General features: G+C 71.5%; 52 protein-coding genes and 1 tRNA gene (1 of these 53 cut by a window edge). 16 read left to right on the top strand and 37 right to left on the bottom strand.

The features are described 5' to 3' along the window. Window positions 1–130: 130 nt before the first annotated feature. Window positions 131–385 (bottom strand): Smr/MutS family protein, encoded by a 255-nt coding sequence (locus tag AWQ70_RS17095; RefSeq protein ID WP_067177107.1) that lies wholly within the window; start codon window positions 383–385, stop codon window positions 131–133. A gap of 245 nt (window positions 386–630) precedes the next feature. Between AWQ70_RS17095 and AWQ70_RS17090 the strand changes: the two genes are divergently transcribed. Then, a complete protein-coding gene (locus tag AWQ70_RS17090; protein ID WP_245647007.1) occupies window positions 631–3,972 on the top strand; it encodes a S8 family serine peptidase in 3,342 nt (1,113 codons plus the stop codon). A 122-nt stretch (window positions 3,973–4,094) separates the two neighbouring features. Here AWQ70_RS17090 and AWQ70_RS17085 read toward each other — a convergent pair whose 3' ends face one another. Beyond that, on the bottom strand, window positions 4,095–4,523 hold the full coding sequence (locus tag AWQ70_RS17085) for a CBS domain-containing protein (protein ID WP_067177517.1): 429 nt from the start codon (window positions 4,521–4,523) through the stop codon (window positions 4,095–4,097). Between the two features lie 98 nt (window positions 4,524–4,621). Between AWQ70_RS17085 and AWQ70_RS17080 the strand changes: the two genes are divergently transcribed. From AWQ70_RS17080 to AWQ70_RS17050, 7 genes are all read left to right on the top strand, one after another. Beyond that, window positions 4,622–4,990: a type 1 periplasmic-binding domain-containing protein gene (locus AWQ70_RS17080; protein WP_245647006.1), complete on the top strand. Its 369-nt coding sequence runs from the start codon at window positions 4,622–4,624 to the stop codon at window positions 4,988–4,990. A gap of 96 nt (window positions 4,991–5,086) precedes the next feature. Then, window positions 5,087–6,478 (top strand): aminopeptidase P family protein, encoded by a 1,392-nt coding sequence (locus AWQ70_RS17075; RefSeq protein WP_067177102.1) that lies wholly within the window; start codon window positions 5,087–5,089, stop codon window positions 6,476–6,478. A gap of 75 nt (window positions 6,479–6,553) precedes the next feature. Then, window positions 6,554–7,216 carry a 4'-phosphopantetheinyl transferase family protein gene (locus tag AWQ70_RS17070; RefSeq protein ID WP_067177514.1) on the top strand — a complete coding sequence of 221 codons (663 nt, stop codon included), beginning with the start codon at window positions 6,554–6,556 and terminating at the stop codon, window positions 7,214–7,216. A gap of 154 nt (window positions 7,217–7,370) precedes the next feature. Next, on the top strand, window positions 7,371–7,844 hold the full coding sequence (locus AWQ70_RS17065) for a MarR family winged helix-turn-helix transcriptional regulator (protein ID WP_245647005.1): 474 nt from the start codon (window positions 7,371–7,373) through the stop codon (window positions 7,842–7,844). 133 nt (window positions 7,845–7,977) lie between these two features. Beyond that, window positions 7,978–8,649: an LppX_LprAFG lipoprotein gene (locus AWQ70_RS17060; protein ID WP_245647004.1), complete on the top strand. Its 672-nt coding sequence runs from the start codon at window positions 7,978–7,980 to the stop codon at window positions 8,647–8,649. A 4-nt stretch (window positions 8,650–8,653) separates the two neighbouring features. Beyond that, window positions 8,654–10,204 (top strand): MFS transporter, encoded by a 1,551-nt coding sequence (locus AWQ70_RS17055; RefSeq protein WP_067177097.1) that lies wholly within the window; start codon window positions 8,654–8,656, stop codon window positions 10,202–10,204. Between the two features lie 265 nt (window positions 10,205–10,469). Further along, window positions 10,470–10,931, top strand: coding sequence for a DUF6220 domain-containing protein (locus AWQ70_RS17050; RefSeq protein WP_067177095.1), 462 nt, complete (start codon window positions 10,470–10,472; stop codon window positions 10,929–10,931). A 121-nt stretch (window positions 10,932–11,052) separates the two neighbouring features. On the opposite strand, the gene AWQ70_RS17045 is transcribed toward AWQ70_RS17050, so the two are convergent. From AWQ70_RS17045 to pyrG, 13 genes are all read right to left on the bottom strand, one after another. Beyond that, complete coding sequence (locus AWQ70_RS17045; RefSeq protein WP_067177092.1) at window positions 11,053–11,700, bottom strand: response regulator; 648 nt, start codon at window positions 11,698–11,700, stop codon at window positions 11,053–11,055. Further along, window positions 11,691–12,938, bottom strand: a complete 1,248-nt coding sequence (locus AWQ70_RS17040; RefSeq protein WP_067177512.1) for a sensor histidine kinase — start codon at window positions 12,936–12,938, stop codon at window positions 11,691–11,693. The genes AWQ70_RS17045 and AWQ70_RS17040 overlap by 10 nt, the downstream gene beginning before the upstream one ends. Window positions 12,939–13,085: 147 nt before the next feature. Beyond that, window positions 13,086–14,507, bottom strand: coding sequence for a ribosome biogenesis GTPase Der (gene der, locus AWQ70_RS17035; protein ID WP_067177090.1), 1,422 nt, complete (start codon window positions 14,505–14,507; stop codon window positions 13,086–13,088). Window positions 14,508–14,592: 85 nt separating this feature from the next. Further along, complete coding sequence (cmk, locus tag AWQ70_RS17030; RefSeq protein WP_067177088.1) at window positions 14,593–15,291, bottom strand: (d)CMP kinase; 699 nt, start codon at window positions 15,289–15,291, stop codon at window positions 14,593–14,595. Between the two features lie 149 nt (window positions 15,292–15,440). After that, window positions 15,441–16,532, bottom strand: coding sequence for a prephenate dehydrogenase (locus AWQ70_RS17025; protein ID WP_067177085.1), 1,092 nt, complete (start codon window positions 16,530–16,532; stop codon window positions 15,441–15,443). A 216-nt stretch (window positions 16,533–16,748) separates the two neighbouring features. Continuing rightward, complete coding sequence (gene aroH / locus AWQ70_RS17020; RefSeq protein WP_067177082.1) at window positions 16,749–17,108, bottom strand: chorismate mutase; 360 nt, start codon at window positions 17,106–17,108, stop codon at window positions 16,749–16,751. A gap of 73 nt (window positions 17,109–17,181) precedes the next feature. Beyond that, complete coding sequence (locus tag AWQ70_RS41240; RefSeq protein WP_245647003.1) at window positions 17,182–18,156, bottom strand: pseudouridine synthase; 975 nt, start codon at window positions 18,154–18,156, stop codon at window positions 17,182–17,184. A gap of 749 nt (window positions 18,157–18,905) precedes the next feature. Continuing rightward, window positions 18,906–19,493, bottom strand: a complete 588-nt coding sequence (scpB, locus tag AWQ70_RS17010) for an SMC-Scp complex subunit ScpB (protein ID WP_067177079.1) — start codon at window positions 19,491–19,493, stop codon at window positions 18,906–18,908. Further along, window positions 19,480–20,307: a segregation and condensation protein A gene (locus tag AWQ70_RS17005; RefSeq protein ID WP_084517230.1), complete on the bottom strand. Its 828-nt coding sequence runs from the start codon at window positions 20,305–20,307 to the stop codon at window positions 19,480–19,482. Before AWQ70_RS17005 ends, scpB begins: the two co-directional genes overlap by 14 nt. 85 nt (window positions 20,308–20,392) lie before the next feature. After that, window positions 20,393–21,235, bottom strand: a complete 843-nt coding sequence (locus AWQ70_RS17000; RefSeq protein ID WP_281197040.1) for a ParA family protein — start codon at window positions 21,233–21,235, stop codon at window positions 20,393–20,395. A gap of 152 nt (window positions 21,236–21,387) precedes the next feature. Next, window positions 21,388–22,317, bottom strand: a complete 930-nt coding sequence (gene xerD / locus AWQ70_RS16995) for a site-specific tyrosine recombinase XerD (protein WP_067177074.1) — start codon at window positions 22,315–22,317, stop codon at window positions 21,388–21,390. Between the two features lie 17 nt (window positions 22,318–22,334). Then, on the bottom strand, window positions 22,335–22,946 hold the full coding sequence (locus AWQ70_RS16990; protein WP_067177072.1) for an NUDIX domain-containing protein: 612 nt from the start codon (window positions 22,944–22,946) through the stop codon (window positions 22,335–22,337). Further along, window positions 22,943–24,613, bottom strand: a complete 1,671-nt coding sequence (gene pyrG / locus AWQ70_RS16985) for a CTP synthase (RefSeq protein ID WP_067177070.1) — start codon at window positions 24,611–24,613, stop codon at window positions 22,943–22,945. Before pyrG ends, AWQ70_RS16990 begins: the two co-directional genes overlap by 4 nt. A gap of 153 nt (window positions 24,614–24,766) precedes the next feature. Between pyrG and AWQ70_RS16980 the strand changes: the two genes are divergently transcribed. Both AWQ70_RS16980 and AWQ70_RS16975 read left to right on the top strand, forming a co-directional pair. Continuing rightward, window positions 24,767–25,474: an acyltransferase gene (locus tag AWQ70_RS16980; protein WP_373282335.1), complete on the top strand. Its 708-nt coding sequence runs from the start codon at window positions 24,767–24,769 to the stop codon at window positions 25,472–25,474. A 112-nt stretch (window positions 25,475–25,586) separates the two neighbouring features. Next, a complete protein-coding gene (locus AWQ70_RS16975; protein ID WP_067177068.1) occupies window positions 25,587–26,741 on the top strand; it encodes an NAD(P)H-dependent flavin oxidoreductase in 1,155 nt (384 codons plus the stop codon). 195 nt (window positions 26,742–26,936) lie between these two features. On the opposite strand, the gene AWQ70_RS16970 is transcribed toward AWQ70_RS16975, so the two are convergent. Both AWQ70_RS16970 and AWQ70_RS16965 read right to left on the bottom strand, forming a co-directional pair. After that, window positions 26,937–27,608, bottom strand: coding sequence for a response regulator (locus AWQ70_RS16970; protein WP_157530115.1), 672 nt, complete (start codon window positions 27,606–27,608; stop codon window positions 26,937–26,939). After that, window positions 27,605–29,569 (bottom strand): sensor histidine kinase, encoded by a 1,965-nt coding sequence (locus tag AWQ70_RS16965; protein ID WP_067177066.1) that lies wholly within the window; start codon window positions 29,567–29,569, stop codon window positions 27,605–27,607. Before AWQ70_RS16965 ends, AWQ70_RS16970 begins: the two co-directional genes overlap by 4 nt. A gap of 221 nt (window positions 29,570–29,790) precedes the next feature. Here AWQ70_RS16965 and AWQ70_RS16960 point away from each other — a divergent pair, with 221 nt between their 5' ends. Together AWQ70_RS16960 and AWQ70_RS16955 are read left to right on the top strand one after the other, a co-directional pair. After that, window positions 29,791–30,528, top strand: a complete 738-nt coding sequence (locus AWQ70_RS16960; protein ID WP_157530113.1) for a hypothetical protein — start codon at window positions 29,791–29,793, stop codon at window positions 30,526–30,528. A 232-nt stretch (window positions 30,529–30,760) separates the two neighbouring features. Next, window positions 30,761–31,375 (top strand): DUF4126 domain-containing protein, encoded by a 615-nt coding sequence (locus AWQ70_RS16955; protein WP_067177061.1) that lies wholly within the window; start codon window positions 30,761–30,763, stop codon window positions 31,373–31,375. A 417-nt stretch (window positions 31,376–31,792) separates the two neighbouring features. Here the strand turns inward: AWQ70_RS16955 and AWQ70_RS16950 are convergent, their stop codons facing one another. After that, window positions 31,793–32,173 carry a winged helix-turn-helix transcriptional regulator gene (locus tag AWQ70_RS16950; protein ID WP_067177059.1) on the bottom strand — a complete coding sequence of 127 codons (381 nt, stop codon included), beginning with the start codon at window positions 32,171–32,173 and terminating at the stop codon, window positions 31,793–31,795. A 142-nt stretch (window positions 32,174–32,315) separates the two neighbouring features. On the opposite strand from AWQ70_RS16950, the gene AWQ70_RS16945 reads away from it, so the two are divergent. Next, the gene (locus tag AWQ70_RS16945; RefSeq protein ID WP_067177057.1) at window positions 32,316–32,723 is read left to right on the top strand and encodes a RidA family protein; all 408 of its coding nucleotides are present in this window, start codon (window positions 32,316–32,318) and stop codon (window positions 32,721–32,723) included. Between the two features lie 180 nt (window positions 32,724–32,903). On the opposite strand, the gene AWQ70_RS37675 is transcribed toward AWQ70_RS16945, so the two are convergent. The 8 genes from AWQ70_RS37675 to polA all read right to left on the bottom strand — a co-directional run bounded on the left by AWQ70_RS37675 (window position 32,904) and on the right by polA (window position 43,058). Next, window positions 32,904–33,194, bottom strand: a complete 291-nt coding sequence (locus tag AWQ70_RS37675; protein ID WP_281197039.1) for a nuclear transport factor 2 family protein — start codon at window positions 33,192–33,194, stop codon at window positions 32,904–32,906. Beyond that, window positions 33,191–33,781, bottom strand: coding sequence for a hypothetical protein (locus AWQ70_RS16940; protein ID WP_218004576.1), 591 nt, complete (start codon window positions 33,779–33,781; stop codon window positions 33,191–33,193). Before AWQ70_RS16940 ends, AWQ70_RS37675 begins: the two co-directional genes overlap by 4 nt. 230 nt (window positions 33,782–34,011) lie before the next feature. Continuing rightward, entirely contained in the window at window positions 34,012–36,123 is a 2,112-nt protein-coding gene (gene uvrB / locus AWQ70_RS16935) for an excinuclease ABC subunit UvrB (RefSeq protein ID WP_067177055.1), read from the bottom strand. Between the two features lie 99 nt (window positions 36,124–36,222). Then, window positions 36,223–36,819, bottom strand: a complete 597-nt coding sequence (gene coaE / locus AWQ70_RS16930) for a dephospho-CoA kinase (protein WP_067177053.1) — start codon at window positions 36,817–36,819, stop codon at window positions 36,223–36,225. Between the two features lie 89 nt (window positions 36,820–36,908). After that, window positions 36,909–37,442 carry a GNAT family N-acetyltransferase gene (locus AWQ70_RS16925; protein ID WP_067177050.1) on the bottom strand — a complete coding sequence of 178 codons (534 nt, stop codon included), beginning with the start codon at window positions 37,440–37,442 and terminating at the stop codon, window positions 36,909–36,911. Window positions 37,443–37,552: 110 nt separating this feature from the next. Then, complete coding sequence (gene rpsA / locus AWQ70_RS16920; RefSeq protein ID WP_067177048.1) at window positions 37,553–39,022, bottom strand: 30S ribosomal protein S1; 1,470 nt, start codon at window positions 39,020–39,022, stop codon at window positions 37,553–37,555. A 180-nt stretch (window positions 39,023–39,202) separates the two neighbouring features. Further along, window positions 39,203–40,285, bottom strand: a complete 1,083-nt coding sequence (locus tag AWQ70_RS16915) for a polysaccharide deacetylase family protein (protein WP_245647000.1) — start codon at window positions 40,283–40,285, stop codon at window positions 39,203–39,205. A 94-nt stretch (window positions 40,286–40,379) separates the two neighbouring features. Further along, window positions 40,380–43,058, bottom strand: coding sequence for a DNA polymerase I (polA, locus tag AWQ70_RS16910; protein WP_067177045.1), 2,679 nt, complete (start codon window positions 43,056–43,058; stop codon window positions 40,380–40,382). A gap of 63 nt (window positions 43,059–43,121) precedes the next feature. Between polA and AWQ70_RS16905 the strand changes: the two genes are divergently transcribed. After that, a complete protein-coding gene (locus tag AWQ70_RS16905; protein ID WP_067177042.1) occupies window positions 43,122–43,541 on the top strand; it encodes a PaaI family thioesterase in 420 nt (139 codons plus the stop codon). Between the two features lie 291 nt (window positions 43,542–43,832). Next, a complete protein-coding gene (locus tag AWQ70_RS16900; protein ID WP_067177039.1) occupies window positions 43,833–44,387 on the top strand; it encodes a hypothetical protein in 555 nt (184 codons plus the stop codon). A gap of 196 nt (window positions 44,388–44,583) precedes the next feature. Here AWQ70_RS16900 and AWQ70_RS16895 read toward each other — a convergent pair whose 3' ends face one another. The 6 genes from AWQ70_RS16895 to AWQ70_RS16870 all read right to left on the bottom strand — a co-directional run bounded on the left by AWQ70_RS16895 (window position 44,584) and on the right by AWQ70_RS16870 (window position 50,385). Then, window positions 44,584–45,300 carry an ABC transporter ATP-binding protein gene (locus AWQ70_RS16895; RefSeq protein ID WP_067177037.1) on the bottom strand — a complete coding sequence of 239 codons (717 nt, stop codon included), beginning with the start codon at window positions 45,298–45,300 and terminating at the stop codon, window positions 44,584–44,586. Further along, window positions 45,290–46,030 carry an ABC transporter ATP-binding protein gene (locus AWQ70_RS16890; RefSeq protein WP_157530150.1) on the bottom strand — a complete coding sequence of 247 codons (741 nt, stop codon included), beginning with the start codon at window positions 46,028–46,030 and terminating at the stop codon, window positions 45,290–45,292. The genes AWQ70_RS16895 and AWQ70_RS16890 overlap by 11 nt, the downstream gene beginning before the upstream one ends. Before the next feature lie 41 nt (window positions 46,031–46,071). After that, entirely contained in the window at window positions 46,072–47,211 is a 1,140-nt protein-coding gene (locus AWQ70_RS16885) for a branched-chain amino acid ABC transporter permease (protein ID WP_067177032.1), read from the bottom strand. Next, window positions 47,208–48,176: a branched-chain amino acid ABC transporter permease gene (locus AWQ70_RS16880; protein ID WP_067177029.1), complete on the bottom strand. Its 969-nt coding sequence runs from the start codon at window positions 48,174–48,176 to the stop codon at window positions 47,208–47,210. The genes AWQ70_RS16885 and AWQ70_RS16880 overlap by 4 nt, the downstream gene beginning before the upstream one ends. 102 nt (window positions 48,177–48,278) lie before the next feature. Continuing rightward, a complete protein-coding gene (locus AWQ70_RS16875) occupies window positions 48,279–49,472 on the bottom strand; it encodes a branched-chain amino acid ABC transporter substrate-binding protein (RefSeq protein WP_067177027.1) in 1,194 nt (397 codons plus the stop codon). 331 nt (window positions 49,473–49,803) lie between these two features. Then, window positions 49,804–50,385: an ANTAR domain-containing response regulator gene (locus AWQ70_RS16870; RefSeq protein ID WP_281197022.1), complete on the bottom strand. Its 582-nt coding sequence runs from the start codon at window positions 50,383–50,385 to the stop codon at window positions 49,804–49,806. A gap of 119 nt (window positions 50,386–50,504) precedes the next feature. Between AWQ70_RS16870 and AWQ70_RS16865 the strand changes: the two genes are divergently transcribed. Then, a tRNA-Leu gene (locus tag AWQ70_RS16865) sits at window positions 50,505–50,579 on the top strand. A 255-nt stretch (window positions 50,580–50,834) separates the two neighbouring features. On the opposite strand, the gene katG is transcribed toward AWQ70_RS16865, so the two are convergent. The 5 genes from katG to pyk all read right to left on the bottom strand — a co-directional run. Further along, window positions 50,835–53,066, bottom strand: coding sequence for a catalase/peroxidase HPI (gene katG, locus AWQ70_RS16860; RefSeq protein WP_067177023.1), 2,232 nt, complete (start codon window positions 53,064–53,066; stop codon window positions 50,835–50,837). A 33-nt stretch (window positions 53,067–53,099) separates the two neighbouring features. Next, on the bottom strand, window positions 53,100–53,537 hold the full coding sequence (locus AWQ70_RS16855; RefSeq protein WP_067177020.1) for a Fur family transcriptional regulator: 438 nt from the start codon (window positions 53,535–53,537) through the stop codon (window positions 53,100–53,102). A gap of 149 nt (window positions 53,538–53,686) precedes the next feature. Further along, window positions 53,687–55,516, bottom strand: coding sequence for an ABC transporter ATP-binding protein (locus tag AWQ70_RS16850; RefSeq protein ID WP_067177018.1), 1,830 nt, complete (start codon window positions 55,514–55,516; stop codon window positions 53,687–53,689). Further along, the gene (locus tag AWQ70_RS16845) at window positions 55,513–57,294 is read right to left on the bottom strand and encodes an ABC transporter ATP-binding protein (RefSeq protein WP_067177016.1); all 1,782 of its coding nucleotides are present in this window, start codon (window positions 57,292–57,294) and stop codon (window positions 55,513–55,515) included. The genes AWQ70_RS16850 and AWQ70_RS16845 overlap by 4 nt, the downstream gene beginning before the upstream one ends. Window positions 57,295–57,510: 216 nt before the next feature. After that, a protein-coding gene (gene pyk, locus AWQ70_RS16840; RefSeq protein ID WP_067177014.1) for a pyruvate kinase crosses the window boundary here: on the bottom strand, window positions 57,511–57,671 show its final stretch. The gene runs 1,270 nt beyond the window's last position; the window shows 161 of its 1,431 coding nt (coding positions 1,271–1,431); its start codon lies off the right edge, out of view — the gene reads right to left on this strand; it ends in the stop codon at window positions 57,511–57,513.

Below are 57,671 nucleotides of genomic sequence, written 5' to 3'. Positions count from 1 at the left end.
GGTGACCCCGTCGTGTCGCGTACCGGTCCCCGGGCCCGTCACCACGCCATGATCGGCAGTTCATCCGACCTCGTGCGGCGGGCGGCGCGAGATCGCGCCTGCTCGGTGTCGCGCCCGGGAAGCCGACGGCTCATTTCCACTGGAAGTAGACGAAAAGGCGGCCGTGATTCTTCGCGTCCTTGTCGATGCGGTGGTAGAGCGCCTTGATCTCCTTCTGGTCGAGGAAGCGCAGCACCTTCTTCTTGAGCTGGCCGGAGCCCTTCCCGGGGATGATCTCCACCTGGGTGGCCTTGATCCGGACGGCCTCCTGGATGATGTCGCGCAGCGCCCGGTCGATCTCTCGGCTGTTGTTGTAGATGTCGTGGAGATCCAGCTTCAGCTTCACGGGACCGAGTGTAGGGCTTGGCAACTTCCACCCAACAGAGCCGCATAAAGTCAGCATAAATAGTGATCTATGCGGAAAATTGATCTCTAGTTAGACTCCCAGTCAGGTCCGGCCGCCTTCCGGGGCGACCGGCCGGTCGTCGCCCAACGGGGAGGGTCGTGCACCTTCCCGTGCGTACACGGCGGCGGCACGACACCTCACCCTGCGGGCGGCGATTCCGCGCAGTGCCCTCATGGGAGGTGTTCGTGCCAAGGAAGACCCCGTCCACCTACTTACGCCTGGCCGCCGTCGCGAGCGGTCTCGCCCTCGTCGCGGCGACGATCCCCGCGGTCTCCGCGACGGCGGAACCCACCCCCGGCCCCACCGGCTCCTGGTCGGCCACCGCGCTCACCGGAGGTGAACGCGTCCAGGGAGCCAAGTCCGCGACCGGCCGACTGGCCGAGAGCGACGCCCAGTTGCTCAAATCGCGCTCGACGGCGCCGGTGAACGTCGTCGTGAAACTGGACTACGACTCCCTCGCGGCGTACCGGGGCGACCTGCCCGGCCTGCCCGGCACCAGCCCGGCGGTCACCGGGAAGTCCCTCGACCTGAAGAGCGCCGACGCGGCGAAGTACGGCAGGCACATCGAGGAGGTCGAGAACACCTTCCTCCGAGAGCTGGCCGAGAAGGTCCCCGGCGCCAAGGTGGGCCAGCGGCTCCGCACCGTCTACGGCGGCGTGGCGCTCACCGTACCCGGTGAGAAGGCGGCCGAGCTGCTGAAGCTCCCCGGGGTCGCGGCGGTGCAGGAGGACAAGAGGGAGCAGCCGCTCACCGACTCCAGCGCCTCGTTCATGGGCGCGGACACGGTCTACAACCGGCTCGGCGGGGCGAGCTCGTCCGGCAAGGGCGTGATCGTCGGCATCCTCGACTCGGGCGCGTGGCCCGAGCACCCGTCGTTCGCCGACCCGGGCAACCTGCCCGCGCCGCCGGCCAAGGCCGACGGCACCCCGCGGACCTGCTCGTTCGGCGACAACCCGCTGACCCCGGCCGCGGACGTCTTCGTCTGCAACAACAAGCTGATCTCCGGCCAGCCCTTCCTCGCGACGTACAACGCGCTCGTGGGCGGCGAGATGTACCCGGACAGCGCCCGCGACTCCAACGGCCACGGGACGCACACCGCCACAACCTCGGCCGGCGGCCCGGTGGAGCACGCGAACCCGCTGGGCATCGACCGCGGCGCGATCCGCGGCGTCGCGCCGGCCGCCCACGTGGCGGTGTACAAGGTGTGCGGGGCCGAGGGCTGCTACCAGTCGGACTCGGCCGCGGCGGTCGCGCAGGCGATCGCGGACGGCGTCCGGGTGATCAACTTCTCGATCTCCGGCGGGTCCGACCCCTACAGCGACCCGGTCGAGCTGGCGTTCCTCGACGCGTACGCGGCGGGCGTCTTCGTGGCCGCCTCGGCCGGGAACTCCGGCCCGGGCGCGAACACGACCGACCACCGCAGCCCGTGGGTCACGACGGTGGCCGCCTCGACCCAGACCCGGACCTTCCAGTCGACGATCACCCTCACCGGCGGCGGCGCGACCGCCACGATCAAGGGGGCGTCGATCACGGCGGGTGCGGCGACGCCGCTGCCGATCGTGCTCGCCTCGGCCCCGCCGTACAACGACGCGCTGTGCGTCGGCACACCCCCGGCCGGGCAGTTCACCGGGAAGATCGTCGCCTGTGAGCGCGGCCCGAACCGGGTGCTCAAGAGCGCCCAGGTCAAGAAGGGCGGCGCCGCGGGGATGATCCTCTACAACTCCGCGCCGCTCGACGTGATGACGGACAACCACTGGGTGCCGACCGTCCACATCGACAAGCCGGAGACCGACGCGCTGCTCGCCTTCCTCACCGCCCACCCGGGCGCGACGGCGAGCTTCACCCAGGGCGAGAAGGCGACCTGGCAGGGCGACGCGATCACGACGTTCTCCTCGCGCGGCCCGGGCGGCGACTTCCTCAAGCCGGACGTGACCGCGCCCGGCCTGCACATCCTCGCCGGGCAGACGCCCACGCCGGAGTCGGAGCTGGAGGGCCCGCCCGGCAACCTGTTCCAGGTGATCGCCGGCACGTCGATGTCGTCGCCGCACGTCGCGGGCGCGGGGGCGCTCATGGCGGCCCTGCACCCCGACTGGACGCCCGGCCAGATCAAGTCGGCGCTGGAGACGACGGCCACGACGAAGGTCACCAAGCAGGACCGGACCACGCCCGCCGACCCGTTCGACTACGGCGGCGGCCGGGTCGACCTGTCGAAGGCCGCCGACGCCGCCCTGACCCTGGACGAGACCGCGGCCGGCTTCGCGGCCTCGGCGACCGACCCGATGGGCCGGATCGACCTCAACCTTCCCTCGGTGAACGCTCCGGTCATGCCGGGCGTGATCACCGCGAAGCGTACGTTGGTCAACACGACGGACAAGACACTCGTCTACACGGCGAGCGGCACCACGGTCGCCGGGGCGAGCGTCACCGTGCTCCCGCCGCTGTTCACCGTCAAGCCCGGCAAGAGCGTGAAGCTCACCGTCGTCATCGCCGCGCCGGACCTGCCCGACGGGCAGTACTTCGGCCAGGTGAACCTCAAGCAGGTCAACGGCGACCGGACGCAGCACCTCCCGGTCGCGTTCCACCGCCGGCAGGGAGCGGTGCCGATCGACCAGACCTGCGCGCCCGACACGATCGCGAAGAACACCGGCACGTCCACCTGCACCGTGACCGTGCGGAACGAGACCCTGGAGAACGCCGAGGTCACCGCCGTCAGCACGCTCAGCCCGAAGCTGCGCGCCACCGGCGCCACCGGCGCGCAACTGTCCGGGACCCACCTCGTGACGGCGAAGACCACGCTCGCGGCGCGGCAGCCCGACCGGCCCGGCATCGCGCCGGGGACCAACCCGGCGGGCGGCTGGCTCTCGCTGGCCTCCCTCGGCGTCGCGCCGACGCCGATCGGCGACGAGGAGGCGATCAACTACACCGTCCCGGCCTTCGTGTACGCGGGCAAGACGTACACGCGGATCGGGGTCGTGTCGAACGGCTACACCGTCGCGGGCGGCACGAGCGGCTCCGCGGACATCGCGTACAGCCCGCAGACGCTGCCCGACGCGACCGCGCCGAACGGCGTGCTCGCGCCGTACTGGACGGACCTCGACGGCGGCGGGGCGCCCGGCGTGTACGCGGCGTCGCTGACGGACGGCGTCAACCGGTGGCTCGTCGTCGAGTGGCGCGTCCACCTGTACGGCGACAGCGCGCAGAAGGTCTTCCAGCAGTGGATCGGGCTCAACGGCACGGAGGACATCAGCTTCGCCTACAACCCGGCCGCGCTGCCGCCGCACCCCGGCGACGACTACGGCCTGACGGTGGGAGCGGAGAACGCCGACGGCACGGCCGGCGGCCAGATCACCGGCGCTCCGGCGGGCGACTACCGGATCACCAGCACGCCGGGCGCGCCCGGCGGCTCCCTCACCTACTCGTTCACGGTCAAGGGCTCGTCCGCCGGCACCGGTGAGGTGACGACGGCGACCTCGACCCCGCAGGTGCGCGGCATCACCCTGGAGGTGGACAAGATCACAGTGCGCTGACCACGGCCGGCGCGCCGTCCGCCGCGAGGACCGTCACGGCCTCCGGCGGACGGCGTGAATCGGACCGAGTCGAGGAGGGGCCCGGCGCGCGCCGGGCCCCTCCCCCTCTCCGGCGGTCCCGGTCAGCTGTGGATGTAGCCGACCAGGGCCTCGTTCTCCGTCTCCAGCTCCTCGATGGTGCTCTTGACGACGTCGCCGATGCTGACGATGCCGGCGAGCCGCCCCTCGCGCGTGACGGGGACGTGCCGGACGCGGTGGTTGGTCATCGTGCGGCGCAGCTCGTCCACGTTCGCCTCGGGCGAGCAGGTGTGCACCTCGGACGTCATGATCGCGGAGACGGGGAGGTCCAGGACCGAGGCGCCCCGGTCGGCCAGCCGCCGCACGACGTCGCGCTCGGAGACGATGCCGATGATGGTCGCGCCGTCCTCCGAGACGACCACGGCCCCGATGTTCCGTTCCGCCAGGACGGCCAGCAGTTGGGTGACGGTGGCGTCCGGCCGCACGGTCGCCACGTCCGTCCCTTTGCCCCGCAGAACTGTTCTGATCAGCATCGGCACCACCTCGGCTCTGCCACCGGCACGGTTTTCCCTGGAAACTGCCCTCCGCGCGTTCCCCCTAAGCGCCCCGTCCCTGCGCGGGCGCGGCTCAGGTGACGGGCAGCAGCCGTACGGCGTCCATGCGGAAGCTCGTCTCCGACTACCGGGCGAAGTATCCCGGCGAGGCCCTGGACGGCGGCGTCTCCGCCGGCTACCCGGCGGCGGCCATCGTCGGCGAGGCGCTGAAGAAGGCGTGCGAGGCCGGGGACCTCAGCAGGGAGGGCGTCCTGACCGTCCACCGCGCCAGGGGCGCCTGGGACGGCGGCTACGGCACCGAGATGGACTTCTCCGTGGTCGACAAGCCCGCCACCCGCGCCACGTACATCGTCAAGCCGGACAAGGAGGCGGTCGGCGGCGCGGTGATCTACAGGGAGGCGGCGGTGTCGGATCTGGCCGGGGAGTACACCGTCCCGGTGGGCTGACCTGTCACCACCGTCCAGTGCGTACGCTGGTGATATTCGGGTGCCGGACCAGTAATATGTGAAATATCACAGTTACTCGCCGTGCCGGAGACAACGATGACGGACAAGCTCAACACCGGAAGCCACGACCTTCCGATCACCGAGGCCCTCGCCGAGTTCATGACGACCGGCTGGGCCGACACCAGCCGGTCCGACGTACGGCCGCTGCCCCTCGCCGCGTACACGGCCAAACGGCGCGCCGCGCTCGCCGCCCGCTTCCCCGGAGAGCGGCTGGTGATCCCCTCCGGGACGCTCAAGGTCCGCAGCAACGACGACGACTACCGGTTCCGGCCGCACAGCGCCTTCACGTACCTGACCGGCGACCAGCAGCCGGACGACGTCCTGGTCGTCGAGCCGTCCGGCGCGTCCCGGCTCTTCATGCGGCCGCGGTCGCCGCGCTCGGAGGGGCAGGAGTTCTACCGCGACCGCCGGTACGGCGAGTTCTGGGTGGGCCGCCGTCCCGACCTCGCCGAGGCGGAGGAGCTGTACCAGATCGAGTGCGTCCACATCGACCGCCTGGCCGGCGCGCTCACCGGGCCGGCCCGGGTGCTGCGCGGCGTGGACGCCTCGGTCGACACCCTGCTGACCCCCGGCGAGGGCGACGGCGAGCTGGCCGCGTTCCTGGCCGAGGCGCGGCTCGTCAAGGACGAGTGGGAGGTGGCGGAGCTGCAGCACGCGGTGGACGCCACCACGCGCGGCTTCGAGGACGTGGTCCGCGCGCTGCCCGCCGCCATCGCCCACCCGCGCGGCGAGCGGTACGTCGAAGGCGTCTTCGGGCTGCGCTCCCGGCTGGAGGGCAACGCCGTCGGCTACCAGTCGATCGTGGCCTCCGGGGCGCACGCCTGCGTGCTGCACTGGATCCGCAACGACGGGCGGCTGAACCCCGACGAGCTGCTGCTCCTCGACGCGGGCGTGGAGGGCGACAACCTCTACACCGCCGACATCACCCGCACGCTGCCGCTGTCCGGCCGGTTCACCCCGCTGCAGCGGCAGGTGTACGACCTCGTCCTCGCGGCGCAGGACGCCGCGATCGCGACCCTCCGCCCGGGCGTCCGGTTCCGCGAGTTCCACCAGGCCGCGATGCGGGTGATCGCCGAGGGACTGCACGACTGGGGCGTGCTGTCCAACCCCGACCTGGAGAGCGGGCTCTACCGCCGCTACACGCTCTGCAGCAGCGGGCACATGCTCGGCCTCGACGTCCACGACTGCGCGGCGGCGCGGGCCGGCGCCTACCTCGACGGCGTGCTGGAGGAGGGGCAGGTGCTCACCGTCGAGCCCGGCCTCTACCTCCAGCCGGACGACCTCACGCTGCCGCCCGAGCTGCGCGGCATCGGCGTGCGCATCGAGGACGACCTCGTCATCACCGCGGACGGCGCGCGCCTCATGTCGGCGGACCTGCCCAGGCGTCCGGACGAGATCGAGGCGTGGATGGCCGGCCTGCTCGGCTGACCGGGCCACCGGTTCCGGGGGCGCGGGACGGAGGCGGTTTACGCGACGGTCACATCGCTCGAATAGGGTGTGGCCGTGCGCTCCCCCCTGATCTTCGCCGGACACACCGACGAGATTCTCGAGATGGCCGGGGGGACGCTCACCGAAGCCGAGCGCGCCCGGGCCGAGCGGTTCACCCGCGAGCGGGACCGGCGCGACTTCGTCGCCGCCCACCTCCTCGTACGGCACTGCGCGGCCGAGTTCCTCGGCGCGCGCGCCTGCGCGCTCACGCTGGTGCAGCGGTGCGAGGAGTGCGGCGGGCCGCACGGGCGGCCCCGGCTGGCGGAGGAGCCCGACCTGTCCGTGAGCATGTCCCACACCAGGGGATACGTCTGCGCGGCGGTCGGGTACGGCCGGGTCGGCGTGGACGCCGAGCACGCCGCGGACGGCCCGGCCGACCCGGGCCTGGCCTCCCTCGCGCTCACCCCCGCCGAGGCGGGGCTGGTGGGGCTGGACAACCGCAAGCTGATCCGGCAGTGGGTGCGCAAGGAGGCCCTGGTGAAGCGGGGCGAGCTCACCCTCGACCGGCTGCGCGAGACGGACCTGTCCGGCCTGCCGCTCGACGCCGGCTCGGCGACCCTGGAATGGGAGGGCAGGCACCTGCTCGAATGGACGGCCGGCAGCGTCATCGCGGGCGCGATCACCGACAGCCCGGCCCGGCTGCGGCTGCCGGGCGGCCACGCCGCCACCCGGGCCTGAGCCCCGGGTACGCCCCGCGCCCCCTGCCCGTCCCCGGCTCGCGACCCGCCGGGCCGTCCGGCCCGCGCCCTCGTGCTTACGGCGCCCCGTTCCCTCCCGGCGTACGCCGTCCTTCCCGGACGCGCCGGAACGGCGTGATCTTATGCTGGTCGGCATGGACGACCCTCGCTGGCTCACCCCTCAGGAGCAGCGGGCCTGGCGCGCGCACCTGACCGTTCACCGGCTGCTGTCCCACCAGCTCGACCGCGAGCTGCACGGGGCCGGACTGTCGCTGAACGACTACGAGATCCTGGTGTACCTCTCCGAGAGCCCCCGGCACCGGATGCGCATGAGCGACCTCGCCGACGCGACCGTGCAGTCGCGGAGCAGGCTCTCCCACCAGATCTCGCGCATGGAGGCGGCCGGGCTGGTGACCAGGGAGCTCTGCGAGGACGACCGGCGGGGCACGTTCGCCGCGCTCACCGACCTCGGCTGGGAGACCATCCGCCGGGTCGCGCGCGACCATGTGGCGGGAGTCCGCCGCCACTTCATCGACCGGCTCACCGCCGACCAGATCACCACGCTGGAGACGATCTACGCGCCGATCGTGGACCACCTCCAGCGGGTACGCGCCGGAAGGGCCTCCTGACCCGCGCGCCGCCGCCGCGGCGCCCGGCCGTCGCCTGACGCGGGAAGACCGCGCCCGTCACGGCCGGGTCATGGTTCCAAACCGATACGTCAGGACCCGGGCCCCGCGCGGCCCCGATCGCTACGATCCGCCTGTGACAAGACTCCTGACACGCCGCCTGGCCGGCGCCGTATGGCTCGTCCTCGCCGTCCTCCTGGTGCCGGCCTGCGGCGGGTCGGCGGAGGCCGGCCTGCCCGCCGGTCCCGACCTGATGAAGAAGGCCGCCACGGCGATGGCGGCGGTGAAGACGGTCGCGTTCACCATCGACACCGAGGGCAAGCCGTCGGTCTCGGTCAAGCACGCCGAGGGCAGCCTCACCAAGGAGGGCGACGCGAAGGGCAGCCTCCAGATCGACATCATGGGCTCCCTCCAGGAGCTGGAGTTCGTCCTGGTCGGGGACGCGGTCCACTTCAAGGGCCCGACGGGCGGCTTCCAGCGGATGACCCGCGAGGAGCTCGCCGCGATCTACGATCCGTCCGCGGTGCTGAGCGGGCTGCCCGAGCTGCTGTCCACCGCGACCGACGCGCGCACCGAGGCCGTGGAGAAGGTCGCGGGGGCGGAGGCTTACCGCGTCCCGGTCACGCTCTCCCAGCGGATCCTGGCCAAGCTGATCCCCGGCGTCGCGCAGGGGGTCAACGGCACCGTCTGGATCGACGAGGCCACCGGCCGGCTGCTCAAGATGGACCTGCCGCTGAGCGGGGGCAAGGTCGTCGTGAGCCTCGCCGACTACGACGCGCCGGTGACGATCGCGCCCCCGGCGTCCTGACCGCATGACCGCCTCCTCCTCTCCCGACGACGCCGCCCCCGCCGCCCCCGCGCGCGCGGCCCGCGGGATCGCGCTCGGCGTCGGCGGCACGGCGGTGCTGCTCGCCGCGCTCGACGCGTACGTCGTGGTGACCGTGCTGATCGACGTGGCGGCGGACGCCGGGGTCCCGCTGAACCACCTGGAGCGGGCGACGCCCATCGTGACCGGGTTCCTGCTCGGCTACGTGGCGGCGATGCCGCTGCTCGGCGGGCTGTCCGACCGGTACGGCCGGCGGCCCCTGATCCACGCCTGCCTGGCCGGGTTCGCCGCCGGCTCGCTGGTCACCGCGCTGGCGGACGGCGTGCCCCTGCTGGTCGCGGGCCGCACGCTCCAGGGCGTCGCAGGAGGGGCGCTGCTGCCGATCACGATGGCGCTCATCGGCGACCTGTGGGACGAGCGGGCCCGTCCGGCGGCGCTGGGCGCGGTGGGCGCGGCCCAGGAGCTCGGCAGCGTCCTCGGCCCCCTGTACGGCGTGGCCGTCGCCTCGCTGATCCCCGCCGGCACGGCCTGGCTCGGCCTGCCGATCGGCGGATGGCGGCTCATCTTCTGGGTCAACATCCCCCTGGCCGCGCTTGCGGCGGTGGCCGTACAGCGGGGCCTGCCCGGCGGGCGGGAGCCGCGCGGCGGGGCGGCGGTCGACGTCGTCGGCGGGCTGCTGCTCGCGGCCGCGCTCGGGCTGCTCGTCGCGGGGCTGTACAACCCCTCCCCTGACCGGGCGGTGCTCCCTCCGTGGGGCGTGCCGTGTCTCGTCGCCGGTCTGGTCGCGGCGGCGGCGTTCGCCGTCTGGGAGGTACGCTCGCCGGTCCGGCTGCTCGACCTCGCGGGGGCGGCGCGGCGGCCGGTGCTCGCGACCCTCGGCGTGAGCTTCCTCTCCGGGGCCGCGCTGCTCGTCACCCTGGTGGACGTGCAGTTCACCGCGCAGACGCTGCTGGGCCTGGACACGGTCGGCGGCGCGCTCGTCCTCACCCGGTTCCTGGCCGCGCTGGCCGTCGCCGCGCTCCTCGGGGGCCTGCTGGCCGGGAGGTTCGGCGAGCGCGCGGTCGCGGCGTGCGGCCTCGCCGTCGCCGCCGTGGGCTACGTCCGGATCTCCCAGTGGCCGCTCGACCTCGCCTCCGCGGGGACGCGGATGGACGTGGACCTGGTCGTCGCCGGACTGGGGCTCGGACTGGTCGTCGCGCCGGTGTCCTCCGCGGTGCTCCGGGTCGTCCCGGCCGCGCGGCACGGCGTCGCCTCGGCCGCGGTCGTGGTGGCCCGCATGATGGGCATGCTGCTGGGGGTGGCGGCGCTGTCCGCGTGGGGGTTCCACCGGTTCCAGTCGCTCACCGCCGACCTCGACACGCCGCTCCCGATCGGTGTGGACGCCGCCGAGTACGCCCGGAGGCTGTCCGCGTACACGGCCGAGGTGCACGCCGCCCTGCACACGGAGTACTCCGAGATCTTCCTGATCACCGCGGTGCTGTGCGCGGCGGGCGCGCTGACGGCCCTGCTCCTCCCCCGCCGGGCGACGACACGCTGACGGTCCTCGGGCGGGCCGACGAGTCTCCCGCAGCGGGCTGACGGTCCTCGGGCGGGCCGACGGGTCTCCCGCGTTGGGCGCATGCCCCCGGACGCTGTTCCGGAACGGTGGTCGTCCCGGGACGGTCGCCCGCCCGGCGCCGGAAAGTTCCCGCGGGCCGGGGACCCGCGTCCCATGCGCCCAGGACGCGGCACGGCGCAAGATGTGCGCGACCAGCCCCGTCCACGAACCCCCGGGGCCCGTTTCCCACATCAGAGGAGCCCCTGTGCGCAAGGTCTACTACGGGTTCACGGTGGTGCAGCTCGTCGCCGTGCTCGTTCTCTTCTATCTCGTCACGTTCGGCGCGTTCGAACGGCCCGCCAAGCTGCCGGGTGCGGAGGGAGCGCTGATCGACTACCACATCATCGTCGGCGAGATGGTCGTCCCGCTGCTGTCGCTGCTGACCACGATCGTCGCGGCGATCGCCCGGGTCGGCGGCAGGCTCGTCGGCCTGTCGATCACGCCGTTCGCGCTGGTCGTGGTCCAGCTCTTCGTCGTCTTCTCACTCGCCGAGCTGGCCGGCCACACGGACGGCCAGAGCACCACGGGCGGCCTGATCGTCCTCGGGTTCCACTCCCTCGTCGGGGTGTCCATCCTGGCCGTCGCCGCCGCCCTGGTCCGCCGGGCGCGGGCGCTCGTCAAGGGCGCCGTCCCCGTGGCGCCGGTCGCGGCGACCCGCGGCGCGTAAAGGCCCGACGGCGCCTGAACGACCCACAGCGCGTAATGGCCCGACGGCGCCTGAACGACACGCGGCGCCTGAACGGCCCGCGGCGCCCGGCACGGCCGGGCTGTACGGCCGGGGCCGCGGGTCAGGACCGCAGGTAGGCCAGCACCGCCAGGACGCGGCGGTGCTGGTCGGAGTCCTCCGCGTGCAGGCCGAGCTTCTGGAAGATGCCCCGGATGTGCTTCTCGACCGCACCCTCGGTGACGACGAGCTGGCGGCTGATCGCCGGGTTGGACCTGCCCTCCGCCATGAGGCCGAGCACCTCGCGCTCGCGCGGGGTGAGCGAGGCCAGGGGGTCGTCCCTGCGGCGGCGCACCATGAGCTGCGCGACCACCTGGGGGTCGAAGACGGTGCCGCCCCCGGCGACCCGCCGCAGCCCCTCCATGAACTCCTCGACGTCGACCACCCGGTCCTTCAGCAGGTAGCCGACCGCGCCGCGCGCGTCGGCCAGCAGGTCGTCGGCGTAGGAGACCTCGACGTACTGGGAGAGGATCAGCACCGGCGCGCCGGGGACCCGCTCCCTGGCCTCCACGGCGGCGCGCAGCCCCTCGTCGGTGAACGTCGGCGGCATCCGCACGTCCACGACGGAGACGTCGGGCCGCAGCTCGACGACCGCGCGTACGAGTTCGTCGCCCGCGCCAGCCGTCGCCACCACCTCGCAGCCGAACTCCTCCAGCAGGCGGACCAGGCCCTCCCGGATCAGGACGGCGTCATCGGCCACGACTACGCGCACGGCACCTCCGCGACGATCAGCGTCGGCCCACCGGCCGGCGACTTTACGGTCAGCTCTCCCTCGACCACGCGGACCCGGTCGGCCAGCCCGGCCAGCCCGTGCCCCTTGGCGACGTGCGCCCCGCCGACGCCGTCGTCGCCGATGGTCAGCAGCAGCGAGTCCCCGATCCGGCTGAGCGTCACCGAGCAGGTGGTCGCCCGGCTGTGCTTGGCGACGTTGGTGAGCGCCTCGGCGGTCAGGAAGTACACGGTGTTCTCCACCAGGGCCGGGAACCGCTCCTCGACCTGGACGTCGAGCTCGACCGGCACCGTGCAGCGGCCCGCCAGCGCGGCCAGCGCGGAGGCGAGCCCGCGGTCGGCGAGGATCGGCGGGGCGATGCCGCGCGACAGCGCGCGCAGCTCGTCGAGGGTCTCCCTGGTCGCGTTGATCGCCTGGCCGATCGTCTCGTGCGCCGCGGTCGCGTCCCGCCGCAACTCCCGCTGCGCCCGGGACAGCTCCATCGCGAGGTGGACCAGACGCTGCTGCGGCCCGTCGTGGATGTCGCGCTCCAGCCGGCGCAGCGCGTCCGCCTCCGCGTGGACGGCGGCGTTGCGGCCCTCCGTCAGCCCCTCGATGCGCTCGTGCAGCTCCGCCACCCCGCTCAGCAGCGCCCGGCCCAGCGACGCCTGCATCACGGCGCACCCCCGGATGACCGGCACGAGGGTGATCGCGAAGACCAGGCCCACGATGACGTAGAAGACGCTGTCCACGGTGTATCCGGTGCCGAACCCGAGCAGTTCGGGAAGCTGGTGGTTGCCGGGGATGTTGGAGGTGATCCACCCGTAGAGGGGGTACGTGAGGGCGAGGATCGTCGCCGCCCACCACGTGATGGCGAGGGAGAACGTGATCGTCGCGAGGGGGAAGACCAGGAATCCGTGCAGCGCGTCGAGCCAGGACTGGCCGACCAGGATCGGGTTCGCCGTCCTGCGCAGCCATCCGGCCCCGGCGGGCGGCTCAGGGTAGCGGGGCCGGATCAGGGGCTTGCCGAGCACGTTGCTCATCCGCACCCGCTCGATGTCGCCGAAGGCCCGCGCCCCGAGCAGGGTGACGGCGAGCAACGGGACGCCGATCCAGACGACCACCAGCCCGAGGCCGGCCGAGATGCCGGCGGACAACATGCAGAAGGCCATGACCGCGAAGGGGAAGCCCAGCAGGAGATATGTGGTGTCGGCGGTGAGCCGTCGCAGAGATCGTCGCATGCCCATCAAACTAGGTTTCTCCGCCCGCGCGGACGAGCCTGCCCACCGGCCTCCCGATGGTAGGGCCAGCCCTACCGGCGACCGTCCGGCGGGGCCGGTCGGCGGACCCCGGGGGGCCCGCCGCCGGCGGACGGCTCGGCGCGGGGGTCACTTGCCCTTGCGCTTCTCCCGGATCTTCATCGTGACCTCGATCGGGGACCCGGCGAAGCCGAACTCCTCCCGGATGCGGCGCTCGATGAAGCGGCGGTAGGTCTCCTCCAGGAAGCCGGAGGTGAACAGCACGAACTTCGGCGGCTCGCTGGACGCCTGCGTCGCGAACAGGATCTTGGGCTGCTTGCCGCCGCGCACCGGGGGCGGCGTCGCCTGCACCAGCTCGGTGAGGAACTGGTTGAGCCGGGCCGTCGGCACCCGCGTCCCCCACGAGTCGAGCGCGCGCTCGATGGCCGGGGTGAGCTTCTCGACGTGCCGGCCCGTCTTGGCGGAGATGTTGACCCGCAGCGCCCACGGCGTGCGGACGAGCTGCCGGTCGATCTCCTTCTCCAGGTAGTAGCGCCGGTCCTCGTCGACCAGGTCCCACTTGTTGAAGGCGACCACCATGCAGCGGCCGGACTCGATCACCAGGCTGATGATGCGCAGGTCCTGCTCGGTCAGCACGTCGGAGGCGTCGATCAGCACGACCGCGACCTCCGACCGCTCCAGCGCGGCCCGCGTGCGCATCGCCGCGTAGAAGTCGGCGCCCTTGAGCTCGCGGTCGCGGCGGCGGATGCCGGCCGTGTCGACGAACCGGTACGTCCGGCCGCCCAGCTCGACCAGCTCGTCCACGGGGTCGCGGGTCGTGCCCGCCATCGGGTCGACCAGGACCCGTTCCTCCCCCGCCACCCTGTTCAGCAGGGAGGACTTGCCGACGTTGGGCTTGCCCAGCAGGGCCACCCGGCGCGGGCCGCTCCGCACGCCGAACGTCTGCGGCGGCGTCTCGGGCAGCGCGTCGAGCACCACGTCGAGCAGGTCGCCGCTGGCCCGGCCGTGCAGCGCCGACACCGGGTACGGCTCACCCAGGCCGAGCGACCACAGCCCGCTCGCCTCCAGCTCCATGAGCTGGTTGTCCACCTTGTTGGCGGCCAGCACGACGGGCTTGCCGGAGCGCCGCAGCACCCCGCCGACGGCCTCGTCGGAGTCGGTCACCCCGACGCTGGCGTCCACGACGAAGAGGATCACGTCGGCCAGCTCGGCCGCGATCTGCGCCTGCTCGGCGATGCGCAGCGCCATGCCGGTGGCGTCGGGGTCCCAGCCGCCGGTGTCCACCAGCGTGAACCGGCGGCCCCGCCAGGTCGCCTCATAGGTGACCCGGTCCCTCGTGACACCCGGCACGTCCTCGACGACCGCCTCGCGGCGGCCGATGATGCGGTTGACCAACGTGGACTTGCCCACGTTGGGGCGGCCCACCACGGCCACGACCGGCAGCGGCCCGCTGTCGGGCGCCTCCTCGGTCTCGTCTGCGGCGAGTTCGGCGAGCTCGGCCTCGATCCAGCCGGCCTCGTCCCCGTACTCCCCCGTCACGTCCCTGCTCATCGCTTCCTCTCCCGATCCGGAGAGGATCAGGTTCGCTTGTTGCCCGTCCGCCCTTCGGGGCCGGGTGTCCCGGCCCGTTCCGGGCTCAGGCTCGTTCCTTGACCAGCCGCAGCACCTCGGCGATCACCTCGTCGAGGTCCAGCGGCGTCGTGTCCAGTTCCACGGCGTCCGCCGCCATGGCCAGCGGGTCCGCGCGGCGCGTGGAGTCCAGCGTGTCCCGCCGGGCCATGTCGGCCTTCTGCGCCTCCACGGTGGTGCCGGTCAGCTCGGCCGTACGGCGGGCGGCGCGGGCGTCGGCGCTGGCGGTCAGGAAGACCTTGACCGTCGCGTCCGGCGCGACCACGGTGCCGATGTCCCGCCCCTCGACCACGATGCCGCCGGAGGCGAGCGAACCGGCGATGATCTCCCGTTGCAGGGCGACCAGGCGGGCGCGCACCTCGGGGACCGCGCTCACCGCCGAGACGGCCCCGGTGACCTCCGGACCCCGGATGGGGCCGTTCACGTCCACGCCGTCGACGGTGACGCCGGGGGCGTCCGGGTCGGTGCTCATGTCCAGCCGCGGCTCACCCGACCGGCTCGCGATCGCGGCCGGGTCCGCCAGGTCGACGCCCCGCTGGAGCATCCACCAGGTGACCGCGCGGTACATCGCGCCGGTGTCCAGGTAACGCACCCCCAGAGCCCGCGCGACCCCGCGCGACGCGCTCGACTTGCCCGACCCGGAAGGCCCGTCCATCGCGACGACCAGACCCGACACGATCGCTCCTCCGCCTCGAGAGCCCTGCATCGCGAGCTCTGTCTCAAGAGCGCGTCAAGATGCACTCCGACGTTGTCCGCCCCCGAGAGTACCGGCACTCGCCGATCCCGCGCGCATCGGACGGCATGCGGACGATCACGACAGGAGCGTCCCGGGCGGGGTTCCCCGGGCGGGCGCCCTCAGGGCACCTGCCAGCCGCGCTCGCGCAGCGCCTCGGCGAACCCCTCCGCCGCCTCCGGCTGGACGTACAGCTCGGCGGCGCCGAGGGGCAGCCCCGGCGCGTGCTCCAGCCGGATGTCCTCGATGTTGACCCCGGTCTCGCCCGCGGCCTGCACCAGCCGGGCCAGCTCGCCCGGGCGGTCCCCGATCACGACCTGGACCACCGCATAAGTACGGGCCGGGCCGCCGTGCTTGCCGGGGATCCTTCCGGTGCCCACCACGCCGCGGTTGAGCAGGTCGGTCACCTCGGTGACGGCCGCCCCCTCGCCCGCGTGGCCGCGCAGCGAGCGCGCCGCGGCGGCCAGGTCGGCCGCCACGCGTTCCAGCACCTCCGCGACCGGTACGGCGTTGCCGGACAGGATGCCGGTCCACAGCGCCGGGTCGCCCGCCGCGATGCGGGTGACGTCGCGCACGCCCTGCCCCGACAGCCCGAGCGCCGTCTCCGACGCCTCGGCCAGCCGGGCCGCCACCGCGGCGGCGGTCACGTGCGGGGCGTGGGAGATGACGGCCACCGCGCGGTCGTGCTCGGCGGCGTCCACCGTGACGGCGTTCCCCCCGCACAGGGCGACCAGCTCCTCCACGGTCCGTACGGCGTCCGCCGACGTGTCCGGGGTGGGGCACAGGGCCCAGGGGCGGCCGAGGAACAGGTCGGCCCGGGCGGCGGCGGGGCCGGACCGCTCGCGCCCGGCCAGCGGGTGGCCGGGGACGAACGAGGTCAGGTCGCACCCGAGCTCCTCCGCCCGCGCCGCCGGGAGCGCCTTGACGCTCGCCACGTCGGTGTAGCAGCGGGCGGCCCCGTTCTTCTGCAGGTCGAGCAACTGGGCCGCGACGAACTGCGGCGGCACGGCGATGACGGCGAGGTCGGCGGTGATGCCGGGCGTCCACTCCTCCCCCGCGCCGAGCTCCCGGGCCAGCCGTACGGCGGCCGGGTCGCGGTCGGCGAGGTAGACCCGCACATCGCGCTGGCGGAGCGCCAGCGCGACGGAGGTGCCGATCAAACCGGTGCCGACAACGACGACGCTGCCGATCGTGCCGTCCTGGATGGGAGTCATGGTGCTGCCCTACCGTGCCGTCTCGTGCGGGCCCCGTCTCGCGGGAGGCCCTGCCAGGTCCCAGTCGCCAGGTGTCGTCCTACCCGAGGCGTTCCGTGCCGCCCTGTCCGGCTGCGATACCCGGCCCAACTTATGGTGCTCACTTCACCCGAGGGGCTGTCGCGCCCCTCGGGGCCCAGGCGGTCGCCGGCCGGCCTCGTCGGCCCACCGGGCGGTCTACTGGGCGATGTCCACCCTGAGGGCGACCGCGCCCCGGAGATAGACGTGCTGGATCTCCTGCCGCGGCCGGTCGGTGGCCACGTGGGCCATCAACCGGACCACGCGCGGCAGGGCGCCCGGCACGTCGATCTCGCTCGCGCACAGCAGCGGCACGTCGTGGAAGCCGAGCTTCCGCGCGGCCAGCGCGGGGAACTCCGCCGTCAGGTCGGGCGTGGCCGTGAAGATCACGCTGATGACGTCGTCGGTGGTGAGCTTGTTGCGCGCCATCACCTCGGTCACCAGCTCGGTCGTCCCGGCGAGGATCGACTCCCGATCGTCGCCGTCGACCTGGATGGCTCCCCGGACCGCCCGCACCATGTCATCCCCTTCTCTGTTCCACCGCGCCCCGTTCACCGGGCGCCGTGCCGCCGCCGTCTGTCGCCCGCACAGGCTACAGGCCGACCGCCGCGTACAGGTCGCCGACCTCCTGCAGGGTGAGCGCGCGGATCGTGCCCGGCTTGAGCCGGCCCAGCTTGACCGGGCCGAACTCGATGCGGGCCAGGTCGATCACCCGGTGGCCCGTCTCCTCCAGCAGGCGGCGGACGATGTGCTTGCGCCCCTCGTGCAGGACGACCTCGACCAGCGCCTGCTGGCCGTGCTCCTGCACGATGCGGAACTCGTCCACCTTGGCCAGGCCGTCCTCCAGCTCGACGCCCTTGCGCAGCACCCGGTGCAGGTCGCGCGGGACGGGGCCGGGGACCTTCGCCCAGTACTTCTTCTTCACGCCGTAGCTCGGGTGGGTGAGCCGGTGGGCGAGCTCGCCGTCGTTGGTGAACAGCAGCAGGCCCTCGGTCTCGGTGTCCAGCCGCCCGACGTGGAACAGGCGCGGCGCGAGCTCCTGCACGTAGTCCTGCAGGCACGGCCGGCCCTCGGGGTCCTCCATCGTGCTCACCACGCCGATCGGCTTGTTGAGCGCGTAGTAGACGAGGTCCGCCGCGGTCGGGATGCGCTTGCCGTCCACGTGGATGACCTGCTTGGCCGGGTCGACGCGCGCCCCGAAGCGACGCACGACCTGCCCGTCGACCGTGACGCGGCCGTCGCCGATCATCTCCTCGCAGGCGCGGCGGCTGGCCACCCCGGCCTGGGCGAGGACCTTCTGTAGCCGGACGCCGCCCGGCACCTCGGTGGTGTCGCGCTCGTCGGTGTAGCCGGGATCGTAGAAGTCCGGGTCCCTGCGGGGCTGCCGGGCGCTCTTGAACGGGTTCTCCCCCGGGGCCGCGTCGCGTCCGCCCTGCCGCCCTCCGGCCGGTCCGGCGCGGAAGTCGGGCCGCCGGGAGCCGCGCAGCTCGCTGCGCGAGCTGTCCCTGCCGAAGCGGCCGCGGGAGCCGCCCCGCTCCCCGCCGCCGACGCGGCCGATGGTCTGCACGTCGTCGCGGCGCTCACGGCGTTCACGGCGCTCGCCCTCGGGGCGGCCGTACCGCCCGCGGGATCCGGACGGCCGCGCGTCGCGGTCGCCCGCGCCGCGTTCCCGGGCGTCACCGTCGCGGAAGCCGCGCGAGTCACGGTCACGGGAGTCGCGGGAATCGCGCGGGCCGCGGTCGCGGAAATCGCGGTCGCGAGAGTCACGCTCGCGGAAACCGCGGTCCCGGGAGTCACGGTCGCGAGAGTCACGGAAGTCCCGGGAGTCACGGTCGCGAGAGTCACGGAAGTCACGGGAGTCCCGGTCGCGGAAACCGCGGTCCCCGAAGTCACGGGAGCCGCGCTCACGGAAGTCGCGGGAATCGCGGGAATCGCGGGGGCCGCGGTCGCGGTCGCCCGTCGGCCGGGCGGACCGGCCCGCACGGAAGGAGTCGCGCTCGCCCCTGCCGCCTCCGGCGGGGCCGCGGCCGCGCGAGAACTCACGGGAGTCCCCGCGGCCGGCGCCGCCGGCCCTGGCGCCGCCGGCGCGGTCGGCGCCGCGGCCCGCCTGGCGATCGCCGGAGCGGAAGGACCCTCCGCGGTCGTCGTCGTATCGGCGCTCGCGGTCGCCGTATCTGTCAGAACGGGGTTCCTGGGAACGGAACCCGCCACCGCGACCGGCGCGGAACCCGCCCTGGGATCCGCCTCGCGTGCCGCGCTCGCCGGTGCCCCGGCTCCGACCGCGTCCATCACCGGACGGGGTACGCCTGCTGTCCACTACTTCTGCTCCTCTAGGGTTTCCACATCGTCGGGGAGGAAGGGGGCGAGCTCCGGCAGTTCGCCGAGGTCCCGCAGGCCCAGCCTCTCCAGGAAGTAACTCGTCGTCCGGTAGAGCACGGCCTGGCTCTCCGGATCCGTGCCGGCCTCCTCCACGAGGCCGCGTGCCACGAGCGTCCGCATGACGCCGTCGCTGTTGACGCCGCGGACCGCCGCCACCCTGGCCCGGCTGACGGGCTGGCGGTAGGCGACCACGGCGAGGGTCTCGAGCGCGGCCTGGGTGAGCCGCGCCTGCTGGCCGTCCCGGACGAAGCGCTCCACCACCGGGGCGTAGTCGGCCCGGGTGTAGAAGCGCCAGCCTCCGCCGACCTCTCGAAGGTCGAAACCCCGTCCGGCGGCGGTGTATTCCGCGGAGAGATCGCGCAGGACGGCCGCGATCTCGACGGTGGGGCGTTCGAGGACCTGTGCGAGCGTCACCTCGGCGACCGGTTCGTCGACGACGAGGAGGATGGCCTCGATCGCCGATCTGAGGCCGGGGCCGGCCGCGGCCGTCGCGTCCTCGACGCTCTCGGACTCACTCGGGCTCATCGTCGGTCCTCTTGCCCTCGTCGTAGTCGTCGCCGACGGTCACGTCCCCGTCGGCGGCGCCGGTCCAGGTCACGTACAGCTCGCCGAGGGGCTCCAGTTGCTCGAAGGAGACGGCGGCCTCCCTGAACAGCTCCAGGACGGCCAGGAAACGCGCGACGACCTCGTACGTGCCCGCGCAGTCGGCGGTCAGCGACCGGAAGGTGGCCGTGCGGGCCAGCCTGAGCCGCTCGACAAGGATAGCGGCCTGTTCGCGGACGCTGGCGAGCGGTTGGTACATGTGGGTCACCGAGACCGAGGGCGGGGCCTTCGGCGTGAACACCTTGGCGGCGATCTTGGCGAGGCGTTCCGGGCCGATGCCGAGGATCAGCTCGGGCAGCAGGTTCGCGAACCGCTGCTCCATCGGGACCACGCGGGGGAAGCGCAGCGCCTCCTCCGCCATCCGCGCGGAGAAGACCTTCGCCACCTCCTTGTACGCGCGGTACTGCAGGAGCCGGGCGAACAGCAGGTCGCGCGCCTCCAGCAGGGCGAGGTCCTCCTCGTCCTCGACCTCGCCGGTGGGCAGCAGCCGGGCCGCCTTGAGGTCCAGGAGTGTCGCCGCGACGAGCAGGAAGTGGCTCGTCTGGTCGAGGTCCCACTCCGGCCCGCGGGCGCGGATGTAGGAGATGAACTCGTCGGTGACCTTGTGCAGGGACACCTCGGTGATGTCCAGCTTGTGCTTGGAGATCAGTCCGAGCAGCAGGTCGAAGGGGCCCTCGAAGACGTCCAGATGCACCTGGAACGCGTCGGTGGCGGGCTGCTCGGTCACGCCGCCCATTGTCCCGTACGCCGTCGCCGGCCGCGCCCGGATCGGCGGGGCGGGTGACGCCGCGCCTCACGCGTGACGCCCCGCCCGGCGGGGGTCAGACGCGGGCCGGCCAGCGGGCGAGCAGCTCGCGGGCCAGCTCCCGGTACGCGGTGGCGCCCATGGAGCCGGGGTCGAACTGGGTGATCGGCTCGCCGGCGAGGGTCGCGTCGGGGAAGCGGACGGTCCGGTTGATGACGGTGTGGAAGACCTTGTCGCCGAAGCCCTGCATGATCGTCTGGAGCACTTCCCGGGCGTGCAGCGTGCGCGGGTCGTACATCGTGGCGAGCAGGCCGTCGATCTCCAGGTTCTTGTTGAGCCGCTCCTGGACCTTGCCGATGGACTCCATCAGCAGGGCGACGCCGCGCAGGGCGAAGAACTCGCACTCCAGCGGGATCATCACACTGTGCGCGCAGGTCAGCGCGTTGACGGTGAGCAGGCCGAGCGACGGCTGGCAGTCGATCAGGCAGATGTCGTAGTGCGGAAGCAGCGGCTCGAGCGACCGCTGGAGCGCGTACTCCCTGGCGACCTCGTTGACGAGCCGGATCTCCGCGCCGGACAGGAAGATGTTGCTCGGCAGCAGGTCCATGCCCTCGACGGTGGTGTTGAGCAGGACGTCGTCGGTCGTGACGTCGGGCTCCTCCATGAGGAGGTCGTAGATCGTCATCTCGAGGGGGCGCGGGTCGATGCCGAGGCCGACCGAAAGGGCGCCCTGCGGGTCGAAGTCGACGAGGAGGACCCGCTGCCCCACCTCGGCGAGCGCGGCGCCCAGGTTGATGGTGGTGGTCGTCTTGCCGACGCCGCCCTTCTGGTTCACCATCGCGACGATGCGCGCCGGGCCGTGCGTCTCGGGCGGGCTGGGATCGGGGAAGACCGGGCGCACCCGGCCGGTGGGTCCGATCTCACCGCCGGGGGGTCCCGCGGTCCACGTCGCATCGGTGGTCGCAGTCACCTTGATGAACCTCCCTGACGGTCACGAACTCGACCGAATTTAAAGGCTTGGCACGTATGCGGCAAGGCGCCGCGCCCTTACACGCGATATTCGGCCGTTTTTCAGCGCAGGGCGCGCGGATGGGCGGCCGCGTAGACCTCGCGGAGCTTGTCGACCGTGACCAGGGTGTACACCTGGGTGGTCGTCACCGAGGCGTGGCCGAGCAATTCCTGCACCACCCTAACGTCGGCTCCGCCGTCCAGGAGATGCGTTGCGAACGAATGTCGCAACATATGCGGGGAAACTCTGGAAAGCCCGGCGCGTTCGGCGGCCTGCTGCAGGACCTCCCAGGCCCCCTGACGGGTCAGCCGCCCGCCCCGGGCGTTGAGGAACAGGCCGGAGGTGCCCCGGCCGTGTGCGGCGATCTGGGGCCGCGCCCTGACCATGTACGCGTCGAGCGCCTGGCGGGCGAACCGCCCGAGGGGGACGATCCTGGACCGTCCCCCCTTCCCGCGCAGCCGTACCTGGTCCTCCGCCCCGGCTGCGAACGACACGTCGTCCACGGCGAGGCCGACCGCCTCGGAGATGCGGGCGCCGGTGCCGTACAGCACCTCCAGGAGGGCGCGGTTGCGCAGGGCGAGCGGCGAGTCCTCGGGGCCGGCCGCGGCGATGAGCCGCTCGACCTCCGCGACCGTGATCGCCTTGGGCAGCCTGCGGAGCTGGCGCGGCGGGCGGACCTCGTGCGCCGGATCGTGGCCGGCCACCCCCTCGCGCAGCGCGAACCGGTGCAGGCCGCGTACGGCGGACACGGCCCGCGCGGCCGAGCTGGCGACGAGCGCGGGATGCTGCTCGTCGCCCTCTCGCAGCGCCGTGAGGAAGGCGACGACGTCGGCCTCGCCCACGTCGGCGAACGTGTCGAGGCCGCGCGACCGGAGATGGTCCACGTAACGCCGCAGGTCACGCCGGTAGGAGGCGAGCGTGTTGGCGGCCAGGCCCCGCTCCACCGCCAGATGGGCGAGGTAGCTGGACAGCACGGCCTCCGTCTCGCTCAGGACGTCCCCCTACGGACTCAGGCCTCCGGGGCGTCGGCGGGGCGGAGCCCCTTGAAGCCGTCGGCGGAAGCGGCGTACGCGGCGAGGATACCGGCGATGGCCGGGGAATTGTGGATCATTCCCCCCAACGCCTTCTCCACCGCCTCCCCCAGGGGGATCCACTCCACCGGCATGCCGATCTCCTCGTGCCGGTGGACGTAGTCGTTCTCCTCCTCGGGGATCGGCGACAGGTCGCGGGCGAGGAAGATCCGGATGCGCTCGTCGCACATGCCGGGCGAGGTGTAGATGTCGACCAGCGTGTGCCAGGTGCGCGCCCGGTAGCCCGCCTCCTCGGCCAGCTCGCGGGCGGCGCAGTCCACCAGCGGCTCGCCCGGGACGTCCCTGATCCCGGCGGGCAGCTCCCAGAGCAGCCGCCGCACGGGGTGGCGGTACTGGCGGATCATCAGCACCCGGTCGTCCTCGTCGATCGCGAGCACCGCCACAGAACCGGGGTGGACGACGTAGTCACGGTCGGCCGTCTCGTCGCCCGGCATCCGCACCGTGTCGGTCCGTACGGAGATCACGCGGGCGGTGAACCGCTCCTTGGAGTCCGTGACCTCCCACGACTCCGCGACGTCTTCGATCCTCACTTGGCCCGGCCCGCCTTCGCCGTGGTGCCGCGCGCGTCGGCGTACGCGAGCGCGGCGCCGACCAGGCCCTTGAACATCGGGTGCGGCCGGGTCGGCCGCGAGCGGAACTCGGGGTGCGCCTGGGTGCCGATGAAGAAGGGGTGCTGGTCGGTGGCGAGCTCGGCGTACTCGACGAGGCGGCCGTCCGGCGAGAGGCCGGAGAACACCATGCCGACCTTCTCCAGGCGCTCGCGGAAGGAGTTGTTCACCTCGTAGCGGTGCCGGTGCCGCTCCTCCACCTTGGCCTTGCCGTACAGCTGGCGGGCGAGCGAGCCCTCCGTCAGCTTGGCGGGGTAGAGGCCGAGCCGCATCGTGCCGCCCATGTCGCGCTCGCCGGAGACGACGTCCTCCTGGTCGGCCATGGTCGAGATCACTGCGGCGGGGGTCTCGGGGTCGAACTCGGTGCTGCCCGCGTCCTCGATGCCGGCCAGGTTGCGCGCCGCCTCGATCACCATGCACTGCATGCCGAGGCACAGCCCGAGCAGCGGGACGGCGTTCTCACGGGCGTGCCGGATCGCGCCGACCTTGCCCTCGATGCCGCGCACGCCGAACCCTCCCGGGATCAGCACGCCGTCGACGCCGTCGAGCTCGCGCGCCGCCCCCTCGGGGGACTCGCAGTCGTCGCTCTTGACCCAGCGGATGTTGACCCGCGCGTCGTTGGCGAAGCCGCCGGCCCGCAGCGCCTCGGTGACCGACAGGTACGCGTCGGGCAGGTCGATGTACTTGCCGACCAGGGCGATCGTGACCTCCTTGGCCGGGCGGTGCACCCGGCGCAGGAGCTGGTCCCACTGCGTCCAGTCCACGTCGCGGAACGGCAGGCCGAGCCGGCGCACGACGTACGCGTCGAGGCCCTCGGCGTGCAGCACCTTGGGGATGTCGTAGATCGAGGCGGCGTCGACGGCGGAGACGACGGCGTCCTCGTCCACGTCGCACATGAGGCTGATCTTGCGCTTGATCGTGTTGGTGACCGGGCGGTCGGACCGCAGCACGATCGCGTCGGGCTGGATGCCTATGCTGCGCAGCGCCGCCACCGAGTGCTGGGTCGGCTTGGTCTTGAGCTCGCCGCTCGGGCCGATGTACGGCAGCAGCGAGACGTGGAGGAAGAACACGTTGTCGCGGCCCACCTCGTGGCGGACCTGCCGGACGGCCTCCAGGAAGGGCAGCGACTCGATGTCGCCGACCGTGCCGCCGACCTCCGTGATGACGACGTCGACGTCCGGGCCGGCCATGCCGCGGATGCGGTCCTTGATCTCGTTCGTGATGTGCGGGATGACCTGGACGGTGTCGCCGAGGTACTCCCCGCGCCGCTCCTTGGCGATCACGTTGGAGTAGACCTGGCCCGTGGTGACGTTGGCCGACCCGTGCAGCTCCGTGTCGAGGAAGCGCTCGTAGTGGCCGACGTCGAGGTCGGTCTCGGCCCCGTCGTCTGTGACGAACACCTCACCGTGCTGGAACGGGTTCATCGTGCCCGGGTCGACGTTGAGGTAGGGGTCGAGCTTCTGCATCGTGACCCGCAGCCCGCGAAGCTTGAGGAGGCGGCCGAGGCTGGAGGCGGTGAGCCCTTTACCCAGACTGGAGGCGACGCCGCCGGTGACGAACAGATGCTTGGTATGTGCGGCGCTGCGCAAAGTGGCTCCCGTGGTGTTGCGATCCCCGGCCGCCCGGTTGGGGCGGCCGCCATGCCCACGGGCTCTCAGAATAACAAACCTTGTCCACTACGTGCACGAACCCGCCATAGCCCGCACTTGGACCGAGGAGTAACTTGTCCCATTATGTCGATCGTGAAGCGTGCCGTCGGCCGCTTGCTCCACCGTGGCTGGGCGTACGCGAAGGCCGCCGGGGCCGTCAGCCCGCTCTCCCCCGCGGGCTACCGGTTCCGCCGGCTCGGCGAGGGCGCCTGCATCTCCTTCCCCCTCGGCGCGATCTTCGGGGAGGCGTGGATCGAGATCGGCGACCACACGCTCGTCGGCGAGCGCGTCTCGATCTCGGCGGGCATGGGGCCGGGCGTCGACCTCGGGCCCGGCTCCGTCGTCAGGATCGGGCGCGGCTGCTCGATCGGCAGGGGCAGCCACATCGTCGGCCACCAGTCGATCGACATCGGCGACGACGTCTTCACCGGGCCGTACGTCTACATCACCGACCAGAACCACGTCTACGACGACCCCGAGACGCCGATCGGACGGCAGTGGCCGCGCAACAACCCCGTCTCGATCGGGTCGGGCTCCTGGCTGGGCGCCGGGGCGATCATCCTGCCCGGCACCCGGCTCGGCCGCCAGTCGGTGGTGGCCGGGGGCGCGGTCGTGCGCGGCGAGTTCCCCGACCACTCCGTCGTGGCCGGGGTGCCCGCGCGGCTCGTCCGCACGTACTCCCCCGAGGAGGGCTGGCACACCCCGCCGCGCCCCGGCGGCATGCCCCACGGGCCGGACGGCGGCCCGGACGCCGGGGAGCCGGGAGAGCCCGCCGTACGGCTCCTCGCGTCGAACGAATGACCCGGCCCGGGGCGTCTCCCGGGGGCCGCACCTGACGCGGGCGCGGCGCCGTCCGCCGCGCACGCCTGATCACCCCTGGACCGAACGTTGTTCTGCGGCGTAGGTTCGCGGCATGCGCACCAGCCTCACCGAACGGTTCGGCGTCGAGTTCCCGCTGTTCGCGTTCAGCCACTGCCGGGACGTGGTGGCCGCGGTCACCAACGCGGGCGGCTTCGGGGTCCTCGGCGCCGTCGCGTACACGCCCGAGCGGCTGGACGAGGAGCTGACCTGGATCGACGCCCAGGTCGGCGGCCGGCCGTACGGCGTGGACGTGCTGGTCCCGGGCAAGATCGACGCGGCCGCGACGGATCCGGCAGCGCGCCTGCCGGACCTCATCCCCGAGGCGCACCGCGACTTCGTCGACCACCTGTTCCGCAAGTACGGCGTCGCCGTCTCCGGCGGTCCCGGTGACTTCGGAGGCGTCGGGATCGGAGGCGCCGCCGACGGGTCCGACGTGGGCCGGAGGGTCACGCACGAAGGCGCGACCCGGCTCATCGACGTCGCGCTCAAGCACCCCATCGGCCTGATCGCCAGCGCACTCGGGCCGCCGCCTCCCGAGATGGTCGAGCGGGCGCGGGCGGCCGGGGTGCCGGTCGCGGCGCTCGTCGGCACCGTGGAACACGCGAAACGGCAGGTGGCGGCGGGAGCGGACATCATCGTCGCCCAGGGCACCGAGGCGGGCGGGCACACCGGTGAGATCTCCACGATGGTCCTGGTCCCCCAGGTCGTGGACGCGGTGGCGCCGGTCCCCGTACTCGCCGCGGGCGGCATCGCCGACGGCCGCCAGGTCGCCGCGGCGCTCGCGCTCGGCGCGGAGGGCGTGTGGTGCGGCTCTGTGTGGCTCACCACGGACGAGGCCGAGACGCCTCCGGCCGTGAAGGGCAAGATGCTCGCGGCGACCTCCCGCGACACCGTCAGGTCGCGCTCGCGTACCGGCAAGCCCGCCCGTCAGCTCAGGTCCGCCTGGACGGAGGAATGGGACGGCGCGCCGGAGAGCCCCGGCCCGCTCGGCATGCCGCTCCAGTTGCTGCTCGCCGAGGCGGCGATGGCCCGGGTGGGGCGGGCCGCCGAGGCGGGGGCTTCGGGCGCGCGCGAGCTGGCGAACTACTTCGTCGGGCAGGTCGTCGGCCAGATGAACCAGGTCAAACCGGCCCGCCAGGTGGTCTACGAGATGATCGAGGGGTACGCCGGAGCGGTCGAGCGGCTCCGCGGCATCACCGGCTCCTGATCGCCCCCTCCTGATCGCCCCGGCGACCGGTTCGTTCCGGTTGCCGGTCCGACGCGACCGGTTCGTTCCGTTCCCGGCCCGACGCGACCGGTTCGTTCCGGTTGCCGGGGCGACGGGGCGACGGGGCGGAAAGACGGTGCGGAAAGCGGCGGGTCGCGGTCGCGGGATCCGTGCGGGAAGCGAGCCGGGCACGCGTCACGGTCGCGGTTCTGCGCCGAGGCCCGCCTGGCGGGCGCGGACGATGGCCTCGGCCCGGTCCGCGACCCGCAACTTGGCGAATATCGCCGAAATGTGGTTGCTGACGGTCTTGACGCTGATGACGAGGCGCCGGGCGATCGCGGAGTTCGCGTGACCGGCGGCGATCAGGTCGAGGACCTCGCGCTCACGCGCGGTGAGCTCGGGGAAGGGCTCGGCGGCCGGTACGGGCCGGGACGCCCCGGCGAAGAAGTCGATGATCCGGCGCGCGACGCTCGGGCCGAAGACGGCGTGCCCCGCGGCGACCGAGCAGATCGCCCGGACTATCTCGTCCTGTCGCGCCCCCTTGACGAGATAGCCCGAGGCTCCGGCCCGCATGGCCCCGAAGACCGACTCGTCGTCCTCGAACATGGTCAGCACGAGGACCCGGGTCGACGGCGCGCTCCGCAGAATCGCACGGGTGGCCTCCACGCCGTTGGTCCCGGGCATGTGGAGGTCCATGACCACGACGTCGGGGGCGGTGAGCAGGGCTTCGCGGCGGGCGGCCTCGCCGTCGCCGGCCTCCCCCACGACGTCGATGTCGGGCAGGGAGGCGACCAGAGCGCGCAATCCCTCGCGCATCAGCGGATGATCGTCCACCACGACGATGCGGATCGGGCCGTCGGCGGTCATGCGCTCTCCAATGGCAGCAGGGCATGGACGAGGCCCCCCTGGTTCGTCGGTCCGGCGGTGAGCGTCCCGCCCAGCTCCGCGGCGCGCTCGCGCATCGAGCGCAGGCCCACGCCGTGGGTCCAGGCGCCGGAGAGGCCGGCGCCGTCGTCGCGGACCTCCAGATGCAGCGCGTCGTCCGCGCGCAGCGAGACCCTGCAGGTGCTCGCCCGGCTGTGGCGCAGGGCGTTCGTGACCGCCTCGGTGGCGATCCGGTACGCGGTGACCTCGACGGCGGCGGGCAGCGGCGGCAGGTCGTCGGGGACGTCCACGGTGACCACGAACCCGGCGTGGTCGCGACGCCAGGACTGCTGGGCGCGCTGCCGCAGCGCTCCGGCGAGCCCCAACTCGTCCAGGTCGGGCGGGCGCAGGTCGTAGACCAGCCGCCGGATGTCCGCGATCGCGTCGGTGAGATCGCCGCGCAGGTCGAGCAGCAGCCGCCCGCAGTGGGACGGGTCGCTCCGCAGCAGGTTGTGCGCCGCGTCCGCCTTGAGGGTGACCGCGGCCAGCGCGCTGCCCAGGCCGTCGTGCAGGTCGCGGCGCAGCCGCCGCCGCTCCTCCTCCCTGGCCGCCACGATCTGCCTGCGCGACTCGCGAAGCCGCTCCGACAGGCGTACCGACTGGAGGGCGAGTCCGACCGGCGCCGCCAGCAGGTCCAGGGCGCGCCGGTCGGCGGCGGACAACCGCGCCTCGCCCGCACGCAGCCCGACGAGAAGCTCGGCCCGCTCCCCTTCGGCCACCTCCAGCGCCACCACATGCCAGGCGGGCGTGGGGCTTCCGCAGGTCGCGATCAGGCGGCCGTCGGATCGCACGGCCGCGTAAGGCAGGCGCAGCGCCTCGCAGACCGCGGTGAGCACCCCGTCCAGCCCCGCCGTCAGACGCGACCCCACCCGCGCGGCCGCCTCGGCGGGGTCGCGCCGGCGGCCGTACATCAGCCGGTCCACGAAAGACTGGAGGGCGGATCGAGCCGGGGCGAACGCCATCGCGATCAGGCCGGTCGCGACCAGCGGACTCGCCGACAGCCAGTCGTGGGCCAGCGGCGCCACGCCCGCGACGATGCCCAGGTACGCCCCCACCACGCCCACGGTGAGCACGCCGTACACCAGGGAGCGGTTGATGATCAGCCGGATGTCGTAGAGCCGGTGGCGCACGATCGCCACCGTGGCGGCCGCGGGGATCAGCGGCAGGGTGAGCAGGAACAGGACCGGGCCGTCGGTGGTGACGATGCGCTGCAGGTTCAGCACCACGAAGAGCAGCACCGCCCACAGGAGCCACATCACCTGGAGCCGCTCCGCGCCCCGGGACCGCCGGGCCCGCAGTCCGAGCGCGATGAGGCCGCCCAGCAGCGCCAGAGCCGCGGCGGCGGCGAACACGGGCACCAGGGCCGCCGCCACCCGCCCCATGGCCGCGGGCAGCAGCGGGCTGTGATCGGCCGTCGGCTCGCCCGTGTCGCCGCCCGGCTGCAGCGTCACCGCCGGGGCGAGTAGGGCCAGCGCGGGCGTCACCACCGCCAGTGGGCGCCACCGGGGGGACAGCGGCCGGCCGTCGGGGAAGAGCTGCAGGATCAGGGGCAGGCAGACCACCGGCGCCGGGATCCATACGGTGATGCCGACGAGGTCGACGGCCCGCTCCCAGCCGGGCGGCAGCGTGAAGACTCCCGACAGCAGGCCGAGGCAGGCCACGCTCACGGTGTAGCAGGCTCCGTAGGCGACGAACAGCAGCCCGATCCGGTGCCGCGGCCGGTGGGCCAGCACCAGCGCGCCGAAGGCCGTGAACGTCACCGATATCGCGCTGTTGGTCAGCAGGTACGAATCGGCCGCGTCGGCCAGGGTGAGTCCGCCCGCGAACCACGACGCCCAGGTCGCGGCGTCCAGGAGACCTGTGACCGCGACCACCGCGACTGGTCCGGCCCGCTTCACCGCCATGCGCCCATCATCGGGGCCGCGGGGCCCGATGACCATGGGTGCGCGCTCCCATCTCGCCTGGGAGCGTCTGGGACCGTTCCCGGGGTCTCGCGCCCACGACGGCGGGGGCGCTCGCCTTCCATGCTCCGAACGACGGGAGGCCCGCGCGACCGCGGCGCCGCTCGCTTCGACCCGAGGAAGCTCCGCCCCCAGCAGGAACGACACCCATCCCGGAGGACACCGTGCAACCCGATATCCGACCCGATTCCGCGACGGGCGCCGACTCGTCGCCGACCGCGCCTCCCCGCGACGTGCGCGGCTTCTGGCGCGTCCTTCTCGCGGTGATCGCACCGCTGCCCATGCTCGGCCAGGCCGTCTACTACCTGCTCAGTCCGGTCGACGGAGGGGCGCCCTTCGCCGACACCCTCGCCGCGTACGAGGCCCATCAGGAGCTCGCCGGCGTCCTTCAGTACGTCGGCGCCGTTTTCGTCGTCGGGCTCCCCGCCGCCACGTTCGCGGTGGTCTGGGCGGCCCGGCGGGGCGCCCCGCGGCTCGCCTCGTTCGGGGGCTTCATCTCGCTGCTCGGCTCCTTCTCCGGCATCGCGCTGATCATCGGGGGCAACCGCCTCGCGTACCTCACCGTCCGGGACGGGCTCGACGCCGCCGTCATGACCAGGCTCTCCGACCTGACCGAGAACGAGCCGCTGCAACTCCTCGGAGGCCTCCTTTTCATCGTGGGCATCGTCGTCGGCCTGCTGCTGCTGGGCCTCGCGCTGTGGCGCAGCCGCGTCGCCCCTGCCTGGATGGGGCTCGCCCTGGCCGTGGGCGGCCTCACCCATCCGTTCCTGCCCGGCCATGTCGCCCAGGGCGTCGGTCTGCTCGTCGCCGCGGCCGGCTTCGCCGGAGCGTCGTACGCGCTGCTCCGCATGCGGAACGACGACTTCGACCTTCCCCCCTCGCGTCCCGCCCTCGGCATGTGACACCCCCCTCCGCCCAGCGGCGACCACCGGCCCCCGGACCTGCGATCCCCGCGGGGCCGGCCACCGCTCCCGATCCACGTGCCCTGGCCCAGGAAGACCTCTCGCGCACGGCGGCCGCCGGCCTCACCCCGGCGGCCGCCCGCGGCGCTCCGCCCACCGGGGATGATGGTCTCCTGCCGGATTTCCGCGCGCTTCCGGGCACCGGCACGCGGACGTTTTCGTTGGAGGGGTGATGTTCGCCGCACTCACCGGGCTCGGCCTGTCCACCGCCGCCGGGCTCAACGCCTACATCCCGCTGCTCGTCGTCGGGCTGGTGGCCCACTTCACCGATGCCGTACGGCTCCCGCAAGGCTACGAGTGGCTCTCCAACGGCTGGGTCCTGCTGATCGTCGCCGTGCTCCTCGTCGCGGAGATCGTGCTCGACAAGGTGCCGGTCGTCGATCACGTCAACGACATCATCCAGACGGCGGTGCGCCCCGCCTCCGGGGGCGTGGTCTTCAGCGCCACGGCGGCCGCCGCCGAGCTGGACAACTCGGCCTGGATGGCGGAGCATCCCGCCGTCGGCTGGATCCTCGGCATCGCCGTCGCCCTCGTGGTCCACGCCGTCAAGGCGAGCGCCCGCCCGGTGGTGAACGTCACCACCGCCGGGGTGGGCGCCCCGGTGGTCAGCACCGTCGAGGACGCGGGCGCGCTCGGCATGAGCCTCATCGCCATCTTCCTGCCGGTGCTGGTCGTCGTCGCGGTCGCGGTCCTCGTCTTCGTCGGCTGGCGGCTCCTCCGCCGTGTGCGCCGCCACCGGGCCGCCCGCCGTTCCCGTACGGCGGAACGCCTGAAACCACCCGCCTGACCATACGGCGGAACCCGCCTGAACCCGCCCACCGCTCCCGGAGGGCAGAACCCACCTGAAACCACCCGCCGCTCCCGTACGGCGGAACCCGCCTGAAACCGCCACGGCGCTCCCGTACCGCGGAGCCCGCCTGAAACCGCCACGGCGCTCCCGTACCGCGGAGCCCGCCTGAAACAAACGCCGCTCCGGGGCGGCAGAACCCACCTGAAAACCACCCGCCGCTCCTGTACCGCGCAGCCCGCCTGAGGCCGCCCGCCGCTCCCCCAGGACGGAAGCCGCCTGAAGCCACCCGCCTCCCCCGAGGCCGTACCTACTGGAGGCGCCGAGGGGGCCTCTTCCGCGGCCCGTGCCGGCACGACGAGGAACCGCCGAGGTGGGACCCGGCCGACGGCGGTCGCGTGCGAGTGCTCCGCCCCGTCAGGCGTCGAAACGGCGGCGAGAGGCCTCGATGTGACCGAGGTACCGGTGGGTCCAGGCGCACATTCCGTCGACGGTCGCGCGCAGGCCCTGGCCCGCCTCAGTGAGGGTGTACTCGACCCGCGGCGGCACGGTCGGGTGCACGGTCCGCTCGACCAGGCCGTTGCGCTCCAGCATGCGCAGATTCTGGGTGAGCATCTTGTGGCTGATGCCCTCGATCTCGTTCCGCAGTTCGCTGAAGCGCAGCGTTCCTTCACCGAGAGACTCGATGATCAGGAACGCCCACTTGTTGGCGACGTCCGAGAAGATCTCCCGTGCCAAAGAATCCGCGCGCAGAAGGTCCGCATCGTCCACTGAGCCTCTGAGCTGCTTTGTCACCATCAGGTGCCCCAGTCACTGAAAAGTGCGTTCTTCCATGTCATCGGCCACTCTCTTACGGTTCCTGAGTAACCACAAGAGACCATGAGCGTCTCGGTTCGGTGGAAGCGAGCCCGCGGGCTCTCATGACAAGGAGGAATGCGGCATGGCCATCACCCTGGTGAACCCCAGCGGACTGCCGGAGATCGACGCCTACCGGCAGGTGTCGATCGCGTCCGGCTCGAAGCTGGTCTTCGTCGCCGGGCAGGTCGCGTGGGACGCCGACGGGGTCACGGTCGGCGCGGGCGACCTCGCCGCCCAGGTCGAGCAGTGCTATCTCAACATCGGCATCGCCCTGGCCGAGGCCGGCGGTTCCTTCGACGACGTGGCGAAACTCACCGTCTACGTCGTCGACTGGACCCCCGACAAGATGCCCCTGTTCCTGGAGGGGGTCGCTCGGGCGGCCGCCAAGCTCGGGGTCACCCCGGTGCCGCCGGGCACGCTGCTGGGTGTCGCGGCGCTGGCCGCACCTGACCATCTGGTCGAGGTCGAGGCCACCGCGGTCATCGACTGAGCAGGCGTTCACGAACGGCCGCCCGCCGGACCCGGCCGCGTCGCTCGCGTAGCCGGCGGATTCACCGCCTGAAGGTCAGCCCTGGCCCGCGCGGCCGACGGATTCACCCGCGCGGCCGACGGATTCACGACCTGAAGGTCAGCACTCGTCCGCATTGCCGACGGATTCGCTGCCCAGAGGTCAGCGCTCGTCCACGAACGCCTGGGCGATGGCGGCCATGTCCTGATATTCGCGCCAGTGCACGACCTGGCCGTCCCTGACCCTCAGAACCAGCACGAACGCCGCGGTCGCACTGCGTCCGGTCGTGGTCACCGTACCCGTCATCTCGTACTCGGCGACGATCACCTCGGGGTCGGCGGTGTGGTGGACGGCACCGGTGCGGAACTCGTCGAACCGAACGGGCAGAGCGCTCCTGCCCGCCGCGTACGCGGGAGCGATCCGGGGCCGGCCGCGGCGACAGGCGCATTTCAGGAGTCGGCCGGGACGGAGAGGGGTTCGAAGAGACAGGCCAGCTCCGCGTAGGTGGCGCCCCTCTTCACCATCGCGCCCATGCGCTGGGCCACTTCGATCGTGAAGTGGTGACCGACCAGCACGGGTGCCAGCGACACCCGGCGGGCGAGGAGATCGGCCGCCGAGGTGCGGTGCGGTGCGCGCACGATGGACACGTTGACCCGGATGGCGTGCTCGTTCCCCCAATGAACGCCGGGGCGATCCGTCTCGATCGCCGAGTAGCGGAAGCCGTGGGCGCGGTCGCAGTCGCCGCAGCCGACGGGACCCGCGCCGAGACGGCTCCCGCAGCCGGGGCAGACCAGGCGGTCCATGGCGGCGTCCACCACCCGCCAGTCGTGCCGGTCGGGCTCGTCCACCACCATCGCGGCGATCCCCTGCTCGTCACCGAGCATGACCGCGCCGAACTCACGGGTGAGGAACTCCCGCCAGCCGCTCTCCACGACCTCGTCCACCAGGATGCGGCAGCGCGGGCAGTCCGGGGCGCCGCCGTACTCCCAGCAACCGCACGCCGAACAACGCCGGAGCCGATCGCCCACCGCCGGCCGCATGCCCTCACCTCGCCTCGCGCTCACCCGCCCGGGCAGCGTATCGGGTCAGATCACCCATCGGCGCGGCACGCCCGGCGAGCGGGCCTGCCACCGCACCCCTCAGGCCAGGCGCCCCCTGACCGGGCCGCCTCACCGCTCAGGCCAGGCGCCCCCCTGACCGGGCCGCCTCACCGCTCAGGCCAGGCGGGCCCACGGGCAGGATGGTCACTTCACCAACCTGATCGGGACGGTCACTTCACGCCGGCCTCGCGCATGTCGCGGAGCTCGCGCTTGAGCTCCTTGATCTCGTCGCGCAGCCGCGCGGCCACCTCGAACTGCAGGTCGGCCGCGGCCGTGTGCATCTGCTCGGTGAGCGACTCGACCAGCGCCTCGAGCTGGGCCCGGGGCATCTCCCCGGCGATCGCCTTGGCGTGCTGCCCCGCCGTACGCGACGCGAGCCCGGGAACCGGGGCCTTGCCGCGCGACTGCTGGCGCCCGCCGCCACCGAGCAACTGCGTGGTGTCGGCGTCCTCCCTGGCCAGGCTGTCCAGGATGTCGGCGATCTTCTTGCGCAGCGGCTGGGGGTCGATCCCGTTCGCCTCGTTGTACGCGATCTGCTTGGCCCGCCGCCGGTTGGTCTCCTCGATGGCCCGCTCCATGCTGGGCGTGACCTTGTCGGCGTACATGTGGACCTGGCCGGAGACGTTTCGCGCGGCACGGCCGATCGTCTGGATCAGCGACGTCTCCGACCGCAGGAACCCCTCCTTGTCGGCGTCCAGGATGGCCACCAGCGACACCTCGGGCAGGTCGAGGCCCTCACGGAGCAGGTTGATGCCGACCAGCACGTCGAACTCGCCCATGCGCAGCTCGCGCAGCAGCTCGATCCTCCGGAGCGTGTCGACCTCGCTGTGCAGGTAACGCACGCGGATGCCGTTCTCCAGGAGATAGTCGGTGAGATCCTCCGCCATCTTCTTGGTCAGGGTGGTGACCAGGGCCCGCTCGTCCTTCTCGGTGCGCAGCCGGATCTCGTGCATCAGATCGTCGATCTGGCCCTTGGTCGGCTTGACGACGACCTCGGGGTCGACCAGCCCGGTCGGGCGGATGACCTGCTCGACCACGTCGCCCTTGGTCCGGCCCAGCTCGTACGGCCCGGGCGTGGCGGACAGGTATACGGTCTGGTCGATCCGCTCCAGAAACTCCTCCCACTTGAGCGGGCGGTTGTCCATCGCGGACGGCAGCCGGAACCCGTGCTCGACCAGGGTGCGCTTGCGCGACGCGTCCCCCTCGTACATCGCGCCGATCTGCGGCACGGTCTGGTGCGACTCGTCCAGGACGAGCAGGAAGTCCTCCGGGAAGTAGTCGAGCAGCGTGTTCGGCGCGCTGCCCGGACCTCGGCCGTCGATGTGGCGGGAGTAGTTCTCGATGCCGGAGCAGGTGCCGATCTGCCTCATCATCTCGATGTCGTACGTCGTGCGCATGCGCAGCCGCTGGGCCTCGAGCAGCTTGCCCTGCTGCTCCATCCGGCCGAGCGACTCGGCGAGCTCCGCCTCGATGTCGCGGATCGCCCGCTCCATCCGCTCCGGACCGGCGACGTAGTGCGAGGCGGGGAAGATGTACAGCTCCTCGTCCTCGGTGATGACCTCGCCGGTGAGCGGGTGCAGCGTGGCGAGCTTCTCGATCTCGTCGCCGAACATCTCGATGCGGACGGCGAGCTCCTCGTACTGCGGGATGATCTCGATGGTGTCGCCGCGCACCCGGAAGGTGCCCCGGGTGAAGGACAGGTCGTTGCGCGCGTACTGCATGTCGACGAGCTTGCGCAGGAGTTGGTCGCGCTCGACCTCCTGGCCCACCTTGAGCCGGACCATGCGGTCGACGTACTCCTGCGGAGTGCCGAGGCCGTAGATGCAGGACACCGACGCCACCACCACCGTGTCGCGCCGGGTCAGCAGCGAGTTGGTCGCGGAGTGGCGCAGCCGCTCCACCTCCTCGTTGATCGAGGAGTCCTTCTCGATGTAGGTGTCGCTCTGCGGGACGTACGCCTCGGGCTGGTAGTAGTCGTAGTACGACACGAAATATTCGACCGCGTTGTTCGGCAACATCTCGCGCAGCTCGTTCGCGAACTGCGCGGCGAGCGTCTTGTTCGGCTGCATGACGAGTGTCGGGCGCTGCAGACGCTCGATGAGCCAGGCGACGGTCGCGGTCTTCCCGGTGCCGGTGGCGCCGAGGAGCACGTTGTCCTTGGTCCCCGCCTTGACTCGGCGCTCCAGATCCGCGATCGCGGTGGGCTGGTCGCCGGACGGTCTCATGTCGGTGACCACCTCGAAGGGAGCCACTTTGCGCTGCAGGTCGGTTACGGGCCTCACGTCTGCATAACCTACGCCGGGCCACCGACATTTCCCGCCCGGGGGCGCCGACGCGTTCCCGGGGACCGCTCGCCGGCCCCTGCGCCGGCCGCACGCGGGTCACGCGGCCCTGGCGCGCAGGTCCTCCCACAGCTCGGCGACGCGGGCGTCCAGGTCCTCCAGCGGGCCCTCGTTCGCGATGACCACGTCGGCGACCTTCAACCGGTCGTCCCTGGCGGCCTGCGCCGCGATGCGGGCCCGCGCGTCACCCTCGGACATGCCCCGCAGCCGGGTGAGGCGGTCCAGGCGGATCTCGTCGGACGCGTCCACGACGACAACCAGGTCGTACATCGACGCGAGCCCGTTCTCGACCAGCAGCGGGACGTCGTAGACCACGATCGCGTCCTCGGGCGCGGCCTCCTGGAGCTCCTGCACCCGCGCGCCCACCTTCGGATGGACGATCGCGTTGAGCACGGCCAGCTTCCCGGCGTCCGCGAAGACGATGGAGCCGAGCCTCTCCCGGTCGAGGCTCCCGTCCGGGCGGAGCACACCGTCGCCGAACGCCTCGACGATCTCCTTGAGCCCCTCGGTGCCGGGCTCCACCACCTCTCGTGCGATCTTGTCGGCGTCGATGACGACCGCCCCGCACCCGGCGAGGCGCCGGGAGACCTCGCTCTTGCCCGATCCGATGCCGCCCGTGAGACCCACCTTCATCACGCCCGCAGCCTATCGGGACCCTCTCGTACCCGGCAGGCGGCCCATAGCGCCCCAAAGCCCGCTCTGCGGACGTCCGGGGACCGGCTGGGTCATCGCGGTGCCGCCTCGCGCCTCATGTGGATCAGGGTGAGATGGTCCTGGAGCCGCTCTCTGCGCGTTTCCCGGTATCCCAGCCGGCGGTAGAGCCGCAGGTTGCCCTCCGAAAGGTGCCCGGTGAACAGGTCGAAGGCGGCGGCCTCCGGGATCTCCGCGTGGAGCGCGTCGAGCAGCGCGGTGCCGATGCCGTTCCCCTGCCGGTCGGGGGCGACGACGAGGCGGCCCACCACGCAGGCGGGACCGGTGGAAGACGTCGTCTCCCGTCCGGGGCGCACTGGCGGGCCGCCCTCGTGCCGCGCGGGGTCCGGCAGCCTGCCGCGCACCGACCCGACGACGCGGGCGCCCTCGACGGCCTTGAGCACCACACCGGTCGCGATCGCGGCGAGGACCTGCTCGTACGACTCGACGAGGGGGGCGATGAAGGGATCGCCGTACATCTGGGCCTCGGTCACGTACGCGGCGCGTTGCAGGGTGAGGATCTCCCCGGCGTCGCCGGGCGACGCCCTCACGATCTCGATGTCCGTCACGGGGGCACCCTATCGACCGGCGAACGAGGCCGGCACGCGGTATCGGAACGCGAAAAGGCCCCGCCGAAGCGGGGCCTTTCCGTGGTTCGTCTACCTCACGTCCCGAGCGGTCAGCTCTGGCCGCCGGCCAGCTTCTCGCGCAGGGCGGCGAGCGCCTCGTCCGAGGCGAGCGCGCCGCCACCGGTCTGGGACGCCCCCGAGGTCTCGCCGGAGTACGACGAGGGAGCGGCCTCGTGAGCCTCCGCCTCCTCGGCGCGGGCCTGCTCGACCTGCTTCTTGTGGGCCTCGAAGCGAGCCTGGGCCTCGGCGTACTGCCGCTCCCACTCCTCGCGCTGCTTGTCGAAGCCCTCGAGCCACTCGCCGGTCTCGGCGTCGAAGCCCTCGGGGTAGATGTAGTTGCCCTGGTCGTCGTAGGTCGCCGCCATGCCGTAGAGCGTGGGGTCGAACTCGACGTCGGCGCCCATCGCGCCCTCGTTCGCCTGCTTCAGCGAGAGGGAGATGCGGCGGCGGTCCAGGTCGATGTCGATGATCTTGACGAAGATCTCGTCGCCCACCTGCACGACCTGCTCCGGGATCTCCACGTGGCGCTCGGCCAGCTCGGAGATGTGGACCAGGCCCTCGATGCCCTCCTCGACCCGGACGAACGCACCGAACGGCACCAGCTTGGTGACGCGGCCGGGCACGACCTGGCCGATCTGGTGGGTGCGGGCGAACTGCTGCCACGGGTCTTCCTGCGTCGCCTTGAGCGAGAGGGAGACGCGCTCGCGCTCCATGTCGACGTCGAGAACCTCGACGGTGACCTCCTGGCCGACCTCGACGACCTCGGACGGGTGGTCGATGTGCTTCCAGGAGAGCTCGGAGACGTGGACCAGGCCGTCGACGCCGCCGAGGTCCACGAACGCACCGAAGTTGACGATCGAGGAGACGACGCCCTTGCGGACCTGACCCTTCTGCAGGGTGTTGAGGAAGGTCTGGCGGACCTCGGACTGGGTCTGCTCCAGCCACGCGCGGCGGGACAGGACCACGTTGTTGCGGTTCTTGTCCAGCTCGATGATCTTCGCCTCGAGCTCGCGGCCGACGTACGGCTGCAGGTCGCGCACGCGTCGCATCTCGACCAGGGACGCCGGCAGGAAGCCACGGAGGCCGATGTCGAGGATGAGACCACCCTTGACGACCTCGATGACGGTGCCGGTGACGATGCCGTCCTCGTCCTTGATCTTCTCGATCGTGCCCCAGGCCCGCTCGTACTGCGCGCGCTTCTTGGACAGGATCAGACGGCCTTCCTTGTCCTCCTTCTGGAGGACCAGGGCCTCGACGTGCTCGCCGACTTCGACGACGTCGGCAGGATCGACATCGTGCTTGATCGAGAGCTCACGCGAAGGAATGACACCCTCGGTCTTGTAGCCGATGTCGAGCAAGACCTCGTCTCGATCGACCTTGACGACGGTGCCCTCAACGATGTCGCCGTCGTTGAAGTACTTGATGGTCTCGTCGATCGCGGCGAGGAAGGCCTCCTCGGAACCGATGTCGTTGACCGCTACCTGCGGGGTGCTCGAGGTGGCCTCAGTGCTGCTCGTCATGTGTGGAATTGCTCCGAACCGGACAGATGTCGTTGTGACCGAGGCGCGATGGGCTTGTTTTTCGTTCAACCAAGGTATGGATGACCGAGCGCGAGCCCGCTCCGTCCGAGGCGCACGCGAGCCCACAGCGCAGCGATCAGCATATGAGACGACGCGTCCCAGGTCAATCCGGCCACAGCACTAGTAAGCGATGACCTTTTTCGCCGCCTTTGAAATGATATTACCTCGAAGCCTCTTCGGTATGGAGATGTGCTCAGGATCCCCATCCGACGTGTAGCGCCGGTCAGGGTGCTTGTCCAGCCAGTCCAGCCAGTAGGCCGAACACCAGCGGCGGCATTCTCCCTTCTTGCCGTTGGACTGGATGCGCCAGATCGCGGACCGGTCGAAGCTTTTCGCGTAGGGCGGAACCGACGGCTCGGCCCCGGCCAGGAAGACGGCGTCGAAGCGGTAGCGCGTGCCGTCCCACTTCCCCGCGAGCGCCGTCCCGCCCTTCCGGGGGCGGGAGCCGTACGGCAGGGCGAGCGTGCGGGACGGCGGGGCCCCGAGCTTCTTGAGCAGCCGCTCCTGCCTGACGATCTGCTCGGCGACCTTCTTCGTGGGCAGCCGCCGCAGGTCGGGATGCGAATACGTATGGTTTGCGACCTCGAAACCGTGATCTACCAGCCATTTCACCGCTGCCTCCTGCCGCTCCCGGTCGGGCAGGCCGAACGGCGCGCGGTTCACCCAGAAGGTCGCGACGGGACGGAAGTCCGGGTACTTGGCCGCGACCTCGTAGATGATCCCGACGGCGGTGTCGTTCCTCGGGTTGCCCTGGTCGTCCAGGGCGAAGTGCGAGGGGTGCCCGTCGTCGAAGGTGAGCACGACCGGGTGCGCCCCCGCCGGGATGTCGATCCTGCCGCTCGCGAACTCGGCGGCCGTGACCGGCACGTAGCCCGCCTTGGCCAGCCGCACCAGCTCGGCCCGGAGCTGGGCGGGCGTCCGGTCGATGGAGGCGATCCGCTTGTTCAGCAGCCGGTGATACATGATCACCGGTACCAGGCCGAGCTCGTTCGCCCCGGCCTCGCGGGCCGACTCCACCGTCGCGGTGAATGGCGGCGGCTCCGCCGCGCTCGGCGAGCCCTGCCCCGGGGGCTCGGCCCTGGCCGGGATCCTCCTGTCTCCGGACTCGTCACCTTCCGCGGAGGGCAGCGCCATCAGCGCCACGAGCCCCACCGCGACCACCGCCGCATTGGCGACCAGCGTCACCCGAGCAAGTTTCCGCACAATGATTTGACCATACTGCGCAAAACTTGTGAAAGGTCATCTCTGCCCGGGTTCCGGGTGAATCGCGCACCGGCCGGGGGCGGCCGGGCCGGGGTCAGTGGCCGGCGTCCTCCCAGGTCGGGCCGGCCCCGACGGACACGTCGAGCGGAACGCGGAACTGGAACGCGCCGCACATGTGCTCGACCACCACGCGCTTGAGCTCCTCCAGCTCGCCGGGAGCGACCTCGAAGACGAGCTCGTCGTGCACCTGGAGCAGCATGCGCGACCTCATGCCCTCGATCGCCCGCTGCACGTCGAGCATCGCCACCTTGATCACATCGGCCGCGGAGCCCTGGATCGGCGCGTTCAGCGCCATGCGCTCCGCCATCTCGCGGCGCTGCCGGTTGTCGCTGGTCAGGTCCGGCAGGTAGCGGCGGCGGCCGAGGATCGTCTCGGTGTAGCCGTCCTTGCGCGCTCGGGAGACCACCTCCTCCAGGTAGTCGCGGACCCCGCCGAACTCCTGGAAGTACTCGTCCTTGAGTGCGCGCGCCTCGGCGACCGGGATGCCGAGCTGGCCGGACAGCCCGAAGTCGGACAGACCGTAGGCGAGGCCGTAGTTCATCGCCTTGATCCTGGCCCGCAGGTCGGCGTCCACCTGCTCGGGCGGGAGGTCGAACACCCGCGCGGCCGTCGCCTTGTGGAAGTCGTGCCCCGACTCGAACGCCGCGATCAGCGACTCGTCACCGGACAGGTGCGCCATGATCCGCAGCTCGATCTGACTGTAGTCGGCGGTGAGCAGCGTCTCGTACCCCTGCCCCACGACGAAGCCCTTGCGGATCCGGCGGCCCTCGGCGGTGCGGATGGGCACGTTCTGCAGGTTGGGCTTCTCCGAGCTGAGCCGCCCGGTCGCCGCCTTGATCTGGTTGAACGTGGTGTGGATGCGCCCGTCGTCGCCGATCTCCTTGATCAGGCCCTCGACCGTGGTGCGCAGCTTCATCTGGTCGCGGTGCCGCAGCATGATCGTCGGCAGCTCGTGCTCGGTCTGCTCCGCCAGCCACGCCAGCGCGTCGGCGTCGGTGGTGTAACCGGTCTTGGTCTTCTTCGTCTTGGGCAGGTTCAGCCGGACGAAGAGGATCTCCTGGAGCTGCTTGGGCGACCCGAGGTTGAACTGCTCGCCCACCGAGGCGTGCGCCGCCTCGACCGCCTGCTTGACCGCCGCGCCGAACTCCGCCTCCAGCGCCGCGAAGTACTGCCCGTCGGCCGCGATGCCGGCCCGCTCCATCGAGGCGAGCACCCGCAGCAGGGGCAGCTCGACCTCGGTGACCAGCCGGGTGCCGCCCCGGCTGGACAGGCGCGCCTCCAGCTCGTCGGCCAGGTCGCGTACGGCGTGGGCGCGCAGCGCCAGCTCGGCCGCAGCCGCGTCGTCCTCCTCGAACAGGCTGGTCTGCCCGTTCGCGCTGGTCTCGCTGCGCAGCTCGCGGTGAAGGTAACGCAGGACGAGGTCGTTCAGCGGGAACGAGCTCTGCCCCGGCAGCGCCAGGTAGGCGGCGAGCGCGGTGTCGCAGGTCAGGCCGCGCAGGTCCATGCCGAGCTCCCACAGGGCGAGCAGCGGCCCCTTGGCGTCGTGGACGGCCTTCGGCCTGGCCTCGTCGGCGAGCCACGCGCCCAGGGCGGCCTCGTCCTCCGGAGTGAGCTGGGTCGGGTCGATGTAGGCGGCGCCCTCCCCCGCGGCGACCGCGATGCCGTCGAGCCGCCCGGTGCCACTCCCGTACGAGCCGCGGAACTCGAGGCCGGCGCGGCCCTCGGGCAGCGCGGCCAGCCACGCGCCGACCTCGCCGGGACCGAGCACCGTGACCTCGACCTCGAAGCCCTCACCCGTCTCGGGCTCGGCCGTGCCGAGGGTCTTGAAGAGCCGGTCGCGCAGCTCGCCGCGGATCTGCAGCGTGTCGAGCAGCTTGTTGATCTCCTCGCGGTCCCACTCGCCCACCGTCAGCGCGTCCGGCGCCGCGTCGAGGGGGACGTCGCGCCGCAGCTCGGTCAGCATCCGGTTGTGGATCACCTGGGCGAGGTGCTCGCGGAGCTTCTCGCCGACCTTGCCCTTGACCTCGTCGGCCCGGCGGACCAGCTCGTCCAGCGAGCCGTACTCGGAGATCCACTTGGTGGCGGTCTTCTCGCCCACGCTGGGGATGCTCGGCAGGTTGTCGCTCGGGTCGCCGCGCAGCGCGGCGAAGTCGGGGTACTGCGCCGGGGTGAGGCCGTACTTGTCCATGACGGCCTCGGGCGTGAACCGGGTCATGTCGCTGATGCCGCGCCGCGTCATCAGCACCGTCACCTTGTCGTCGACGAGCTGCAGCGCGTCGCGGTCGCCGGTGACGATCAGGACGTTCATCCCCGCGCCGGAGGCCTGCGTGGCGAGCGTCGCGATCAGGTCGTCGGCCTCGTACCCCGCGAGCGACATACGGGGGACGCGCAGCGCGTCGAGCAGCTCGAAGATGAGCTGCACCTGGCCGCGGAAGTCCTCCGGCGTCTCCGACCTGTTCGCCTTGTAGGACTCGAACGCCTCGTGCCGGAAGGTCGGCTCGCTCCGGTCGAAGCAGACCGCGACGTGACTCGGCCGCTCGTCACGGAGAATATTGGTCAACATCGAGGTGAAGCCGTACACCGCTTCCGTGTGCTGACCGTCCGTCGTCATGAGGTTCGCGTCCTTCAGGGCGTAGAAGGCGCGGTAGGCAAGGGAATGACCGTCCAGGAGCAGCAGGCAGGGACGGTCGGGGGTCGCTTCGGTGTTCGGCACATCCGCAGCCTAGTCTCCATCTACGACAGAAACCGCAGGCTCTTGCGCACAGGAGGCATCCCCTTGACCCTGACCAATCCCGACGAGTCCGTGACCTTCCTCAACCAGATCAGCCGCGGGCACCTCCCGGATCGGATGGGCATCGAGCTCCTGGAGGCGACCCCCGAGAAGGTGGTCGGGCGCATGCCGGTGGAGGGCAACACCCAGCCGTACGGCCTGCTGCACGGCGGCGCCTCCTGCGTGCTCGCCGAGTCCGTGGGCTCGATGGGGGCCGCGCTGCACGCCGGGCCCGGGCGGGTCGCGGTCGGCATCGAGATCAGCGCCACGCACCACCGCTCCGCCACCTCCGGCCACGTCACCGCGGTCGCCACCCGCATCCACGGCGGCCGCAGCCTCGCCACGTACGACATCGAGATCACCGACGACGAGGGCCGCCGGGTCTGCACGGCGCGGCTCACGTGCATGCTGCGCGACGCCGGCTGACCGAGCCCGCCCTCCGGCCGATCGGGACGGATCGCGCCGTTTCTTTGCACAGCGGGCGGTGCCGTCGCTACCGTAGTAGCTCGCTCGGAGCCCGTGGCGAGCCGAGTAGACAACGTGCGGAGCCGGGGAAGCTGCGCGCGGACCCAAAGGCCGCCGCGGGCTCGACGAGTCGGACGGGACGGCGCCGTCCCCTCCCCCACTCCGACCGCGCGGATCGCGCGCGGGAAACGATCCGGAAACACCTGATCACATCCCAGTGCGGGATCCCGCTCTCCGATCTATCGTGCGGTAATGCCGTGGTTTGCCCGGACCGTACTGCTCGCGGTCACCACCGTGACCGCGGGCGCCCTCGTGACCGGATGCTCGGACCCGCCGCCGAAGCCGGCCGCCACCGCCCACACCTACCTGCTCCCGGCCGAGACCGCCCGCCCCGGTGAGCGCGTGCTCCGCCCCTCCCTCGTGACCGACGGCGCCACCCGGTTCTGGCTCGTCGGCTTCCAGGACGGCTTGTCGAGCCTCATCGGCAGCCACGCGGAGTGGAACGCCAAGGGCCGGTTCGCGAGCGTCAGGATCGTCGTCCAGAACATCGACAGGACCAACTCGAAGTTCGACGCCAAACGCCAGCTTCTCATCGCGTCCGACGGCCGCGAGTTCCCCGTCGACTCCTTCACCCAGGCGATGAAGCGGCAGCCCGACGAGATGATGATCGGCAGCTTCGTGCGCACGGAGTTCGACCTCTGGTTCGACGTCCCGAAGGACGCCACGATCACGAAGGTCCGGCTGTTCGGCGCGCCGCAGTTCGGCTCGGTCACACCGTCCAAGGGCGTCGAGCTGCCCGTCCGCTGAGGCCGCGTGCGCGAGAAGCGGAGCGCGCGCCCCGCGGCGTACGAGGCGCAAGCGGGCCGACGCGCACGAGGCGCACGCGGGCCGAGGCGCACGCGGGCCGAGCGCACACGGGAGGCCGGCCGGGATCGCCGTCCCGGCCGGCCTCCTCAGCGCAGCACCTTCGGTGCCGCCAGTACCGCCAGTGTCGCCAGCGCCGTCAGTGCTGGCCGAGCGCGCCGCCCAGGTACGCCTCGCGCACCTGCGGGTCGTCCAGGAGGTCGGCCGCCGGAGCGGACTTGACCACCGTGCCGGTCTCCAGGACGTACGCCCGGTGGGCGAGCTGGAGCGCCTGCTGCGCGTTCTGCTCGACCAGCAGGACCGTGGTGCCCCGCTCGTTGATCCGCTTGATGATCGAGAAGATCTGCGCCACCAGCATGGGCGCCAGCCCCATCGACGGCTCGTCGAGGAGGAGCACCTTGGGCTTGCTCATCAGCGCGCGGCCGATGGCGACCATCTGCTGCTCGCCGCCAGACATCGTGCCGCCGTGCTGGTTCTTGCGCTCGGCCAGGCGCGGGAACAGCTCGAAGACCTCGTCCAGGTCCTTGGAGAAGTCGCCGCGCCGGGCGTACGCGCCCATGAGGAGGTTCTCCGTCACCGTCATGCCGGGGAACACGCCCCGGCCCTCCGGGGACTGGCCGATGCCGACGAGCACGCGCTTGTGCCCCGGCAGGCGGCTGATGTCCTTGCCGTCGAAGACGATGCTGCCCGACGACAGGTTGCGCAGCCCCGAGATGGTCTTGAGCGTCGTGGTCTTGCCCGCGCCGTTGGCGCCGATGAGCGTGACGATCTCGCCCTCGCCGACCTCCAGCGACACGCCCTTGAGAGCCTCGATCTTGCCGTAGTGGACGTGGATGTCCTTGATCTCAAGAAGCATCTGCGGGAGCTCCCAAGTACGCCTCGATGACCCGCGGGTCGTTCTGCACATCGGCCGGGAGACCGTCGGCGATCTTCTGGCCGAAGTCCAGCACCGCGATGCGGTCGCTGATGCCCATGATCAGGGCCATGTCGTGCTCGATCAGCAGGATCGTGCGGCCCGCGTCGCGGATGGCCTTGATCAGCTTCTGCAGCTCGATCTTCTCCGCCGGGTTCATCCCCGCGGCGGGCTCGTCCAGCAGCAGGAGCTTGGGCTCGGTCGCGAGCGCCCGGACGATCTCCAGCCTGCGCTGGTCGCCGTACGGGAGGTTCTTGGCCGTCTCGTCGGCGCGGTGGGCGATGCCGGCGAACTCCAGCAGCTCCATCGCCCGCTCGCGGCCGCGCCTCTCCTCGCGCCGGTGCCACGGCAGCCCGAGCGCCGCCCCGACCGCGCCGGTCCTGTGGTGCGCGTCCGCGCCCACCAGGACGTTCTCCAGAGCCGACATGTTGTGGAACAGCCGGATGTTCTGGAAGGTGCGGGCGACGCCGAGCTTGGTCACCTTGAACCGCTTCAGGCCGTTGATCTTCTGGCCGTCGAAGACGATCTCGCCCGAGGTCGGACGGTAGACACCGGTGATCGTGTTGAACACCGTGGTCTTGCCCGCGCCGTTCGGGCCGATGAGCGCGAAGATCTCCCCTTCCCTGATGGTGAGGTCGACTCCGCCGAGCGCCTGGACGCCGCCGAAGCGCATGGTCACCTGGCGGAGCTCCAGGAGCGTCTTGTCCGGCAGGCTCACTTGGCCACCTCCTCGGCGGGCCGGTCGCCGCCGGCCTCGTCACCGCTCGCGGCGGATGTCTCCGGCTTGGTCCCGCCCGCGCTCGCGACGGCGCGGCGTCGGCGAGGTGGCAGCAGCCCTTCCGGCCGCAGCGCCATCATCAGCACGAGCGCGGCGCCGAAGATGAGGATCCGGTAGTCCGCGAAGCCGCGGAACCGCTCGGGCAGCCAGGCGATCAGGAACGCGCCGATCATGACGCCGGGCAGGTTGCCCGAGCCGCCGAGGACCACCGCGGCCAGGATCGTGGCCGACAGGATGAACGGGAAGTTGGGCGGCTGGATCGCGATGACCTTGCTGGCCCAGATGACGCCGGTGAGGCCGCCGATCATGGCCCCGATGAAGAAGGCCAGGAGCTTGAACTTGAAGGTCGGCACGCCCATCAGCTCGGCGGCGTCCTCGTCCTCCCTGATGGCCTCCCAGGCCCGGCCGACCCGGCTCCGCTCCAGCCGTTTCGCGAAGACGACGACGAGGATGATCGCCGCGAGCAGCAGGTAGTAGTACGGCAGCGGGTCGAGGAAGAACTCCACCCCGAAGATCGGCTCCGGGTGGGGGATGTTGGTGATGCCGCGCGAGCCGCCGATGTACTCGGTGTTCTGCGCGGTGATCCGGACGATCTCGCCGAATCCCAGCGTGACGATCGCGAGGTAGTCCCCGCGCAGCCGCAGCGTCGGCGAGCCGAGGATGATGCCCGACACCGCCGTCATGAAGATACCGACGACCAGCACCGGCCAGAAGGTCCAGCCGTACTTGGTGCCGAAGATCGCCATGGTGTAGGCGCCGATGGCGTAGAAGGCGACGAAGCCGAGGTCCAGCAGGCCGGCCTGCCCGACCACCACGTTCAGGCCCACCGCGAGCAGGACGTACGTCCCGATCGGGCTGAACAGCAGCGACGCCCAGTGCGAGTGCGGGGACATGAACGACCCGATGGCGTCGCTGGGCGCGACGATCGCGAGCGCGATCAGCAGGGCGTACACGGTCCAGCGGGCCCAGCCGGGCGCGGTCGCCCACCAGTCGCGCACGCCGTCGGTGTAGCCGCCGACCGTCCGTCTGAGGGCCGTCAGCGGGTTTCCTGATCGGACGTTGGAGTTAGCGTTCATGCGCGCGCTCGCTGGAGGGATTCACCGAGGATGCCGGTGGGACGGAACAGGAGGACGAGGACGAGGACGGTGAAGGCGATGACGTCCTTCCACTCGGAGCCGAAGAAGATCGAGCCCCAGTTCTCGATGAGGCCGAGCATGAGCCCGCCGAGGAGCGCCCCACGTAGGTTGCCGATGCCGCCGAGCACCGCCGCGGTGAACGCCTTGACGCCGAGCAGGAAGCCGACGTTGAAGCGGAGGTTCTCGAACTCCATGGCGTAGAGCAGCGCGGCCACGCCGGCCATGGCGCCGCCGACGAAGAAGGTGGTGCGGATGATGCTGTCGATGTTCACGCCCATGAGCACGGCGGTCTCGGGGTCCTGGGAGGTCGCCCGGATGCCGCGGCCGATCTTGGTGCGGTTCACGAAGACGTCGAGCAGGATCATCATCGCCACGGCGGCGACGATGATGAACAGGTGGTCGTTCCTGATGTCGGTGTTGCCGATCGAGAAGACCGTCTCGCGGTCGAAGAGCCGCGGGACGGGGACCTGGTTGCGGCCCTGGGAGGGACGGTCGAACACCTCGGGGATGATCACCAGGGCGAAGAGCTCCTGGAGGAAGATCGAGGCGCCGATCGCGGAGATGAGCGCCGCGAGCCGGGAGGCGCCGCGCCTGCGCAGCGGTCGGTACGCCACCCGCTCCAGCACGACGGCCGCGCCGCCCGAGGCGGCCATGGAGGCCAGCAGAAGCAGGAGCATCGTCCCGACCAGCGCGATCCCGCTGAGCGGGCCCGTGATCCCCATCAAGTTGATCACGAACAGCGCCGCGAAGGAGCCGATCATGAAGATTTCCGAGTGGGCGAAGTTGATCAGGCGCAGCACGCCGTACACCATCGTGTACCCGAGAGCGATCAGCGCGTAGATCGCGCCGCTGGCCAGGCCGCCCACAGTGGAGGGCCCGACCTGGTTGATGAAGTCGTTGAGCACGGTGGTCGCTTTCGAACCGGGGCAACCGGGGTCGCCGGGCAGTGAGGAGCGGGAGCGGGGTCGCTCCCGCTCCTCAGCGTTCTCAGGTCGCTACTCGTCGCCTCAGCTCAGCTGGGCCTTCGAGGTGTCGCCCAGCCAGGTCACGTTGCCGTCCTTCACCTCGTAGATGTGAATGACGCTCGCGGCGATCTCACCGTTCGGGTTGAACTTGATCTGCTTGGAGACGCCCTTGAAGTCGATCGTCGAGAGGTACTCGTTGATCTTCTCGGAGGTGGTGTTGCCCGCCTCGATCGCCTTCAGGAAGGCGCTCATCGCGTCGTAGCCCTCGGTGGCGTAGATCAGCGGGTCGGTGCCGAACTTCGCCTTGTAGTTGTCGCTGAAGGTCTTCAGCTCCGGCACGTCCGAGCCGAACGGGATGAGGCAGGGGCAGCCGAGGACCGCGCCCTCGGCGGCGTCCTTGCCCGCGCCCTCGACGAGCGCCTGGTCGACCGAGCCGTCGCCGGAGGAGACGACCGCGGTCACGCCGCCGTCGCGGAGCTGCTTGAGCAGCCGGCCGAGCGGGGCGTAGTAGCCGCCGAAGAAGATGACGTCCGGCGCGGACGCCTTCACCTTCGTGACGGTCGAGGAGTAGTCCGAGCCCTCGGGGTCGATCTTGTCGCGCTCGACCTTGACGCCCTGGGACTCGAAGCCCTTGGCCACCGCGTCACCGAGGCCGGCGCCGTACTCCGCGGCGTCGTCGATGACGAAGGCCTTCTTGGCCGACTTGGCCTTGACCAGGAACTCGGCGACGGCCGGGCCCTGGACGTCGTCGTTGGCGACGACGCGGTGCCAGAACTTCCAGCCGTTGTCGGCCAGCGCGGGGTTGGTCGCCGAGGCCGAGATGCTCGGGATCTTGGCCTGCTCCAGGATGGGGCCGACGTTGCGCGACTCGCCGGAGAAACCGGGGCCGACGAGGGCGGTGATCTTGTCCTGGGTGATGGCCTGCTGGACCTGGGTGACGGCCTGGTCGGGGTTGCCCTGGCTGTCGTACTTCACCAGCTCGACCTTGACCTTGGTCGACTTGGCGTTGAACTCGTCGACGGCGAGCTGGGCGCCCTGGGACGGCGGGATCATCAGCGCGGAGTTGGCCCCGGTCAGGTCACCCATGAACCCGATCTTGAGGGTGGTGACACCGTCACCGTTCTGAGCACCGGTCGGCGAAGCCTCCTCCGTGCCGCTTCCACAGGCCGCGAGACCGAGGACAAGCGCTGTACCGGCAGCGACGACGCCGCCGAGGCGAGCGATCGTGGATCGCAAGGTTGCCTTCCTTTCGCTTGATCCCCCATGGGGATCGGATACACGTCCGCCCCAAGACAGCGGTCAGCCCAGGGGTCGTGAGCGGTAGTACAACCTCGCGAAGTCACAGGTCGGTACAGAGGCCATCACAGTTATGGCTTTGTTATGCAAAGCGAACCCGGAGAAAATCGATCTGATAACAAACTTGCCAAAGACCGTTTTGTACCCTTTTTGTCGGGCAGCACGAATCGCCAAGATAGTGCTTTTACCCGTATTGCGGCGGATCGCGGCGCGCGCTTCCGGGCATGACCCGGCGCGGTCGGAGGCGCCGGGCGGCCTCGCCCGCCCGGCCTCAGCCCTCGGCCGCGTCGTCGACGACGACCTGGGCCACCTGCCGCATGCTCATGCGGCGGTCCATCGACGCCTTCTGGATCCAGCGGAACGCCTGCGGCTCGGTCCAGCCGTGCTGCGCCATCAGCAGGCCCTTGGCCCGCTCCACCAGCTTGCGCGTCTCCAGCCGCTCGGAGAGTCCGGAGACCTCCTTCTCCAGCGCGGCGATCTCCTCGTGCCGGCTGACCGCCATCTCGATCGCGGGGACGAGGTCACCCTTGGTGAACGGCTTGACCAGGTAGGCCATGGCGCCGGCGTCCCTGGCCCGCTCCACCAGGTCGCGCTGTGAGAAGGCGGTGAGGATGAGGCAGGGCGCGATCCGCTCGGAGACGATGCGCTCGGCGGCCGAGATCCCGTCGAGCACGGGCATCTTCACGTCGAGGATCACCAGGTCGGGGCGCAGCTCCATGGCCTTCTTGACGGCCGTCTCGCCGTCGCCGGCCTCCCCCACGACGGCGTAGCCGTCCTCTTCGAGCATCTCCTTGAGATCGAGGCGGATCAGGGCCTCGTCTTCCGCGATCACCACTCGCCGCTGCGTAGTCACGCACAAGAGGTTACCGATGTCCACTACAGTAGGACCACGCCTGGGGTTCGCGGGTGATCGCTCATCCGCTAGGCTCCGAGGCGACGGGTTCGGACGAGTCATATAGAGTCCGGATTGAAGCCCCGGTACCCCAATTGGCATGAGGGAGCGGATTCAAAACCCGTACAGTGTGGGTTCGAGTCCCACCCGGGGCACTTTCATCTGTCACACCGATCCGGAGACCGCCGGTTTCCCTCGGCTCGGCCGAGGGCGTACGGCTCAGGCGCGCGAGACGCGCCCCCGGATCTCGCGTTCCGTCGGCGGCCGTCGCTCGCAGACCTCATCACCGGCCGCCCGGAATCATCGGCCGTCGGAATCACGCGGATGCCGGAATCACGCGGATGCCGGCCCGGGCCCGCCGGACCGAGGACGTCCGGGCCGGCCGGCGGGGACCGGCCCGGACGTCGAGATCAGACGAGGTCGAACCGGTCGAGGTTCATCACCTTGGTCCACGCCGCGACGAAGTCGCGCACGAACTTCTCCTTCGCGTCGTCGCTCGCGTAGACCTCCGCGACCGCGCGCAGCTCGGAGTTCGCGCCGAAGACGAGGTCGGCCCGGCTACCGGTCCACTTGACCTCGCCCGTGGCGGCGTCGCGCCCCTCGAACGTGTTCGCGTCCTCGGACGTCGCCTTCCACGCCGTGCCCAGGTCGAGCAGGTTGACGAAGAAGTCGTTGGTCAGGGCCCCGGGGGCCGTGGTGAGGACGCCGAGCGACGACCCCTGGTGGTTCGCGCCGAGGACGCGCAGGCCACCGACGAGGACCGTCATCTCGGGGGCGCTCAGGGTCAGCAGGTTCGCCCGGTCGATGAGCAGGTACTCGGCCGGCAGCCGGTTGCCCTTCCCGAGGTAGTTGCGGAACCCGTCGGCGGCGGGCTCGAGCACGGCGAACGACTCCACGTCGGTCTGCTCCTGCGACGCGTCCACGCGTCCCGGCGTGAAGGGGACCTCGACGTCGAAGCCGGCGTCCTTGGCGGCCCGCTCGACGGCCACGCCGCCCGCGAGCACGATCAGGTCGGCGAGCGAGACCCGCTTGCCGCCGGTCTGGGCGGCGTTGAAGGCCTCCCGGATCCCCTCCAGGGTGCGCAGCACCGTCGCGAGCTGATCGGGGTCGTTGACCTCCCACCCGCTCTGCGGCTCCAGGCGGATGCGGGCGCCGTTGGCGCCGCCGCGCTTGTCGCTGCCGCGGAAGGACGCGGCCGACGCCCACGCCGTGGACACGAGCTGGGACACCGACAGGCCCGAGGCGAGGATCCGCTCCTTGAGGGAGGCGATGTCCTCGGCGTCGACGAGCTCGTACGTCCGCTCCGGGAGCGGGTCCTGCCACAGCAGCACCTCGCTCGGGACCTCCGGGCCGAGGTAGCGCGCGACCGGGCCCATGTCGCGGTGGGTCAGCTTGAACCACGCCCGGGCGAACGCGTCCGCGAACTCGTCGGGGTTCTCCAGGAAGCGCCGCGAGATCTGCTCGTAGATGGGGTCGAACCGGAGCGACAGGTCGGTCGTCAGCATCGTCGGAGCGTGGCGCTTCGACGGGTCGTGCGCGTCGGGGACGGTGCCCGCCCCGGCGCCGTCCTTCGGCCGCCACTGGTTGGCGCCGGCGGGGCTCTTGAACAGCTCCCACTCGTACCCGAACAGCGTCTCGAAGAAGCTGTTGTCCCACGTGGTCGGCGTTGCGGTCCAGGTGACCTCGAGACCGCTGGTGATCGTGTCGCCGCCCTTGCCGGTGCCGTACGCGCTCCTCCAGCCGAGGCCCTGCTCCTCGATCGGGGCGGCCTCGGGGTCGGGGCCGACGTTGTCGGCCGGGCCGGCGCCGTGCGTCTTGCCGAAGGTGTGGCCGCCCGCGATCAGCGCGACCGTCTCCTCGTCGTTCATCGCCATCCGGCGGAACGTCTCGCGGATGTCGCGGGCCGCGGCGATCGGGTCCGGGGTGCCGTTCGGGCCCTCCGGGTTGACGTAGATGAGGCCCATCTGGACCGCGGCGAGGGGGTTCTCGAGATCCCGGTCGCCGGTGTAGCGCTCGTCGCCGAGCCAGATGGACTCGGGGCCCCAGTAGACGTCCTCGTCGGGCTCCCAGGCGTCCACCCGGCCGCCGGCGAAGCCGAAGGTCGTGAAGCCCATCGTCTCCAGGGCGACGTTGCCGGAGAGGATCAGCAGGTCGGCCCACGAGAGCTTCTTGCCGTACTTCTTCTTGACCGGCCACAGCAGGCGGCGTGCCTTGTCGAGGTTCGCGTTGTCCGGCCAGCTGTTGACGGGGGCGAAGCGCTGCTGGCCGGACCCGGCGCCGCCGCGGCCGTCGCTGATCCGGTAGGTGCCCGCGCTGTGCCACGCCATCCGGATGATGAGCGGGCCGTAGTGGCCGAAGTCGGCCGGCCACCAGTCCTGCGAGGTGGTCAGCACCTCCGCGATGTCCTGCTTCACAGCCGCGAGGTCGAGGGTGTTGAACGCCTCGGCGTAGTCGAACTCCTCGCCGAGGGGGTTGGCCACGGCGGGGTTCTTGGCGAGGATCCTCAGGTTGAGCCGCTCCGGCCACCACCGGTGGTTGCCGCCGCCCTGGGTCGGGTGCGGGGCGCGCCCGTGCGCGACCGGGCACCCACCTCCGCCCTCCGTCTTCGCGTCTACGACGATCGCGTCATGGTTCTCAGACATGGAAATCCCTCCGGAATAGGCGGATCACGATGCTCAGGAACTGCGAGTGGTGGAACAGTCGGAGCACAGGCCCCAGTAGATGACCTCGGCCTCGTCGATCGAGAAGCCGTGGTCGTTCGACGCGGACAGGCAGGGCGCGGCGCCGACCGCGCAGTCGACGTCGGCGACGACGCCGCACGACCGGCACACGACGTGGTGATGGTTGTCCCCGACACGCCCTTCGAACCGGGCCGGACTGCCGGCCGGTTCGATGCGGCGGACGAGTCCCGCCGCGGTGAGGGCGTGGAGGGCCTCGTACACGGCCTGAAGGGAGACATGGCCCACACGATCGCGTACCCCCGAGGCGATGGCCTCGACATCAAGGTGGTCGCCGCCCCGGACGGTCTCGAGCAGTGCGACACGGGCGGCCGTCACTCGTAGTCCGGCACCGCGCAACTCGTCGGCGGTGGTCGGAGTCCGGGATGCGGTCATCGCGCAAACCTACCTTCACAAACAGGAACATCACAAGAGATTGAATAGTCCAAGTTTAGGATGGCCTCAGGCGACGTACGCCCTGGCGCCCCGATGAGAGTCGGTGTTCCCACTGGTGGAGGACATACGACGACGGGGCGCCCCGCCGGTCAGGCGAGGCTGTCGAGCCAGGCGCGGTGCAACCGGGCGAAGCGCCCCGCCCCGGCGACGAGCCGGTCCGGCGGGCCGTCCTCGACCACGCGGCCGTCCTCCATGACGAGCACCCGGTCGGCGATCTCCACCGTGGACAGCCGGTGCGCGATGATCACCGCGGTACGGTCCGCCAGAATCGTGCGCAGCGCCCGCTGGACGAGCCGCTCGCTCGGCACGTCCAGGCTGGAGGTCGCCTCGTCGAGGATGAGGACGGACGGGTCGGCGAGGAACGCCCGCGCGAAGGCCACGAGCTGGCGCTGACCGGCCGACATCCGCCCGCCGCGCTTGCCGACCTGGGTGTCGTACCCGTCGGGCAGCCCGGAGACGAACGTGTGGGCCCCGATCGCGCGGGCGGCCGCGACGACGTCCTCGTCCGGGGCGTCGGGCCGGCCGAACCTGATGTTGTCGGCGACCGTGCCGGTGAACAGGAAGTTCTCCTGGGTGACCATGACCACCGACCGGCGCAGCGTCGCCTCGCCGAGGTCGCGCAGGTCCACGCCGTCGAGCAGGACGCGGCCGGCCACCGGGTCGTAGAACCGGGAGATCAGCTTCGCCACGGTGGTCTTGCCCGCGCCCGTCGTGCCGACGACCGCCACGGTCTGTCCGGCCGGGATCTCCAGGTCGAGCGCCGGGATGACCGGCGGGCCGCCCGGATAGCGGAACTCGACCCCCTCGAACCGCACCGTCCCCTTCGCGTACGGCAGGGCCGCGGGGCGGCGGGGCTCGGCGACGGCCGGCTCCTCCTCCAGCACCCCGGACAACTTCTCCAGCGCCGCGCCCGCCGACTGGAGCGTGTTGTAGAACTGGCTGATCTCCTGCATGGGCTCGTAGAACTGGCGCAGGTAGAGCAGGAACGCGGCCAGCACGCCGACGGTGACGGCGTCGTGGAGCGCCAGCCAGCCGCCGTACAGCAGGACGGCGGCCACGGTCACGTTGCCGATCAGCTTGATGCCGGGCATGAAGACGGCGACGAGCCGCATCCCTCGCATGTTGGCGTCGCGGTAGCCGTCGTTGAGCCGTTCGAAGATCTCCTGGTTGCGCGGCTCCCTGCGGAACGCCTGGACGGCGCGGATGCCGGTCATCGACTCGACGAAGTGGACGATGACCAGGGCGACGGCCTCCCTGGTCCTGCGGTAGGTGACGCTGGACGAGCGCCGGAACCAGCGGGTGAACAGCAGCAGCAGGGGCAGCGGCAGCAGCGCCACCGCGGCGAGCTGCGCGTCGAGCGCGAGCAGCATGACGGCGGTGCCGGCGAGCGTGAGCACCGCCGTGACGAGCCCGTCCAGGCCGGAGGCGAGCAGCTCGGCGATCGCCTCGATGTCCGAGGTGAGCCGTGAGATCACCCGTCCCGACGTGTACTTCTCGTGGAACGACAGGGACAGCCGCTGGAAGTGGTCGAAGACGCGGCGGCGCAGTTCGAGCAGGATGTCCTGGCCGATGCGGCCGGACAGCCGCAGGAACGCCCGCCGGGTGAGCGCCTGGACCAGCGCGGCCGCGACGAGCGCCGCGACGATGACGAGCAGCGTCCCCGGACCTCCGCCGCGCAACATCGGCGGGATGCCCTCGTCGATGCCGACCGCGACGAGGTACGGGATGGCCAGCCCGGCGGCGCTGGACAGCACGATGATCGCGATCAGCAGCGCCATGCCGCGCCGGTGCGGGCGCAGCAGGCCGCCGAGCAGCCGGCGGGAGCGGGTGCGCAGCAGGAGCGACACCCGGTCGGAGAGGTTGTCCTGGTCTTCGGCGGCGACGCCGCGCCACCCGTCCCCCGTCGCCTCCCCGCTCACCGCAGCGCCTCCTCCGGGTCGAGCTCGGCGTCCTGCGCGAGGAGCGCCCGGTACTCGGGCACCCCTGCCAGCAGGTCGGCGTGGCGGCCGACGTGGGTGACGGTGCCGTCCCGCAGCAGCGCGACCCGGTCGGCGAGCAGCACGGTCGAGGCCCGGTGCGCGACGACGAGGCCGGTGGCGTCGGCGAGGACGCCGCGCAGCGCCTCCTCGACCAGCGCCTCGGTCTCCACGTCGAGGGCCGAGAGGGTGTCGTCCAGGACGAGGACGCGGGGTCTGCCGAGCACCGCGCGGGCCAGGGCGAGGCGCTGCCGCTGGCCGCCGGACAGGGACATGCCCTGCTCGCCGATGCGGGTGTCGAGCCCCCAGGGCAGGTCGTACACGAAGGTGGCCTGGGCGATCTCCAGGGCGGTGCGCACCTCCTCGTCGGTGGCGTCCCGGCGGCCGAGGGTGAGGTTCTCGCGGACGCTCATCGAGAACAGCGTGGGCTCCTCGAACGCGGTGGCGACGACCGAGCGCAGCGACGTGAGGGACAGGTCGCGCACGTCGTGGCCGTCGACGGTGACGCGGCCCGCGGTGACGTCCACCAGGCGCGGCACCAGCGCGGTGAGCGTGGTCTTGCCCGAGCCGGTCGCGCCGACGACGGCGACGGTCTCGCCCGGCTCGACGTCGAGCCAGACGTCGTTCAGCACGGGCCGCTCCGCTCCGGGGAACCGGAAGCCGACACCCTCGAACCTCAGGTGGCCGCGCGGCGCGGACAGGACCCGCGCGCCGCCGACGATCTCGGGCTCGGTGTCGAGCACCTCGACCACCCGGTCGGCCGAGGTCATGGCCTCCTGGCCCATCGCCAGGATGTAGCCGAGCGAGGTGACCGGCCAGACGAGCTGGAGCACCAGCGTGGTGAAGGCGACCAGGGTGCCGAGGGTCAGCCAGCCTCCGCCGACGGCGAGCGCGCCGAGGAGCAGCACCATGGCGAGGGTGACGTTCGGCACCACTTCGAGGAAGGTGAAGAACCGGGAGGACAGCCCCACCTTGTCCAGCGAGGTGCGGTGCACCCTGCCCGCCAGCCCGTCGTACGTCGCCGCCACGTGGCGCCGCCGTCCGAACGCCTTGATCGTGCGGATGCCGAGCGCGGCCTCCTCGACGAAGGTGGCCAGGTCGCCCTGCTCGTCCTGCACCTGGCGGGAGATGCGGATGTAGCGCTTCTCGAAGCGCAGCGACAGGACGACGACGGGGATCGCCGACCCGGCGACGAGCAGGCCGAGCGGCCAGTACATCCTCAGGAGCACCACGATCACGGTGGAGAGCTGGAGGACGTTCATCACGAGGAACAGCACGCCGAACCCGAGGAACCGCCGGATCGTGGACAGGTCGGTGGTCGCGCGGGAGAGGAGCTGCCCGGACTGCCACTCGTCGTGGAAGCGCATCGGCAGCCGCTGGAGGTGGCGGTACAGGTCGTCGCGGATCGCCGTCTCCAGGCCGAGCACGGGAGCGGCCTGGGACCACCGGCGCAGGAAGGTGAGGAGGGCCTCGGCGACGCCGAGCGCGAGCGCGAGCAGCCCCAGCGGCAGCAGGGCGGCCTGGTCGCCGTGCGTCACCGGGCCGTCGATGATCTCCTTGCCGACGAGCGGCGTCAGGATGCCGGCCGCGATACCGAGCACGGCCGCCGTCCACATGAGGACGAGCGGCCGGGTGTAGGGGCGGAGATAGGACTTCAGCCGCCACAGCGAGGTCCAGGAGGGTTTTCGAGCGTCTGAGGTGGGGCCTGATCGTGACGGCATGGCCGGGCGCAGACTCCTCACCTGACGGGGACGGGGCTCGCTCCCGCCATGGTTGCCCAGGCTCCCGCGTTTGATCAACCGGTTTTCGGCCACCGACAGCTATGTCTTCATAACGCGACGTAAGGGAAATGTGTGCGGAGAGCCACTTCCCAGCGCGGCACACACGACGACCCGGCGGCCGGGGGGCCACCGGGTCGTGTCGGTTCCGAACTCGGATCAGCGGGGGTGGGCCACCGCAGAGCCGATGGTGTGCACGCGCAGGAAGTTGGTCGAGCCCGGGATCCCGGTCGGGGAGCCCGCCACGATGACGATCTTGTCGCCCTTCTCGAAGTCGCCGAGCGTGAGCAGCGACGCCTCGACCTGCCGCACCATGTCGT

This window comes from Microtetraspora niveoalba (assembly GCF_001570405.1).
GTDB classification, from domain to species: Bacteria; Actinomycetota; Actinomycetes; order Streptosporangiales; family Streptosporangiaceae; genus Microtetraspora; species Microtetraspora niveoalba.
This window is presented reverse-complemented; position numbering and strand designations above follow the sequence as displayed.

Excerpts from the sequence above, each read along its gene's own strand:
- aroH (WP_067177082.1), bottom strand. The coding sequence starts at position 17,108 with ATGGTGCGGGCGGTCCGGGGAGCCATCCAGGTCGACGGCGACGATCGG.
- cmk (WP_067177088.1), bottom strand. The coding sequence starts at position 15,291 with ATGCAGGGCTCTCGAGGCGGAGGAGCGATCGTGTCGGGTCTGGTCGTC.
- katG (WP_067177023.1), bottom strand. The coding sequence starts at position 53,066 with ATGTCTGAGAACCATGACGCGATCGTCGTAGACGCGAAGACGGAGGGC.
- AWQ70_RS16950 (WP_067177059.1), bottom strand. The coding sequence starts at position 32,173 with ATGGTGACAAAGCAGCTCAGAGGCTCAGTGGACGATGCGGACCTTCTG.
- AWQ70_RS16945 (WP_067177057.1), top strand. The coding sequence starts at position 32,316 with ATGGCCATCACCCTGGTGAACCCCAGCGGACTGCCGGAGATCGACGCC.
- AWQ70_RS17025 (WP_067177085.1), bottom strand. The coding sequence starts at position 16,532 with ATGACTCCCATCCAGGACGGCACGATCGGCAGCGTCGTCGTTGTCGGC.
- AWQ70_RS17065 (WP_245647005.1), top strand. The coding sequence starts at position 7,371 with ATGGACGACCCTCGCTGGCTCACCCCTCAGGAGCAGCGGGCCTGGCGC.
- AWQ70_RS16890 (WP_157530150.1), bottom strand. The coding sequence starts at position 46,030 with ATGCGCTTCGGCGGCGTCCAGGCGCTCGGCGGAGTCGACCTCACCATC.
- rpsA (WP_067177048.1), bottom strand. The coding sequence starts at position 39,022 with ATGACGAGCAGCACTGAGGCCACCTCGAGCACCCCGCAGGTAGCGGTC.
- AWQ70_RS17040 (WP_067177512.1), bottom strand. The coding sequence starts at position 12,938 with ATGCGACGATCTCTGCGACGGCTCACCGCCGACACCACATATCTCCTG.
- AWQ70_RS16955 (WP_067177061.1), top strand. The coding sequence starts at position 30,761 with ATGTTCGCCGCACTCACCGGGCTCGGCCTGTCCACCGCCGCCGGGCTC.
- AWQ70_RS16975 (WP_067177068.1), top strand. The coding sequence starts at position 25,587 with ATGCGCACCAGCCTCACCGAACGGTTCGGCGTCGAGTTCCCGCTGTTC.
- AWQ70_RS17085 (WP_067177517.1), bottom strand. The coding sequence starts at position 4,523 with ATGCTGATCAGAACAGTTCTGCGGGGCAAAGGGACGGACGTGGCGACC.
- AWQ70_RS16970 (WP_157530115.1), bottom strand. The coding sequence starts at position 27,608 with ATGACCGCCGACGGCCCGATCCGCATCGTCGTGGTGGACGATCATCCG.
- AWQ70_RS17055 (WP_067177097.1), top strand. The coding sequence starts at position 8,654 with ATGACCGCCTCCTCCTCTCCCGACGACGCCGCCCCCGCCGCCCCCGCG.
- AWQ70_RS16895 (WP_067177037.1), bottom strand. The coding sequence starts at position 45,300 with ATGCTTCTTGAGATCAAGGACATCCACGTCCACTACGGCAAGATCGAG.
- AWQ70_RS16855 (WP_067177020.1), bottom strand. The coding sequence starts at position 53,537 with ATGACCGCATCCCGGACTCCGACCACCGCCGACGAGTTGCGCGGTGCC.
- der (WP_067177090.1), bottom strand. The coding sequence starts at position 14,507 with ATGAGCAGGGACGTGACGGGGGAGTACGGGGACGAGGCCGGCTGGATC.
- scpB (WP_067177079.1), bottom strand. The coding sequence starts at position 19,493 with ATGAGCCCGAGTGAGTCCGAGAGCGTCGAGGACGCGACGGCCGCGGCC.
- AWQ70_RS16900 (WP_067177039.1), top strand. The coding sequence starts at position 43,833 with ATGCCGTGGTTTGCCCGGACCGTACTGCTCGCGGTCACCACCGTGACC.
- AWQ70_RS16940 (WP_218004576.1), bottom strand. The coding sequence starts at position 33,781 with ATGCGGCCGGCGGTGGGCGATCGGCTCCGGCGTTGTTCGGCGTGCGGT.
- AWQ70_RS16845 (WP_067177016.1), bottom strand. The coding sequence starts at position 57,294 with ATGCCGTCACGATCAGGCCCCACCTCAGACGCTCGAAAACCCTCCTGG.
- AWQ70_RS16965 (WP_067177066.1), bottom strand. The coding sequence starts at position 29,569 with ATGGCGGTGAAGCGGGCCGGACCAGTCGCGGTGGTCGCGGTCACAGGT.
- AWQ70_RS17005 (WP_084517230.1), bottom strand. The coding sequence starts at position 20,307 with ATGGGCGGCGTGACCGAGCAGCCCGCCACCGACGCGTTCCAGGTGCAT.
- AWQ70_RS16885 (WP_067177032.1), bottom strand. The coding sequence starts at position 47,211 with ATGAACGCTAACTCCAACGTCCGATCAGGAAACCCGCTGACGGCCCTC.
- AWQ70_RS17075 (WP_067177102.1), top strand. The coding sequence starts at position 5,087 with ATGACGGACAAGCTCAACACCGGAAGCCACGACCTTCCGATCACCGAG.